Below are 57,013 nucleotides of genomic sequence, written 5' to 3'. Positions count from 1 at the left end.
CGTGGTGATCGGCCTCTGGTCGCAGGAGGAGCCGGACAGCTTCGCCGAGCCGCTGCGGGCGATCGTCGGCGCGGCCGGGCGTCTCCCGGCGCTGCGCGCGCTCTTCGTCGGCGACATCACCTTCGAGGAGTGCGAGATCTCCTGGCTCCAGCTGGTGGACGTGACCCCGCTGCTGACGTCGTTCCCGCAGCTGACCGAGCTGGTGGTGCGCGGTTCCGGCGAGGACTGGGAGGGCGGGAGCGGCCTGGCGCTCCAGCAGGTCCGGCACGAGCGGCTGCGCGCACTGCGCTTCGAGTCGGGCGGCCTGCCGGTCTCCGTGGTGCGCTCGGTCGCCGCGTGCGACTTCCCCGCCCTCGAAAGCCTGGCGCTCTGGCTCGGGGTGGACCAGTACGGCGGTGACGCCGCCCTCGACGACCTCACGCCCTTCCTGGACGGGTCGCGCTTCCCGGCGCTGCGCCACCTCGGCCTGCAGAACAGCGAGTTCCAGGACGCCATCGCCGCCGCCGTGGCCCATGCCCCGGTCGTCGCCCGGCTCGAAGCACTGACCCTCTCCATGGGCGTGCTCACCGACGAGGGCGCCACCGCGCTGCTGGAGGGCCAGCCGCTCACCCACCTGCGCGCGCTCGACCTGCACCACCACTACCTCTCCGACGCGATGCAGGAGCGGCTCCGCCAGGCCCTGCCCGGCGTGGCGCTCGACCTCTCCGAGGCCGGGAAGCCGGACGACCAGTGGCGCTACGTCGCCGTCGCCGAGTAGCGGCGCCGGCAGCACGCGAGCCACCGGACCAGCACGCAACACCCAGCACCAGCACTCCCACCACCGACCGGCAGAGCGCCGCAGGAGCATCCGTGTCCGTCAACCACCCCGAGCAGTTCCACGGGCTGCCCGTCTTCGAGTTCCCCATCGGCCCCGACGCCTCCCGGAAGCAGCCCGCCCCGGGCGCCGTCGCCTGGCGGCTCTCGGTGGACTACGGCTCGGGCACCGACTTCGACGAGCGCTGGCAGGCGTTCCTCGCCGCGATCGACCCGGCCGGGGTGCGGGCCCTGATAGTCGGCCCCTGGTGGGCCGAGGACTACGGACCGGTGGACGACACGCTCGCCGCGATCGTCCGGGACGCCGGGCGCTTCCCGGCGCTGGAGGCGCTGTTCATCGCCGATGTGGCGTCCGACGAGTGCGAGATCTCCTGGCTGGAGATGTGCGACGTCACGCCGGTGCTGACGGCGTTCCCCCGGCTGACCGAGCTGGTCGTGCGCGGCGGCGGGGGCCTGGAGCTGAAGCCCGTCCGGCACGACCGGCTGACCGCCCTGCGCTTCGAGGCCGGCGGCCTGCCGGCCACCGTGGTGCGGGCGGTGGCCGGCTCCGAACTCCCGGCGCTGGAGCGGCTGGAGCTCTGGCTCGGCGTGGACGAGTACGGCGGCGACAGCACCATCGACGACCTCGCGCCGTTCCTGGACGGGTCGCGCCTCCCGGCGCTGCGCCACCTCGCCCTGGCCAACAGCGAGTTCGAGGACGAGATCGCCGCCGCCGTGGCCCACGCGCCGGTCGTCGCCCGGCTGGAATCGCTCGACCTGTCGATGGGCGTGCTCACCGACGAGGGCGCCACCGCGCTGCTGGAGGGCCAGCCGCTCACCCACCTGCGCGCGCTCGACCTGCACCACCACTACCTCTCCGACGAGTTCCAGGAGCGGCTCCGCCAGAGCCTGCCCGGTGTGGCGCTCGACCTCTCCGACGCCGAGGCCGAGTACGAGGACGATCCCGAGGACCGCTATGTCGCGGTCGCCGAATAGGCGGGTGGCGTTCGGATGACCACGCGGCTGACCGTCCTCGGCAATCCGGGCCACCGGCGGGTGACGCTGTTCGCCGCCGCGGCCCGGGCCGCCGGCCTGCCGGAGCCCTCCGTACTGCCCTGGCTCGACCTGCTGCGCGGCGAGTACCGGCTGCCCGACGGCGCTCTGCTGCGGATCGAGTCGCCCGGCGAGGAGCCCGCGGTCGACGAGCTGCTGCGCGGGCCGGCGCTCGGCCCGGGCTACGCGCCGACCAGGGTGGAGGGCGGGGCCGCCTGGTACGCCGGGGTGATGACCGCCCTGCGCGGGCTGGCCCGGCTGCCGGGGGTACGGCTGCTCGGCGATCCGGAGGAGATCGCCGTGATGTTCGACAAGCGGCGGGCGCACACGGTGCTGGCCGCCGCCGGGGTGCCGGTGCCCCGCGCGCTCGACACGCTCGGCGCGGACGTCACCGGCTGGGAGGAGCTGCGCGAGCGGCTGCGCGCCGCCGGACTGCGCCGGGTCTTCGTCAAGCCCGCGCACGGTTCCTCCGCCTCGGGGGTGGTGGCGCTGGAGTTCGGCCCGCGCGGGCAGGTCCTGGCCACCACCTCGGTCGAGCTGGCGGGCGGGCAGTTGCACAACTCGCTGCGGGTCCGGCGCTACCGGGACGAGCGGCAGGTCGCCGGGCTGGTCGACCGGCTGGCGCCGGACCGGCTGCACGTCGAGCAGTGGATCCCGAAGGCCTCGCAGTCCGGCCGCTCGGCGGACCTGCGGGTGGTGGTGGTCGCCGGACGGGCCACCCATGCGGTGGTGCGGACCAGTTCCCAGCCGATGACCAATCTGCACCTCGGCGGCGCCCGGGGCAGCCTCGACCTGGCCCGGGAGGCCGCCGGGGCCGCCTGGCCGGCCCTGCTGGAGACGGCGGAGCGGGCGGCCGCCTGCTTCCCGGACTCCCCGATGGTCGGCGTGGACGTGCTGCCCGCCTCGGGCTGGCGGCGGGCGCTGGTCTGCGAGGTCAACGCCTTCGGCGACCTGCTGCCCAACCTCACCGGACTGCCCGGCGGCCCGGCCGAGGGCCTCGACACCTACGGCGCCCAGCTCGCCGCCCTCCTGGCACGACCCGACGCCCGGACCGGACCACCCGGCCTGCGGCCGGACACCCGCCCGGCACCGACGAACCACCAGATCATGGAACCGACCCGATGAACCAGCACACACCCCACCGGACCACCGACCGGACGCCCGACCCGGTGAACCGCCCCGCCCCCGACATGAACGCCGTCGTGGGCAGCCACGACCTGCTCCTCGTCACCCTGGACACGCTGCGCTTCGACGTCGCGGAGGAACTGGCCGCCGCCGGGCGGATCCCGAACCTCGCCGCGTTCCTGCCCGGCGGCCGCTGGGAGCGCCGGCACTCGCCCGGCAGCTTCACCTACGCCTCCCACCAGGCGATCCTGGCCGGTTTCCTGCCCACCCCGGCCTCTCCGCACGGACCGCACCCGCGTCTGTTCGCCGCCCGCTTCGCCGGGTCGGAGAGCACCGCGCCGCGCACCTGGGTCTTCGACGCGCCCGATCTGCCGGGGGCGCTCGCCACGGCCGGGTACCGGACGGTCTGCATCGGCGGCGTCGGTTTCTTCAACAAGCAGGGACCGCTGGGCTCCGTCCTGCCCGGCCTCTTCCAGGAGAGCCACTGGGAGCCCGCGATGGGTGTCCCCTCCCCCACCTCGTTCGAGGCGCAGGTCGCCCGGGCCGAACAGGTCGCCGCCGAACAGCCGGACGGACAGCCGCTCTTCCTCTTCCTGAACGTCTCGGCGCTGCACCAGCCCAACTGGTTCCACCTGCCCGGCGCCGACCGCGAGCACGGAGACTCCCGGGAGAGCCACGCCGCCGCCCTGGAGTACGTGGACGCCCACATCGGCCGGCTGTTCGCGGCGATGAGCGCCCGCCGCCCGTGCTTCGCGATCGTCTGCTCCGACCACGGCACCGCGTACGGCGAGGACGGCTACACCGGCCACCGGATCGGCCACGAGGTGGTCTGGACGGTCCCGTACGCGCACTTCACCATCCCCGCCCGCCCGACGGCCACCGCCGAGGAGACCTCATGACCACGGCACCGGCGCCGACCGGCCACCCACTCGACCTGACGACCGCGCGGCCACCCGGCCTGACGGCTGACCGGGCGGCCGACCAGTCGCCCTACCAGTCCTACGTCTACGCCTACCCGCACAAGACCGCGTACCGGCCGCTGCCGGACCGCCCGACACTGCGCGAGCTGTGGGCCGGCGAGCCGCAGCACGCGCTCTCGCTCTACCTGCACATCCCGTTCTGCGAGGTGCGCTGCGGCTTCTGCAACCTGTTCACCCGGATCGGCAGCCCCGAGGGCCTGACCACCGCCTACCTGGACGCGCTGGACCGCCAGGCCGGCGCCGTCCGCGAGGCCCTGGCCGACGACGCCCGGTTCGCCCTGGCCGCGTTCGGCGGCGGCACGCCGACCTATCTGACGGCCGCCGAGCTGGAGCGGCTCTGCGACATCGCCGAGCGGCGGATGGGCGCCGACCTACGGGCGATACCGCTCTCCGTGGAGGCCTCCCCCGCCACCGCCACCACCGACCGCCTGGAGGTCCTGGCCGCCCGGGGCACCACGCGGCTGAGCCTGGGCGTGCAGTCCTTCGTCGACGCGGAGGCCCGCTCGGCCGTCCGCCCGCAGAAGCGCGCCGACGTCGAGGCCGCCCTCGGGCGGATCCGCGCGGCCGGCTTCCCGGTTCTCAACATCGACCTCATCTACGGCATCGACGGCCAGGACGAGGCCAGCTGGCTCCGCTCACTGGACGCCGCACTCGCCTGGCAGCCCGAGGAGCTTTACCTCTACCCGCTGTACGTCCGGCCGCTGACCGGCCTGGCCCGGCGCGGCGAGCAGGAGAGCCGGACCGCCTGGGACACCCGTCGGCTCGCCCTCTACCGCACCGGCCGCGACCACCTGCTCGCCCACGGCTACCAGCAGGTGTCGATGCGGATGTTCCGCCGCGCGGCCTCCCCGCAGGCCGGGAGCGGCGAGTACGCCTGCCAGACGGACGGCATGGTCGGCCTCGGCTGCGGAGCCCGCTCCTACACCTCGCGGCTGCACTACTCCTTCGACTACGCGGTGAACGCCACCGAGGTGCGCGGCATCATCGACGACTACGTGGCCACCGAGGACTTCGGACGGGCCGAGGTCGGCCGGTCCATGACCGCCGAGGAGGCGCGTCGGCGGCATCTCGTCCAGTCGCTGCTCCAGGCCGAGGGCATGCCGCTGGCCGAGTACCGGGCCCGCTTCGGCGGCACGCCGGCCGAGGACTTCCCGGCCGAGCTGGCCGCGTTCGGGGCCCGTGGCTGGCTGGCGGACGACCCGTTGCGGCTGATGCTCTCGCCGGAGGGGCTGGCGCACTCGGACGCGGCCGGTCCGATGCTGTTCTCGCCCGAGGTCCGGGCGCTGATGGCCGACTACGAGGTGAAATGACCTTCCTCGGCATGCCCACCACCGCGCCGGAGCCCGGCACCGAGGCCGGTACCGGCACCGGCCTCGATCTGACCCTGCTCTACCGGGGCCCGCTGTCCTCCTGCGACTACGACTGCCCGTACTGCCCGTTCGCCAAGCGGCGTGACACGCCCGGGCAACTGCGCGCCGACCGCGCCGCGCTGGAACGGTTCACCGGGTGGGCCGCGGAGCGCGCGGGGACCGGCGACACCCTGTCGCTGCTGTTCACGCCGTGGGGCGAGGGGCTGGTGCGGTCCTGGTACCGGCGGGCGCTGGCCGAGCTGAGCCGCCTGCCGCACGTCCGGCGAGTGGCGATCCAGACCAACCTCAGCTGCCGCACCGACTGGCTGGCCGAGGCCGACCTCGCCACCCTGGCGCTCTGGGTGACGTACCACCCCGGGCAGGTCGGGCACGACCGCTTCCTCGCCAAGTGCCGCGAACTCGACGCCCTGGGAGTGCGGTACAGCGTCGGCGTGGTCGGGCAGCCGGAGCACCTGGCCGAGGCCCGCCGGCTCCGCGCCGCGCTCGCCCCGGCCGTCTACCTGTGGATCAACGCCGCCGAGGGCCGGACCTACACCGACGCCGAGGCCGCCGACTGGACGGCCCTGGACCCGCACTTCGGCTACAGCCGGCACGCCCACCCCAGCGCGGGCCTGCCCTGCCGCACCGGCGAGTCCGTGCTCTCGGTGGACGGCGACGGTACCGTCCGCCGCTGCCACTTCGTCCGCGACGAACTGGGAAATCTCTACGACGGCTCGTACCGCACCCAACTGCGCGCCCGCGGCTGCCCGTTGCCGGTCTGCGACTGCCACATCGGCTATGTGCACCTGGAGACGCTGCCGCTGTACGACGTCTTCGCGGGCGGCGTGCTGGAACGAGTGCCGCACGGCTGGTGAAAACCCGTTCGCGCCCTCACCCGGTGGCGGCCCGGGAAGGCCCTGGAAGGCCCGGGGCGGTCAGTGCTGGACGGTCGTCGAGAGCGAGAAGTCGGCGAAGTACGCGTGCTGGGTGCTCGTCGGGCCCCAGGTGGTGTCGTGGCCGCCGTAGAAGGTCGAGAAGAACACCCCGCCGAACGGGACGGACACTTCCGGTCCGGCTCACACTTCGCCGGATCGTGCGGCGGGACACCCCTGACCCTCGTCAAGCAGTACATCGAGAACCAGCAGCGCCCCGCCCGACCGTCACCACGGAGGCGCAGAACCCTCCGCCGCTTCGCGCCTCCGGTCCAAGGACGGCCTTCACCCCACCCCGAAGGGCGGAACACTGGCCAAGATCAGAAGTAGACCTCACCGTTGTCCGGCGCGGAGGAGTTGCCCCGCCACATGTACCGGGTGGACCAGCCGTTCCCGTGGTTGCCGCCGGACTCGTCGCCGATGGTGCCGCCGTACAGGCCGGGCAGCTTGCCGGCCTTGCCCCAGTCCTGCCCGGCGGGGAACTTGAGGGAGTACTTCAGGTCGAGGGTCGCCGACTTGGCCAGACCGGCCAGGCCCAGGGCCTTGAGGCCGGTGTGGAACTGCCCGCCGCCGGGATTCGGGCAGTCCGTGCACGAGCCGGCGGACGAACCGGCGCCGTACGTCACCCGGAGCGCGGAGCCGTCGCCCGGCCCGCCCGGGGAGGTGACGGCGCTCAGCTGCGCGCCGCCCCAGGACCCGGCGGCGGCACCCCGGACGGCCCGCCAGGCCGCGGTGCCGTACCCCGTGCACTGCCCGCCCCAGGCCGGAGCGCCGGCGCGCGCCGCACCTGCCGTACCGGTGGTCAGCGGGGTGGCGGCCAGAACGGCCGAGGCGGCGAGCCCGGTTCGGCGGCGCGGCCCGGGTGTCCGGCGCGATGTCTGATGCGACGTCATGTTCGTTCTCCTGCAAGGCGCAACGCATTACCGTCAGTTAGTGGGTTTCCTGACTTTCCGCCACTGTCAAGAAGCCTGGGGCCTTGCATCACAGACCGGAACCCGATCCGGCGTACAAGCCGGGGCGTGAGCAGCCGATACATGTGCGCCGTATGCACCGAGCGCCCCCTCCTTCGCCCTTGCCGAGTCTGTTGGTCGGGCGCTCACTGAGTACTGAGCATCGCCTTCCGGTCATATCTCAGGCCCGGGCCTTGAGCCGGAGCGGTGGTTTCAGGCGGAGGTACGGCCATGTCGGCATCGAATGCTGAACCGATTGCCATCGTGGGTATCGGGTGCCGGTTCCCGGGCGGTGTGGAGTCAGCTGCCGGCCTGTGGAGGCTCGCGGCCTCCGGACGGCGGACGGTGGGCCCGGTACCTGTGGACCGCTGGGACGCCGCGCGGCTGGCGGCTGTCCACGATCCGGATGACGCGGTGCGGGCCGGGCTGGGCTGCTTTGTGGAGGGGGATGTCTGGGCGTGGGATCCGGTGGCGCTGTCGGTGGCGCCGGCGGAGCAGGACTGGGTGGATCCGCAGTTCCGGCTGCTGGCGGAGGTGGCCTGGGAGGCGGTGGAGCACGCCGGAATTCCGCTTGCACGGTTGCGGGGGTCGCGAACAGGCGTGTATGTGGGCACCTATGCGCCGGACAATCTGTTCCGTGAGGCGCGGCCGGTCGAGGACGCCCCGAACAGCCCGTACTTGTTCGGCAATTTCACAGCGGGGGCCGCCGGGCGGGTGGCGTTCGCGATGGACCTGCGCGGCCCGGTCATGGTGGTCAGCACGCACTGTTCGTCCGGGCTGGTGGCGGTGGATACGGCGTGCGGGGCACTGACGCTGGGCGAGTGCGATACGGCGCTCGCGGGTGCGGTGCTGCTGATGATCTCGCCGGAGACGCAGTACTACGAGGCCCCGCTGCTGCTGTCGCGGCGCGGTGCCTGCCATGCCTTCGACGCGCGGGCCGACGGATACGTGCGCGGTGAGGGGGCGGGAGTGCTGCTCCTCAAGCGGCTGGTGGACGCGCGGCGGGAGGGGGACCGGGTGCTGGCGGTGATCCGCGGCAGCGCGGTCAACAACGACGGGCAGTCCAGCCGGCTGACCGCGCCGTCCACGCTGATGCAACAGCAGCTCTTCAGAGACGCCGTCGGCAAGGCCGCGGTCGATCCTGGTGAGGTGGGGCTGGTGGAGGCGCACGGCCCGGGGACCGCGGTCGGCGACCCGATCGAGTACAGCTCGATCGACGCCGTCTACGGCCGGGGAAAGGGCCGGTGCGCGCTGGGTTCGGTGAAGACCAACATCGGGCACTCGGAGCCGGTCTCCGGGATCGCCGGAACCATCAAGGCGGTCGAGTGTCTGCGGCGTGGCGTGATCCCGCCCAACCTCAACTTCGACCAGTGGAACCCCTCGATCCCGCGCGACCGGGAATCCCGGCTGTTCGTGCCGACCGCCCTGACACCGTGGCCGGTCGACACGCGCACACGGCTGGCCGCCGTGTGCTCCTACGGGGTGACCGGTACCAACGCGCACCTGGTGTTGGAGGCCGCCCCCGCACGCCTGCGGCCCCGTCGCCCGCGCCCGGCGTCGCCGCAGAGCGCTGAAGAGTCCTTCTTGCTGGCGGTGTCGGGCGGTTCACCACAGTCCCTTGCGCTGGCGGCGGCCCGGCTGGCCGACTGGGCGGAGGACGAGGGTGCCGGCACCGGCCTGCTCGACGTCGCACACACCCTGGCGTTGCGCCGTTCGCCGGCGGACCACCGCCTGGGCATCGTCGCCCGCGACCACCGTGAACTGGCGGTGCGGGCCCGCGCCTTCGCCTCAGGCCGGGAGGCCGAGGGGGTCGTCTCGGGTGTGCCGGTGCTGCCGCCTTCGCATCCGGGGCCGGTGTTCGTGTTCACCGGGCAGGGTTCGCAGCGGGCCGGGATGTGCCAGGGCCTGCTGCGCGGTGAGCCGGTGTTCCGGGCCGCGATCGAGGAGATGGAACCGCTGGTCACCCGGGAAGCAGGATTCTCCCTGTGTGAAGTGCTCACCCGCCCTGAGGAGTTGGTGGGTCTGGCGCGTATCCAGCCCACCCTCTTCGCCGTCCAGGTCGCCCTCGCCGGGCTGTGGCGGTCCTGGGGAGTCGAACCGGTCGCGGTGATCGGGCAGTCGCTCGGCGAGGTCGCGGCGATGGTGGTGGCGGGCGGGCTGGGCCTGGCCGAGGGGGTGGAAATCATCTGCCGGCGCTCCGCACTGCTGGCCACCATCTCCGGCGGGGCGATGGCCTCGGTGATGCTCGGCGCACCGGAGGTGCAGGCCGCCATCGACGACGCCGGCGCCGACGGGGTCACGTTGGGGGTGCTCACCTCCCCGGACAGCACGGTCGTCTCCGGCGATGCCGCCCAGATCGCCGCCCTGGCCGCACGGTGGGAGGCCGCCGACGTCGTGGTGAAGCCGATCGACGTGGACGTGGCGTCCCACTCGCCCGAGGTCGACCCCATCCTGGACCGGCTGCGCACCGCCCTGGCCGATCTCCCGCAGGCACGGCCCGCGGCCACCTTCTACTCCACCGTCACTGACGATCCACGGGTGCCCGGGGAGCTGGGAGGGGAGTACTGGGTGCGCAACCAGCGCGAAACGGTACGCTTCCACGCCGCCGTCTCAGCCGCTCTGGCCGATGGCCACCGGCTGTTCATCGAGTGCACGGCCCATCCCCTGGCGGTCCGGCCCATCCTGGACACCGCCCGCCACCACGGCATCCACGATGCCGTCGCCCTGGGAAGCCTGCGTCAGGGCAGCGACGACCAGGACGCCTTCCTCACCCACCTCGGCCGGCTGCACGCGGCCGGCTACGACGGCATCGACTTCTCCTCCCACTACGGCCACGGCCAACTCGCCGAGGTGCCCGGCACGGCCTGGCACCGCACCCGCCGCGGCGGTGACACCACCCCCTACCGGCTCGTCGCCCCGTACCTGGTCGGCGCAGCACAGCACCCGTTGCTCGGCGGCTCCGTCCACGACCCCGACCACCCGGAACGGTTCCTGTGGCAGACCCCCCTCGGCCCGGCCCGGCTGCCCTGGCTGGACGACCACAAGGTCGCGGACGTGCCGGTGCTGCCCGGTACCGGCATGGTGGAGATGATGCTCGCCGCCGCAGCCCGCGTCTTCGCCACCGACCGCGTCAGCGTCCACGACGTGACCATAAAAAGCCCGCTGATCCTGGACCCCGAACCCCTGGTCACCACCCGTCTGGTCCACGACGGCGACAGCGCGCACGTCGAAATCCTCTCCCGGACCGAGGACGGGGCCACGGTGGTCCACGCCCATGGCACCGTGCGTCCTCTCGACGGCGCCGAAGGCGCCCCGCCGCCCATCACCCTCGGTCCGGCCGTGCAGGGGTGGCAGGACAGCGATCCGGCCGACCTGTACCGCGTTTTCCGCGAGCGCCACAACGTCCACCACGGCCCGGCCTTCACCGCCATCGAACACATCAGGATCCACCCCACCGAAGACCGGGCCACCTCCTCACTGCGCACCCACGCCAGTGCCCGTGTCTCGGCCTGGATGATGTCCCTGCACCCGGCCCTGCACGACGAACTCGTCCAGACGGTGGTATCGCTGTGGCTGGCCCACCGGGCCACCAGCCCCGGCCCCGTCGTCGTCGCCGGCTTCGACGAGGTCCGCGTCTACGGGCCCACCGCCCACGTCCGGACCGCCCTGGTCGAACTGCACCACGCCGACGATCTGACCTGCACCTCCTCCGGAAAACTGGCCACCGCCGACGGCACCGTGGTCGCCGAAGTCCGCGGCCTGCGCCTGTCCAACATCACACCCTCAGCCGAACGCTTCGCCACCCGCCTGGCCCATCTGACCTGGCAGCCCGAACCCGCCGTCCCGTCGGCCACCCCGCTGGGGCAGACGGGCCAGGCGGGCTGGGCCGTGCTCGCGGCCGACGGGGAAGGCCGGCCCGCCGAACTCGCCCGGGCGATGACGCGACGGGGTATCGCGTGCCGCCTGCTGCCCCACGACACCGGTCCGCTGGCGGCAGCGCTTCCCTCGCCGTGCACCGGCGTCGTCCTCGCCGTCGGCACCGGAGCCACGACAGCCGATCCAGCCGGTGCGGCCCGTGAGCAGGTCGCCCGCGCCATCACGGTGATCCAGCAACTCACCGCCCTGGACCACCCGCCACGGCTGTGGATCCTCACCGGCCCACAGGCACCGGACCGGACATCGCTGACCGGGGCCGGGCTACCCGGACTGCTGCGCACGGCCGCCTACGAACACCCCGAACTCGCCCCCAGCAGTATCACCTTCGACACCGGCACCCCTTGGGACCGGCTCATCGACGAACTGCTCGACTCCGCCCAGCCGGTCACCGAACTCGCTTACCACGGCGGCCGGCGACACGTCGCCCGCCTCCACGCGGGCGCCGACACCCCCACGCTCCCGGCCGACCCGCCCGCCGGCCCGGTACGCCCCGGTGCCGCCTACCTGGTCACCGGCGGCCTGAGCGGCCTCGGCCTGCTGACCGTCACCTGGCTCGCCCGGCGTGGCGCCGGCCGCGTGGTGATCAGCGGCCGCTCCGCCCCCGGCACCCGGGCACGGGCCGCCCTCGCCGCCCTGCGTACCGGTGGCACCGACATCCGCGTCGTGCGCGGTGACATCGCCGACCCCCGCACGGCCGAGCGGTGCGTCGTCGCCGCCACCCAGGGCCGGATGACGCTGCGCGGCGTCCTGCACGCCGCCGGCGTCGTCGAGGACGCCGCCCTCGGCAACCTCCGTCCCGACCTGCTTCAGCGGGTATGGCGCGGCAAAGCCGAAGGAGCCTGGGCCCTGCACCGGGCCACCGCCGACATCGAGCTGGACTTCTTCGTTCTCTACTCGTCGGTCGCCTCGCTGATCGGCTCACCCGGGCAGGGCGCCTACGCGGCCGCCAACGCCTTCCTCGACCAGCTGACGGCCTGGCGCCGCGCCCGGGACCTGCCCGCCACCGGCATCCACTGGGGTGCCTGGAGCGAAGTCGGACGCGGACAACACCTCGCCGACCGGGGACTGATCACCATCACCCCCGTCGACGGCATCGACGCCCTCGAACGCATCCTGACCGCAGGATTCCGGCAGATCGCCTACTCCCCGCTCGACCTCGACCAGTGGACCGCCCCCTACCCTGCCCTGCGCCACTCCACCCTGCTCACCCCACTCCTGACCTCCGGCCAGGACGACGGCGGGCAGGCGCCGGTGCGCGAGGAACTCCTGACCGCCGAGGGCGAAGGAGCGCGCCGGGAGCTGCTGGAGTCCTTCATCATCGACTGCGTACGCGAGCTCCTCGGCGGCACCACCCATCACATCGGCCCCCACACCAGCATGGTCGTCCTCGGTATGGACTCCCTCGGCGCCGTCCAGCTGCAACAGCGCATCCAGCGAGCCCTCAGCATCACCGTCAAACCCGGGGTGATCTGGGTCAACCCCACCCCCGCGGGCCTCGCTCACTGGCTCATGGGACACCTGGGCCTCGGCACCGGCGGGCCTGACAGCGACGCGGAAGAGCGATCCGCGACCGCCCCCGGTCCTGAGCCGCCTCACCACCTCACACAGGGGTGACAGCACATGCCGTACGAGAGCACCTTCCCGGCCCGTCGGGCCAAAGAGCCTGCCGCCCCCGCCGGGGGACGGCACAGCCGTTGGCGCCGCCCGCCCGTGTGCTGGGCAGCGTTCGGCCTCCTGTGCGTTCTCTTCCAGATCTGGGTGCTCGCCCGCTGGGCAGCCGACGGCAACCTGCACGCCTGTTCCTCCGGCGGCTACACGATGTCGGCGGGGATGAAGCTCGCCACCCGGATCGAGGACGCCGTGGCCCTGGCGGGCTCTGTCCTGCTGATCGTGGTGGCCTGGCGGCAGTCCCGCAAGGCCGGACACATCACGCTGTCCGCCGCACTCGTCACGGGCTACTTCCTGGTCTGGTGGACCGACCCCTATTCCGGCAGCTTCCACCACACGGTCAGCGCGAACCGGTACGACGTCAACCTCGTCTCCTGGGGCCCCTACCTGCCCGGATGGCACGGCCCGACCCCGCAGACCGAGACCTTCCTGGAAAACGGCGCCTACCCCTGGGTCGTTTTCTGGATCTTCATGGCCCTGGGCATCGCCGCGCTCCTGCGTCGGTACAGGCCCCGCTGGTCACGGGCCCGCACCGCAGCGGCGACCGTCGTGATCAGCCTGATCTGCGACATCCCCATGGAGCACGCCTACATGCGCTTCGGTGGCTACGGCTACCCCCGCGCACTGCCGTATCTCACGCTCTTCGAAGGCCACTGGTACCAGCTCCCCCTCACCTCACCACTGTGCCTGGTCCTCCTCGCCGCACTGCCGGTGCTGCTGATGACCTTGTACGCGGGACCCGGCCGGGAAGCCTGGCTGCTGGAAGGCTCCCTGTCCCTCCCGCCACGCGCCCAGCCGTGGATCCGGCTGCTCGCCGGCGTCGGCTTCGCCACCGTCTGCATGCTCGCGCTCCAGCTCGTCATGCTCCTGGCCTCCTTGGTCAGCCACCCGATCGTGCTTCCCTCATGGTTCGACCTTCCCCGGCCGTAGGCCGCGCCCGACGCCGCGGGCACGCCGTCGTGATCGGGGCGGGCATCGCCGGGCTGCTCGCGGCCCGCGTCCTGGCCGAGACGTTCGAACACGTCACCGTTGTCGAACGGGACCGGCTCACCGACGCGCCCACCCCCCGGCCCGGGGTTCCCCAGGGCAGACACGCCCACGCGCTGACCACCCGCGGCGCCCAGGCCATCGAGGAGCTGTTCCCCGGCATCCGCGACGAACTCACCGCCGAGGGCGCCCCCGTCTTCGACTTCTGCCGGCAGGCCCGGCTCCACCTCCCCGCCGGGCGACCCGAGCCGGTCACCTCCGGCATCCTCGTCCAGCCCGTCAGCCGGCCCCTGCTCGAAACCACCATCCGCTCCCGCGCCGCCGCCCTGCCCGGCCTGCGGATTCTGGACCGCCACACCATCACCGGACTGCACTTCGACAGACCGCTCCGGGTGAACGGCGTCCTCCTCCGACCACGGCAGCCGCCCGGAACTGCCACCCGGCTCCTGGATGCGGACCTGGTCGTCGACGCCTCCGGCCGTACCTCGCGTCTGCCCGACTGGCTCACCTCCGACGGCCTCCGGCCGCGCCCCTCGCAGACGGTGATCGATCCCGGTATCGGCTACGCCAGCCGCCTCTTTCGGGCGCCCCCGGGCTCGCACCCGCCGTGGCAGGCCCTCCTCGTGCCGCTGCGTGCCCCCGACACACCCCGCGGCTGCTTCGCCCTGCATATCGAGCACGACCGATACCTGATCACCCTCCAAGGGGCCTCCGGACACCACCCGCCAAACGACACAGCCGGGTTCGAAGCCTTCGCGGCATCGCTCAACTGCGGCCTCGACGACGCCCTGAACAGCATGGAACCCACCTCGGGAATCGCACGCTACCGCCACACCGCCAACCGGCGCATGCACTACCACCGCCTGCGCCCATGGCCCGACGGACTCATCGCGCTGGGAGACGCCGCCTGCGTCTTCAACCCCCTCTACGCCCAGGGCATGACCGTCGCCGCCCTCGAAGCCCACCTTCTACGACACCTGCTGGCCAACCAGCCGCCCGGCGGACCACACGACTTCGCCCGCCACTTCCAACGGCACCTCAACCGCACCACCCGCTGGCCCTGGGCCATGGCCACCCTCAGCGACCGCGCCTGGCAACCCGACCAGCACACGCCACTGGCGGCCCGCGCCGCGCAACGCTACCTACGCGCCTGGCAGGACCTCATCCCCGACCACCCCGCGATGTACACCGACTACATCAGGGTCGCCAACATGCTCACCGGCCCAGCCGCCCTCGCCCGCCCCCGCAACCTGCTGCTCGCCCTCCGCTCGGGCTCCGCCTCAAGGCCCTCCGCGCACCCTGCGGACGGCCCGGGCACAAGGAGGTCAGACACCGGCCGGAGTACCGGTGGGTCCGGGTCGGTCGCGGGAGTCGGGCAGGCCCGCGAAGCGCACGGTCGGCTCGAAGTTGGCGCGACGGGCCGCGCGGCGGAAGACGGTGAGGACGGCCGGGCCGACGATGAGGACGCACAGGCCGGTGGTGACGGCGCGGCCGGTGTCCCAGCCGAGCGAGGTGGCGAGGTCGAAGAGCAGGTAGCGGTGCCACTGTTCGGTGAAGGGAAGCCCGGGCAGGTAGGCGATCGAGCTGTTCGGGTCGGTGGAGAACGGCCAGAAGGAGAGGTTGAGCAGAAAGCCGAAGAGATAACCGGAGACGGCGCCGTAGCCGGCCAGCATCAGCACCTCCCACCTCCGCCGGAGCTTCGGCAGCAGCCCGGCGAGCATGCCGACGAAGGCGCAGCCGAACATCTGGTAGGGCATCCAGGGGCCGACTCCGCCGGTGATGAGGGCGGAGGCGAAGAGCGAGGTGCAGCCGAGGGTGAAGCCGAAGCCGGGGCCGAAGACGCGGCCGGCGAGGACGAGGATGAAGAAGACCGTCTCGACGCCGGCCGTGCCCGCGCCGAGCGGCCGCAGGCCCGCGTTGACGGCGGACAGGACGCCGAGCATGGCGAGCGCCTTGGCGTCGATGCCGCCGGCGGAGATCTCGGCGATGACGACGGCGAGGACCAGGATCAGCAGGGCACCGAAGATGAGCGGCGGCGCGTAGGAGGAGCCGAACGTTCCCGGGGCGACGACGAACGGCCAGGTGAAGGCGGTCAGGCCGATGAACGCGGCGAGGGCCACGACGATGCGGGCCCGGCCGGGGATCCGGACGGCCGCCCGGGTGGGGGCGGTCACCGGCCGGCCTCCAGCGCGCCCAGGGCCCGGGCGACCTGACGGACGGTCAGATAGGGCAGCGGGGCGAGGATCTTGGCGGCCTGGGGGGCGAAGGTGGGTGAGGCGACGATCACTTCGGCGGTCGGGCCGTCGGCGACGGTCTCGCCCTCGGCCATCACCACCACCCGGTCCGCGGCCGCGGCGACGAACTCGACGTCGTGGGTGGAGACGACGACGGTGTGCCCGTCGGCGGCGATCCCGTCGACGATGCCGATCAGCGCCTCCTTCGCGTGGTAGTCCAGTCCTCGGGTGGGTTCGTCCAGCAGGACCACCTCCGGCGCGGCGGCCAGCTGGACCGCCAGGACCAGGGCCAGCTTCTGCCCCTCGGAGAGGTCGCGGGGGTGGGTGCCGTCGGGGATGCCGGGAGCCAGCCGGTCCAGGATCCGCCGGGCGGCCGGCGCCGGCCGGCCCGCGGCGTCCTGGTCCGCCTGGGCCAGTTCCTGGGCCACCGACTCCAGGTAGAGCAGGTCCGTCGGGGTCTGCGGGACCAGCCCGACGAGTTGGCGGGCCTCGACGGCCGGGAGCCGTTTCGGGTCCCTGGCCGGTCCGCCTTCGGCCCGGGCGACCTTGACGGTGCCGCCCTGCCGCGGGCCGGAGCCCTGCAGGGCCCAGAGCAGGGAGGACTTGCCGGAGCCGTTGCGGCCCATCAGCGCGGTGACCTGGCCGGCCCGCAGCTCCAGGTCCACCTCCCGGACGGCGGCCACCTGGCCGTAGCGCACGACGATCCGCTCGGCGGTCAGCACCGTCCGTCCTCCGGCGGGTTCGCGGCGCGGCGGCGGGGCGGGGTGGCCGGAGAGGCGTTCCCTGAGCGGTGCGGCGGCCCGGCGGGCGTCGCGGACGGACAGCGGCAGCGGGTGCCAGCCGGCCAGCCGGCCGAGGTCGACGACCGGTGGCGCGATCGCCGTGCCGGTGAAGATCTCGGCGGGCGGTCCGTGGGCGACGGTGCCGTCACCGGGGAGGTAGGCGACGCGGTCGGCGTACTGGACGACCCGTTCCAGGCGGTGTTCGGCGAGCAGGACGGTGACGCCGAGGTCGTGCACCAGCCGGGTGACGGCCGCCAGGACCTCTTCGGCGGCGGTCGGGTCGAGTGCGGAGGTGGGCTCGTCCAGCACCAGGACCCGGGGGTGGGCGGTGAGCACGGAACCGATGGCGACGCGCTGCTGCTGTCCGCCGGAGAGCTCGTGCAGCGCGCGGTACCGCAGGTCGGCGAGGCCGAGCAGGTCGAGGGTCTCCTCGACGCGTTTGCGCATCGTCTCCGGGGGGATCGCCAACTGCTCCATGGCGTAGGCGAGTTCCTCCTCGACGGTGTCGGTGACGAAGCCGGCCAGCGGGTCCTGTCCGACCACGCCGACCACGTCGGCGAGTTCGCGCGGCGGGTGGTGGGCGGTGTCCCGGCCGTCGACGGTGACCCGGCCCGACAGGGTGCCGCCGGTGAAGTGCGGGACCAGGCCGTTGACCGCGCCGAGCAGGGTGGACTTGCCGGCGCCGGTGCGCCCGACCACCAGGCAGAGTTCGCCCTCCGGGATGTGCAGGTCGACGTCGCGCAGTGTCGGTGCGGCCGCGCCCTCGTACACCACGCCGACCTGGTCGAAACGGATCACTTGGTCACCTCGGTGTGCGTGCGGCCGCCGGTACGGCGGTCCCCGGTGGTACGGTCGGCGGCCCGCTGCCGGGGCACGGCCGGGGGTTCGGGTGTGCGGCCCGGGGGCGGGGCGATGACCCCGGCGGCACCGGCCAGCAGCAGGGCCAGCACGGGGACGACCGGCAGGCTCGGCCAGCTCAGCGGGTAGAGCGACGGGTTGAGGCCGGTGGCGTCGTACCCCACGGTGACGAACAGCAGGGTCGCGGCCGCCACTCCGCAGCCGGCGACGCCCCACTCGGCGGACCGCCACGGGTCCGGCCGGTAGGTGGTGCGGCGTACCCGTCGGCCGCCGAGCGCCAGGCCGGCCGCGCACAGCAGCGAGCCCGCGAGCAGGGCCGGCAGCCCCAGCGCGGCGGGGGCGGTTCCGTCCAGCAGCCCGTACACGCCCGCGCAGAGACCGATCATGCCGAGCAGCATCAGCGCGCCGGTGGCCCGGCGGGACGCGCGGGTGGCGGTGCCGGAGCGGCCGTAGCCCCGGGAGTCCATCGCTGCGGCCAGGTGCAGCGAGCGTTCCAGCGCGTCCTCCAGCACCGGGACGACGATGCTGCGCAGAGCCCGGATGCCCTTGCTCCGCCCGGCGCGCAACCGCCTCGCGCGAACCACCCGTTGGACGCTCTGCACCAGCTGCGGGGCGACGCTGATCGAGACCGTCACGGCCACGCCCAGCTCGTAGAGGGCGCCGGGGAGCACGCGCAGGGCCCGTTTGGGATTGGCCAGGGTGTTCGCCGCGCCGATGCAGCAGAGCAGGCAGGCGAGCCGCAGGCCGTCGGTGGCGGCCGAGAGGGTGGCCTCCAGGGAGACCGGGCCGCCGATCCGGATGCCCGCGTACCAGTCGGGGGTGGGGATGTGCGGGAGCGAGAAGAGCAGGTGGTCGTGGGGGGTGATGCCGGTGGCGAAGACGCACCGGAAGACCACCCGGATCGCCACCACGGTCAGGGCGAGCCACAGGTAGTACTTGAAGCCGCGGGCCCACGGGGCCTCGGTACGACGGGCGGTGACCACGTAGCCGAGGACGGCGAGCACCAGGAACAGGAGCAGCGGATTGGTGGTGCGGCTGGCCGCGGTGGCCAGGGCCAGGGCCCAGGCCCACCAGGCCAGCGGGTGCAGGTTGCGCGGGAGTCGCCCGGCCCCCGCGGCCCGCCCGGGGGCGGACTGCGGGGACCCGGTGCCGGGTCGGTCGAGCACGGTCACGGAATCACTCGGCCCGTCGGCGGCGGCGCGCGGCGATGACGGTGGCGGTGCCGAGGGCGGCCACGAGCACGACTCCGGCGATCACGGGCGCGATCGGGCCCGCGTCGTGCGGGGCGTCGGCGACCGGGGCGGCGTTCACCACGGCCGGACCGCCGGCGTCGGCGGACGGGGCCGGGGTCGCCGGGTCCGTGGACGGCGGTGGTGCGGTGTCGGTGGCCGACGGGGTGTCGGACGGAACCTGGGCAGGGGTCTCGTCGGGCGCGGGCGCGGGCACGGACGCGGCCGGATCGGGTGCGGGGGTGGTCTGCTCGGGCAGCCCGGCCGGCGGGATCGCCGGTTCGGTACGGCCCGTGCCTCCCGGGGTCCCGGCGGCGGGCGGACGTTTCGTGCCGCCGCCACCGGTGCCTCCGGTGCCGCCGGTGACCGAACCGCCGGACGTCCCCCCGGTGCCGCCACCGGTGCCGCCACCGCCGGCGGTGCCGCCACTACCGGAGCCACTGCCGCCGGCCGAACCGGCACCGGCCGGCGGCCTGGGCGGCTCCGGGGTGGCGGCCGCTCCGCCGCCCGGTGCGGTGTTGTGCGCGCGGACGGTGTCGGGCGAGAAGGCGGGACGTCCTTCGGTGCCCTCGATGTTGGTCCCGCCGAAGATCCACAGGTCGACGCTGCCGGGCTTCGGCCGATAGCTCATCGCGCCGAGCTGGCTGTACGACCAGGTGTTCTCGCCCGGGTCCGCGTGCCAGTACGACCAGTAGGCCGTGGCGGGCGGTGTGAGGACGCACTTCTCCTGATCCGGGGTGGGGAACTGCTTGCCACCCTGGTAGCCGCTGTAACCGATCCGGCAGATGAACGCCGGGCCGTCGTGCCCCGTCCCGGTGGTCTTCCAGCCCCCCTGGTTGAGCAGGGTGTAGCCGGTGGTGGGGGTGGTGCCGCAGGAGCGCAGCAGCGGGCCGCCCCACTTGCCGAAGTCGACGGCGAGCACCACGCCGGAGGTGGTGGTGCACTGTTCGATCGGCAGCGGGGCCGCCACCGCCGGGGCAGCCGCCACCCCGAGCCCGCCGAAGGCGAGGGCGAGCGTCGTGGCAACAGTCCCGAGCAGCCGGCCGGTCCGCCGGATCACCGGTGGCGCCCGGGTACGGAGGCCGCGCGGCGGCGGGCGGCGAGGACGGCTGCGGCTCCGGCGCCGACCAGCAGCCCGGCGGCTGCCATCAGGGCCGGTGTGTCCGTCCCGGTGCGGGCGAGGCTGCCGCCGTCGGCCGTGCCGGGCACGCGGTTTCCGGGTACGCCGGGCTGGGCCGGGTATCCGGGGTCGCCCGGGACGGGCCCGCCGGACACACCGGGCGTCCCGGTGTCCGCGGTGGCCGGGGCGGTCGGGGCGGTCGGGGCGGTCGGGGCGGTCGTGGGTGAGCCGGTCGGGGCCGGGGATCCGGTCTCCGTCGGGGAGCCCGTCGGCGTCGAACTCGGCGTCGGACTCGGCGTCGCCGTCGGCGAACCGGTCGGAGTGGGCGTGCTGCCGAGGTCCCGCCGGAGGGTGCCGAAGGAGATTCCGGTGGCGCCGCCCACCGCCTGGGTGGAGGCCCGGACGTCCGAGCCGCGCTGTCCGCTCGTGGCGACGTTGAAGCCGCCGTCGCTGTTCTGCTGGCCGGCGAGGAAGTCCAGCGCCTTGGCGATCGGGCCGGCGTAGGCGCTCTGACGCAGCGTCATCCCCTGGATCGCGAGGGCGGCCGAGTTGGTGGAGTCACCGGCCGCGCCGGGGAAGCCGCCGTCGGCCTCCTGCTTGCCGGCCAGCCAGCCGAGGGCCTTGTCCACGGCCTGGGCGCCGTCGTCCCCGGGAGCGAGGGCGAGGGCCATGGCCGCCATGGCCGTGCTGTCCACGTCGGAGTCCCCGGTGGCGGGGATCAGGCTCGGCCAGGAGCCGTCGGCGTGCTGGAGGCTCTTCAGGTAGGCGACCGGCGCGGCGGCCGGCCCGGTCTCCCCGGCGCGCAGCTGGGCCATGATGCCAAGTGCCTGGGAGAAGACCGAGGTGGCGTAGGTGTAGTTGCCGGGGGCCGCGCAGCCGGTGTCCGGGTTCGTCTGGGCGCAGACCGCCGTGGCGAGGGCGGCGATCAGGTCGTGGCCGCCGAAGGCGCGCGGGTCGCGGCCGGTGATCTCGGCGAGCAGCGCCTCCTTGCCGATCGAGCCGCCGCCGGCGTACTCGGTGCCGATGCCCGTCCAGTCGTTGACGGTTCGGTCGCCGGCGTCCTTGCCCTGCTGGTCCAGGAAGTCGACGATCCTGCGCAGGGCCGCGTCGTCCGCGCCGGTGGCGGCGAGGGCGTAGGCGCCGTCGATGGTGAGGCCGAAGTCGGCGAAGGCCGGGAAGGCCTCGTAGTAGTGACCGTCGATCAGGCGTGCCGGGTCGGTCAGGTAGGCGCTGCCCTTGCCGAGATCGGGGGTCTTCCCGGGGTGCGGGCCGGGCGGCGCGGTCGTGGCCGCGTTCGGGTCGTGCCGGACGCCGGTCGGGTCGGTGCCGGTCAGGGCGAGGATGGCCTGTTCGGTGGCGTCCGGGTCGGACTCGGTGGTCGACTCGTCGGTGCCGAAGCCGCCGTCCTGGCCCTGCCGGGCGGCGAGCCAGGTCCTGGCGGCGGTCTGTCCGGCGCTCCGGCCGGTGGCCTTGAGAGCCTGGACCACGCGGGCGGTGCTGCCGGTGTCGCCGCCCGCGGCGCCAGTGTAGGGGAGGTAGGAGCCGTCGGCCTGCTGGCTCGCGGCCAGTTGGTCGGCGGCCTTCTTCGCCGTCTGCTCGAAGCCGCCGGCCTTGCGCAGGGCGAGAACGGCGAGAGCGGTGCCGGACGGATCGGACTCGCAGTAGTCGCCCGCCACGATCATCGCTCCGGCGATGCCGCCGTCGGCGCACTGGAGCGCCGTGAACCGGGTGAGCGCCGAGGCGGGCGGAGCGACCTCGGCCCGCTGCAGGGCGATGACGCCCAGGGCCTGGACCCAGGGCGAGGCCGCACCGTGGAAGTCCCCGGCGGCGGTGCACTTGCCGTTCTCGCCGGCCGAGGCACAGACGTGGTCGGTGAGCGCGGCGATCAGGTCGCGGCCGCCGAAGGCACGGGGGTTGCCGCCGGTGCTCTCGGCGACCAGGGCCAGCAGCGCGGCGGCCCTGGCGTCGGGCTTGGCGGACGGCCCGTCCGGGAGGAGGAACGCGTCGGTGTGGGCGGCGAGGTAGGCGAGGACCTTGCGCAGGGCCGGGTCCTCCGTCCCGGCGGCGGCGAGGGCGATCGCGGTGAGGGACGTCCGGGGGAGGTCGGGGCCCTCGAAGGCCCAGTTCTCCATGTGGTCGCCGTCGACGAGCCGGCCGGCCAGCCAGGCGGCCGCCGCGACGGGGTCGCCCGCGGCGGGCGACGGGCCGGTCGGGCTCGGGGACGTCGAGGGGGAGATGGACGCCGAGGGGGAGGCGGAGGCCGAGGGGGACGGACCGGCGCCGTTCTCGGCGCGGACGGAGTCCGGGGTGAAGGAGGGTGCCCCGCTGGTGCCGCCGATGTCGGTGCCGCCGTACACCCAGGCCTCGACCTCGCCGGGCTTCGGCTTCTGGGTGGCGGCGCCGAACTGGCTGTAGGACCAGGTCTGCCGACCGGGTTCGGCGATCCAGTACGACCAGTACGCGGTGGCCTGCGGGGTGTTGACGCAGGGCTCCTCGGCGGCTGTCGGGTACTGGGTGCCGCTGTTGAAGGTGCCGTTGCCGAGCCGGCAGATGAACGCCGGGCCGTCGTGCTCGGTGCCGGTGGTGGTGAAGCCGGCGTTGTGCAGCAGGTTCATCCCGGTGGTGGGGTGGGCGTCGCAGCCGCGGACGACCCCGCCGCCCCAGCGGCCGAAGTCGACGGCGACGATCGCGCCGGTGGTGGCGGTGCACTCCTCGATCGGGTCGGCGGCCGCGGTACCGGGGTGGCCGAGCAGGACCGTACCGCCCGCGGCGGCAGCGACGGCGCCGGTGGCCAGCAGGGACGTCAGACCCCGGGCTCTGTGACGTGTGCGCGTGCTGTTGACCCTCACCGGCGACTCCCTGATCGGTCGACGGGGTGTCACGGCGCAGCCGACGGCTCCCCGGCATGGGGACCGTCCCGACCGCGTCGTAGTCCTCGACGACGCAAGTGCTTCTGAACAGGCCCTCGGCGCAGGCAGTCCGGCTCATCCGCCCGGAGGGGCGGATCTACGGTTGCGGGTCAGCGCCGGAGTTGGACCGGCTTCCCCTACTGCCGAGGATGAAAAACGGTTCATCAGACCACGCTTCCGCGTCGGCCGTCAATGAGTCGTCATGTCGCCTTGAACACCTCGCCGGTGGCAGCACCGTGCGGTAGCGTCCCCGGTGGCCGAGCGGGGGAACCTGGTGCGATTCCAGGGCTGACGCGCAACGGTATGGGGCGGTTCCGCCGTCCCGAGCCCGAATGCCCGCCCGGCCACGTACCACCGGCGAAAGCCTGCCCACGCGATCCGGGCGGCGGCCGCTCCGGCCGCCGAACTCCCGAGGGAGCCCTGGGGCCCGGAGCCGGGTCGGCGCCCATCACTCCAAGGAGCCCGCCCCGTGTCATCCCTCCTCTCCTCCTCGCGTGTCTCCTCCGCGGTGGCCGTCCCGATAACGGCCGGCGCCCTGCTGCTCTCCGCCGTCCCCGCCCACGCGACCGCCACCCCGGCCCAGACAGCCACCTCGAAGAGCACCGGCGTCACCTATCTGAAGTCCCTCCAGGCCGCCGACGGCAGCTACGTCACCGGCGGGGGCCTCTCCAACGAGTGGGCGTTCAGCGCGCTGGCGGCCGCCGGCACCGCCGCGGCGGACGTGGCCCCGGGCGGCGACGCCACCAGGAACGCCCGCCTGGTGTACCGCAACCAGCTCGCCGCCACCACCTGGCCGAGCGCCGCGCCCGTCGTCACCGACTACGAGCGGGGCGTCCTCAACGCCTACGCCGCCGGGATCGACCCCGCGCGCGTCGGCCCCGGCCGCAACCTCATCGCGGACGTCGCCGCCTACTGGCAGACCGCCGAGCCCGGTTACTACGGCCCGTCCGCCAACTTCAACGGCACCGTGTTCGGCCTGCTCGCCCTCGGCGGCGCCAGGACGCAGAGCGGTGCCCAGCGGGTGCCGCAGGCCCTGCTCGACGCCTCGGTCACGGCGGTCCGCGCCAACCAGCACAACGACGGGGGCTGGAACTTCGGCAAGGCCGCCGGCGATCCGGCCGCACTCGCCCAGGCCGGTGACATCGACATGACCGGCGCCGCCATGGCCTCGCTGTGCAGCAGCGGCGTGCCCGGCACCGACCCCGCGATCGTCGCCGCCAAGAACTTCCTCAAGGGCAAGCTCGTCGCCTCCGGCGCCTTCAACTCGATGTTCGGCGCCAACACCGACTCCAACGGCTGGGCCGTCTCCGGTCTCAACGCCTGCGGCATCAACCCCCAGGGCGCCGACTTCACCAGCGGCACCGGCAAGACCCCGGTCGACTTCCTGATCTCCCAGCAGTTCAAGCCCGGTGGCGGCTTCAAGTACCTGCCCACCGACACCGCCCCCTCCCCCTACGCCTCCGTCGACGGGCTGCGTGCGGTCGCCGGGGCGGGCTTCACCGCCACCCCGCCCACCCCGACCACCGCCGGGGAGCCGACCTGGGCCACCACCGGTTCCTTCACCGCCGGCACCGCCGCCCGGCTCGCCCTGGTCGTCGACGACGGCACCGGCTCGCCCAGGGTCTGCGCGGTCACCGTCACCCCGACCGGCACCACCACGACGCTCGGCGCCGTCCTCGACGCCGCCGGGGCGGCGACCCCGGGCGGCTGCGTCACCGCCGTCACGCCGTCCTCCGGCAGCGGCACCGTCACCGCCGTCAACGGCACCGCCAACAGCGGGACTTCCAGCTGGAAGGTGAGCATCGACGGCGCCGCCGCCACCGGCGCCGCCCGCAGCACCGTGATCAGCGTCGGCGACACCGTCTCGCTGCGCTTCGGCAGCTGATCACCACGCGCCGGACAGCACAAAGGTCCTGGCGCACTCCGGAGTCGACCGCGCATGGCCGGGCACGGCCCCCCGTGCCCGGCCTGTGCGGTCCCGCTCGGCGCCCAGCGTGACGGCCTCGTGGACGGCGCGGGCTGCCCGGGCGCCCCACCGGGAGCGCGGGCCGCCGAACGGCTCGGGCACCTGGCCCGGACCGGCTCGGCGGACCGCCACGCACACCGCGTCCGACGGCGTCCCGGAACAGTCGTACCCGGCCTCCACCAGCGCCTGGACCTTCGCCTCGGTCGCCGTCGCCAGCAGGTTGACCAGACCGGCGTCCGACACCGCGGCGGGCACCACCAGCAGGATGTTGATCGTGCCCGGGAATCCGGCCCCGGCCTCCGCGGCCGGGTCGGGGGCGGCCGCCCAGGCCGGCACCCCGATCCCCGTCGTCACCACCGCGGTGACCCCGCCGTCGCAGGCCCAGGTGAAGTCGTCCACCCGCGCGGCGGTCATCAGCCCGGCGCCGGGGCCGCTCAGCCCCAGCCCGGTGGCCAGCCCGGCGAGGTGGCGGTCCGGGTCCATCCGGCCGTACCCGGGCCTGACCTGTGCGTTGACCACCCACTCCCGCTCGCCGAGGCCGCCCCCGAGCACCGCGCTGCTGAGCATCCGCCAGCCTGGGCCGGCCCGCCACAGCAGAAGGTGGCGGCACTCACCGTCCTCGAACCGGCAGGACCGCTCGACCTCCACCGCCCCGCCGGTCCGGCCGACCGGTTCGGTGAAGGCCGCCTTCTGCTGCGGGAACGCCATGGAACGGGCCGCCTTCGGGTGAGTTCGGGTGAGTTCGGGTGAGAGTGAGCCGGGCCTGGCTGGGCCGGCGGCGTCACGCGGGCGGGCAGCGCGAGCCGTCCGGCCGACCGGAAACCGGGCGACAAGAGTACCGACCGCCCGGGTGCGCGGCGGCGCCGGGCCCGCGTGCACCGGGCCCGGGCGGCTCGTCACCGGGTCGGCGCACCGGCCCGGACGGGCATGCCGGCGAGCGCCCGGCGCAACGCCGCCTCGACGCGGACCGCGTCCGCACTCGCCGACACGTCATGGACCCGAACCGCCCAGGCACCCTTGGCGGCGGCGAGGGCCGAGACGGCTGCCGTAGCGGCATCGCGCTCCCGGGCGGGCCGGGGCTCGCCGGTCGACGGGTCGGCGAGCAGCGTCCCGAGGAAGCGCTTGCGCGAGGCCGCCACCAGGACGGGACGGCCGAGCCCGGCCCAGGCGTCCAGGCGGGCGAGCAGCGCCCAGTCGTCCTCCCGTCCCTTCGCAAAGCCGAGCCCGGGATCGACGATCAGCTGGGCGGGGTCCACTCCGGCCGACACCATGGCGTCCAGCTGCCGCGCCACCTCACCGACCACCTCGTCGACCACGTCCTCGTAGTCGGCCAGGCCGTCCATCCCGGCGGAGTGCCCGCGCCAGTGCATCACCACGAAGGGAACGCCCGTCCTCGCCGCGACGGACACCATCAGGGCGTCCGCGCGCCCCCCGCTGACATCGTTGATGATCCGCGCGCCGGCCTCCACCGCCGCCTCGGCCACAGCGGCCCGCATCGTGTCCACGCTGACGGTCACTCCCCGCGCCGCCAGCTCCCGGACGACGGGCAGCACGCGGCGCAGTTCCTCCTCCAGGGGCACCCTGGCCGCCCCGGGACGGGTCGACTCACCACCGACGTCCACCACGTCGGCTCCCCCGGCGGCCAGTTCCAGGCCGTGGGCGACCGCCTTGCCGGGATCCAGCCACAGACCACCGTCGGAAAAGGAATCCGGGGTGACATTGACGATGCCCATCACCCCGCAGCGACCCCAGTTCTCCACACCGGTGAGCGAGTACTCGTACGCGTCCATGAGGTCATTGTGCCGTGCCCGGAACCCACTGTCCGCAGCACCCTCGCACAAATTCCGCACCGCACTCCCGAACAGCCGGTCCGAAGCCCGGGAGCTCCCTCCGGAACGGGCGTCCCGGCGGGCCCGCGTATCACTAGGTGGACACCCGCATGGGAATTCCCGGCACCGGTCGATAATATCCCGCATGACTCTCGGAACCCCCAGTACGAGGACCGACCGGGCAGTCCCGATCCGCGAGCTCCTGGCGGCCGGGGAATGCTCCTACTCGTTCGAGTTCATGCCTCCCCGCAGTGCGCGGGCGGAGGCCGGTCTGTGGAATGCGATCCGCAGGCTGGAGGCACTGTCACCCACCTTCGTCTCCGTGACCTACGGCGCGGGTGGATCGACGCGCGGACGCACCGTCGGCATCACCGGGCGGATCGCCCAGGAGACCACGCTGACCCCGGTCGCCCATTTGACCGCGGTGAACCACAGCGTCGCCGAGCTGCGCAACATCCTCGGCCACTACGCTGACCAGGGCGTTCGCAACATCCTCGCCCTCCGGGGCGATCCGCCCGGCAACCCGCTGGGCGACTGGGTGCGCCACCCCGAGGGCGTGACGTACGCGACGGAGCTGGTCGAGCTGATCAAGGAGTCCGGCGAGTTCTGTGTCGGCGTCGCGGCGTTCCCCGAGACGCACCCCCGCTCGCACGACCGCGACAGCGATATCCGGCATTTCGTGGAGAAGTGCCGGGCCGGGGCCGACTACGCGATCACCCAGATGTTCTTCGACGTGGACGGCTATCTCCGGTTCCGCGACCGGGCGGAGAAGGCCGGGTGCACCGTCCCGATCATCCCGGAAATCATGCCGATTACCACGATCCGGTCACTCCGGCGCATTCCCGAGCTCAGCACCGCGATCATTCCTCCGTCATTCGTCGAAAGAATGACCAACGCGCAGGACGACGCCGAGCAGGTCCGCTCCATCGGTATCGACTTCGCCACCGAGATGTGCCGTCGGCTGATTTCCGAGGGCACTCCCGGGCTCCATTTCATGACGATGAACTTCTCCACGGTCACGACGGAGATCTACCAGAATCTCGGCCTGCACAACCGGAACTGACACCGGTGGCCGGTGGCCCCCGCCCGATCCCCGGCGGAGGGCCACCGGCCGCCAGGTCACCGGCCGCCACGTCACCGGTCCGGGCGGCGAGGCGATCACGTCTCCCCTGTCGCCGGAGGGCTCGCGCCGTCCGACGCCGACGACCCGCCCGGAAGCGGCGGTCCCGCAACAGGCGAGGTGTGGGGCTGGGCCGCCGCCAGCCTGGCCAGGGCATGGCCGAGGGCGTGCTGCAGCACCCGGATCCGGGCTCCCTGTGCTCCGACCTGCCGACGGCCGGCCAGCAGGATCGCGTACTCCTTCTCGGGAATGGCGATCATCACCTGCCCGTCAACACGGATGCGACGAGCCTCGAACTTCCTTCCCACCGCTCCCCTCCTGTCGCATCCGGGGAACCGGCCGACAGCCGGTACGGGGTGGGTGCGGGGACGGTCGCCCCCGCACCCACGCCGGCACCGGGGTCGGCCCTTCGGCTCGGGTCAGCCCTTCAGCTCGGCACGGACCAGGCGTGCGGCCTCGACGAGGTGGTCGAGCGAGGCGCGGGTCTCGGGCCAGCCACGGGTCTTCAGGCCGCAGTCGGGGTTGACCCAGAGCCGCTCGGCGGGGATGGCCGCCAGTCCGGCCCTGAGCAGGGCCGCGGCCTCCTCGGTGCTCGGCACCCGGGGCGAGTGGATGTCGTAGACGCCCGGGCCGACCTCACGCGGGTAGCCGGCCTCGGCCAGCTCGTGCGCGACCTGCATGTGCGAACGGGCCGCCTCCAGGGAGATCACGTCGGCGTCGAGATCGTCGATCGCGGTCATGATCGCGCCGAACTCCGCGTAGCACATGTGGGTGTGGATCTGGGTGTCCGCGCGCACCCCGGAGGTGGAGAGCCGGAAGGACTCGGTGGCCCACGCCAGGTAGCCGGGGCGGCCCGCCGCGCGCAGCGGCAGCGTCTCGCGCAGGGCGGGTTCGTCGACCTGGACGACGGCGGCGCCGGCCGCCTCCAGGTCGGTGACCTCGTCGCGCAGGGCGAGGGCGACCTGGCGGGCGGTGTCGGCGAGCGGCTGGTCGTCGCGGACGAAGGACCAGGCGAGCATGGTGACCGGGCCGGTGAGCATGCCCTTCACCGGGCGGTCCGTCAGGTCCTGGGCGTAGCGGAACCAGTCGACGGTCATCGCGTGGGGCCGCGAGACGTCGCCGGCCAGCACCGGCGGGCGGACGTAGCGGGTGCCGTAGGACTGCACCCAGCCGTGCTGGGTGGCCAGGTAGCCGGTGAGCTGTTCGGCGAAGTACTGGACCATGTCGTTGCGTTCGGGCTCGCCGTGGACCAGGACGTCGATCCCGGCCTTCTCCTGGTAGGCGATCACCTCGCGGACCTCGGCGCGCATCCGGTCCTGGTAGGTGCCGTCGTCGATCCGGCCGGCGCGCAGGTCGGCGCGGGCGGTGCGCAGGTCGGCGGTCTGCGGGAAGGAGCCGATGGTGGTGGTCGGCAGCAGCGGCAGGCCGAGGCGGACGCGCTGGGCCCCGGCGCGCTCGGGGTAGGCCTGGGCGCGGCGGGCGTCCTCGGCGGTGGTGGCGGCGACGCGGGCGCGGACGGCGGGGTCGTGGGTGAGCGCGGAGGCCGCGCGGGAGGCCAGGTCGGCCCGGTTGGCGGCGAGTTGGGCCGCCACGGTGTCGGTGCCCTCGCGCAGGCCCCGGGCGAGGGCGGTGATCTCGCCGGTCTTCTGGCGGGCGAAGGCGAGCCAGCGGGCGACCTGCGGGTCGAGGTCGCGCTCGGCGGCGGCGTCCAGCGGGACGTGCAGCAGCGAGCAGGACGGGGCGACGTCCACCCGGTCGGCGAGGCCGAGGAGCGTGCCGAGGACGGAGAGCGACTTCTCCAGGTCGTTGAGCCAGATGTTGCGGCCGTCGACGACGCCGGCGACCAGGCGCTTGCCGGGCAGGCCGCCGGCGGCGGCGAGGTCGTCGAGGTTGGCCGCGCCGGGACCGGTGAAGTCGAGCCCGACGCCCTCGATCGGGGCCTTGGCCAGGACGGGCAGGGCCTCGCCGGCGCGGTCGAAGTAGGTCGCGACCAGCAGCTTGGGCCGGTCGGTGAGCCCGCCGAGCTCCCGGTAGACGCGGGCGGCGGCGGAGAGTTCGGCCGGTGTGCGGTCCTGGACGAGGGCGGGCTCGTCGAGTTGGACCCACTCCGCTCCGGCGGCGCGCAGGTCGGCGAGGAGTTCGGCGTAGACGGGCAGCAGCCGGTCCAGCAGGGTGATCGGCTGGAAGTCCGCGGTGACCCCGGGTGCGGGCTTGGCGAGCAGCAGGTAGGTGAGCGGGCCGACCAGGACCGGGCGGGCGGTGTGGCCGAGGGCGATCGCCTCGCGCAGCTCGCCGACCGGCTTGGCCGGGTTGGCGGCGAAGACCGTGTCCGGTCCCAACTCGGGTACGAGGTAGTGGTAGTTGGTGTCGAACCACTTGGTCATCTCCAGCGGCGCCACCTCCTGGGTGCCGCGGGCCATGGCGAAGTAGCCGTCCAGCGGGTCGGCGTCGACGGCGGCGCGGTGCCGGGCGGGGATCGCGCCGACCGCCACCGTGGTGTCCAGCACATGGTCGTAGAGCGAGAAGTCCCCGGTGGGGACCTCGGTGACACCGGCGTCGGTGAGCCGTCGCCAGGTGTCGCGCCGCAGGTCCGCGGCGGTGGCGTACAGGGCCTCGGCACTGATCCGGCCGGCCCAGTAGCCTTCGATCGCCTTCTTCAGCTCCCGGTTCGGCCCCTGCCTCGGGTAGCCGTACACGGTGGCCTGCGGGGTGGTGGAACTCGTTGACACGGAACTCTCCTTCGCGAGTCGCGCTGCGATCCCGGGAGAGCGCGAGGAGGCGAAGGTACGACAGGGGTGCGCGGCACCAGAATGTGCCCGCCCGCTCCGCCGACCCGCCCTCGAGGTCACCGAGATCACCGCGTGCGGGGTGCACGCGGGCAGTGGCAGGTCTTCGGACTCGCGGGCACGCCGGGCCTGTCGGCCTTCTCCGGCACCTACTGGCCGTCGCTTCCCGGGCCCCATCGGGGTCCAGTGCGTGTGACGGCGGTCGTTCCCACTCACCGCTGCGGGGCAGTCCCGGATTCACACCGGGTTCCCTCTTACGACGCCATGCCTGGAGGACATGACGAACCGACTGCACCGCACAGACTAGGGCCCGCGGGGCCCGCCGTCACCGCCCGTCCGAATGCCGGATGGCCGGATGAGACCGATTCCGGGCAGGTGGCCGCCTCAGCCACGCTGTGACCCGGTCCCGTCGGCGGTCGCGGTGCGGTAGAACTCGGCTGCGGTGACGGTGGCGGGGACGCCGAGTTCGGCGGCGACCGCGGTGATCGCGGTGGCGCCGACGGCGAGGTCGGCTTGGCCGTCGGTGGTGAAATGCGGTGCGATGAACGTCTCGTAGTGGGCTCGGGCTTCGTCCGCGGTGTGCCGACCGAGGAACGTCCGGATGTGGCGCACCGTGGTGTCGGGTTCGTTGTGGATCACCTGCAGGGCACGCCGGTGGGCTCGTACGACGGCCTGGACCGCGGGGTCGTCCGGGTGGAGGTGGGTGGGGTCGACGGCCACGCCTACGGTGGGGATCCTGAAGTGGTCGCCGACCCAGGCCAGCACCTGCCAGCCGTACTCGGCGGCTACCGCTTCCGGTGCCATGGTGCTGCCGACCAGGGCGGCGTCGATCCCGCCCTCGTGCAGCCGGCGCAGGTCCATGCCGTAGTCGCCGGGCGGGCGGACGACGGTGTGGATGTCGCGGTCCGGGTCTAGGCCGGCCCGGCGCAGCACGATCCGGGTGAAGCACCCGGGTGCGGTGTGCGGGGCGTGCACCGCCAGCCGTCGGCCGGCCAGGTCGGCCAGGGAGGTCAGGCCGGGGCGGGCGAGGAACCAGAACAGCGGGCGGTGGGTGTTGACGCTGAGGGCGACCCAGGGGGTGCCGTCGGCCAGTCGGGACAGCAGTGCCCGGCCGAGCCCGATGGTGGCGCCGTGGCGCAGCCGCTCCTCGTCCCACGAGCAGCCGTCGTGCAGCGCGACGTGGACGCCCTCGTCGGCGTAGTAGCCCTGCTGGTCGGCGATGTAGGCGGCCAGTTCCTCGTGCAGGCCCCGCCCGACGTAGGCGAGATCGATCGTGTACATGAACGTTTTTCCTTGATCGTGCCGCCGCCGTGCGCACAGGACGGCGGGGCGTCAGTACATGGACATCCCGCCGTTGACCGCGGCCGTGGTGCCGGTCATGACGGCGCTGTCCTCGCCGGCGTAGAAGGCGACCGCCCGGGCGACGTCGTCCGGGTGTGCCAGGCGGCCCAGGGGGGTGGCGGCCACCTGCCGACGCCTGTGCTCCTCGTCGAGCACATCCGCCGCCATGCGGGTGTCGTCCACCGGGCCGGGCTCGACGACGTTGACCGTGATGCCCAGCGGGCCCAGCTCCTGGGCGAGGTACCGGGCGAACTGCGCCAGTGCGGCCTTGGCCGTGCCCAGTGCGATCATGCCCTCCCGGGGCTGGCGGCTGAGGACGGTGCCGAGATAGACGATGCGTCCCCAGCCCTGTTCGGTCATGGCGGGCAGGACGGCCTTGGTGACCGCGAACGCCGCACGCAGCTCGTCGTCGAGCTTGCCGCCCAGCTCTTCCCACGTCATGTCCTGGAACGGCTTGACCACATACGGGGTGAGCGCGTTGTGCACGAGCACGTCGGTGCCGCCCCATGCCGCCCGGACCTGCTCGATCATGCTCTCGACCGCCGCTGCCTCGCGCACGTCGGCCTGCACGGCCATGGCCTGGCCGCCCGCGGCCTCGATGCCGGCCACGACCTTCCCGGCTGCCGTGCCGCTGTGCAGGTAGTTGACCACCACGCGCATCCCTCGTGCGGCCAGAAGGCGCGCGGTGGCCGCACCGATTCCGCTGCCGGCCCCTGTCACCAATGCCACCCTGCCGGTCGCCCCGGTCATGGGACCACTCCCTGTCTGTCATTGTCATCGTGGGCCGCCGGGATGACCGTCCGGAAACCATGCTCGGCGGCGGGACCGCCGCCGGGGTTACGGTGGTCGGCAAGAGGCCGGCACACCGGATGTGCGCCTCGTCCGACACCGCTGTGATCGGAGGGAACACGATGGGGCACCAGGAGACCCGAGCGGCGCTGGATCGGCACTGGGCAGCGTCCGCCGCGGGGGACCAGGACACCGAGCACGAGATCTACCACGACGACGTCATCGTTGATTATCCCCAGTCGGGTGAGCGCATCCACGGCCGCCACAACCTGCAGGCGCTGCGCTCACACCACCCGGCCAGGCTCGGCTTCACCATCCGCCGGATTCTCGGCAGCGGGGACCTCTGGATCACCGAATACGTGCTCGACTACGACGGAAAACCGGTACCCACCGTCAGCGTGATGGAATTCCGCGATGGAAAGGTCGCCCGCGAGACCCAGTATTTCGCGGATCCGTTCGCTCCGCCCGCCTGGCGTGCCCAATGGGTGGAGCCGGCGCCATGACGGGCCTCCTGGTGCTCCAGCCGGATTTCTCCGTTCCAGCCGGAGCACCGAGGCGGATCGGCCCGGTGGGGATCAGGGCGCGGTGATACCCGGCTGGGCACCGGCACCGAAGGACCAGCCCTCGACGTCCCCGGGGGCCGGGTCGTAGCTTCCGGCGCCCAGCGAGCTGTACGACCACGGGCCGCCGTGCTGGGCGTGCCAGTACGACCAGTAGGCGGTGCCGGTGGGGTTGGTGCAGGTGGCGGGGAGAGCGTTGATCTTGCAGACGAAGCCCGGGTAGCGCGGGTGGAAGGCGTACGGGAAGCCGGCGCCGGTCAGTGCGGCCAGGCCGCTGGCCGGGTCGCCGGGGGCGCAGCCGGTCTCGATTCCGCCGCCGAGCGCGGTGAAGTCGACGACGACGGTCACGCCGGTCGTACCGGTGCAGGCGGTGGCGCTCGCCCGCGGCGCCTGGGCGGCGGAGGCGCCGAGCAGGCCGGCGGTCAGGGCCGCGACGGCGGCGACCGAACCGACGGTGCGGCGGATCCGGCGGGCCGGGGCCGGGGCAGGGGTGCGGGTCATCGAAAGGCTCCTCACGGGATCGGCGGTTTCGGCGGTTTCAGCGGCCGGCCGGTGCCGGGCAGGCCAGGACCGGGGCTGCCGGGCGCGCGCCGTGGGCGGAGAGGGCGGCCAGCGGGGTGCCGGACAGACCCAGGACGGCCTGCGCGGTGGCCCGGGCTCCGTTGGCCTGGCTGAACCCGGACGCGTCGTACGCGACCGCGCCGCGGACGGCGGCGTCGGCGGCGCAGCCCTGCTGGAGCTTGACCAGGCTGCTCCAGCCCTTGAGACCCGCGCCGAGCCGTCCGGTGGACAGCAGGGCCTGGGTGGCCAGTCCGGTGGTGTTGGCGTTGGAGGTGGTCGCGCCGGCTGCGGCGAACCCCCCGTCGGTGTTCTGGTGGGCGGTCAGCCAGCCGAGTCCGGCGTTCGCCTTGGCGGTGCGGCCGGTGGCGGCAAGGGCCTGGACGGCGAGCGCGGTGGCGTCCGGGTCGCCCGCGCAGGTGGTCTGGCCGAAGGCGACGGGGAAGCCGCCGTCCGGGCACTGGCTGCCGGCGAGGAAGTCGACGGCGGCGGCCGGGGCGCCGTCCGGGGTGCGCTGGAGGGCGATCACCGCCAGGGACTGACCGAAGGCGTTGCTGTAGTCGCCCCACTGGGAGCGGTCGGAGAAGCGGCCGCTCGGGGTCTGGAGCGAGCGGAGCCGGGCCGGGAGGTCGACACCGCCGAAGCCGTGGACGTCCTCGCCGCGGACCTCGGCGGCGAGCAGCAGCTTGGCGGTCGCCCCGGCGTACGCCTCGGTGGTGCCGTCGCCGAGGTAGCCGCTGATGATCCCGGGCTGCGCGAGCCAGGCGGTGGCCTTCGCGGCGGCCTGGTCGGAGCTGTGGGAGGCGGCGAAGGCCAGCACGGCGTCGATGGTCAGCCCCTGGTCGGGGTAGGCGGTGCCGTCGAAGACGGTCTCGAAGTGGTCTCCGTCGACGAGTTGGCGGGCGAGCCAGCCGGCCGCGGCGGCGTCGGGACGGACGGTCGCCGAGACCGGGGCCGGAGCCGGGGCCGGGGCCGCCTGGGCGGCGGACGCCGGAAGCACGGCGGTCAGAACGAGCGCGGGTATCGCGAGCAGACCGAGGGAGCGGCGGAGCGTGGGCATGGGACGCCTTTCCGGGCCCGGGCGCACGGGGTCCCCGCCCGGCCGCCGGTGCGGAACCGGGCAGCCCTGGGAACTCCGGCCCGCAGACCACGACGGGAGGAGGGAACACACGCCTCCGCCGACGGGTCCTCGGGCTCGCCGCCGACAGCCGTCGGCGGCCTACCGTTGCGGGTCAGCGCCGGACTCGGACCGGACTTCCCCCAACGGCGGAGTCAGTACATGACGGCTCATCATGTCGGTCGTGCGGAGAAGGGGTCAAGGGCCGGCCACCCGCCGGCCCCGACCCCGACCCCGGCCTCACGGGTCAGAACACCTCCACCAGGACCGGCTCGTGGCCCGTCACTTCGCGCTCTCCCTGATGGTGTTGATGACCGCCGAGAAGTCCAGCCCGGCACCCTGGTCCGCGGCGAACCCGGCGTACAGCTCGGCCGCGTGGGAGCCCAGTTCCACCGGAACACCGGCGGCCTTCGCGGCGTCGGCGGCCAGGCCGAGGTCCTTGGCCATCAGCGCGGCGGCGAAGCCGGGCCGGTAGTCCCGGTTGGCGGGGCTGGCGGGCACCGGACCGGGCACTGGACAGTTGCTGGTGAGCGCCCAGCACTGGCCGGAGGCGGTCGAGACCACGTCGAACAGCGCCTGGTGGCTCAGGCCGAGGTGCTCGCCGAGGACGAAGGCCTCGCTGACGGCGATCATCGAGATCCCGAGGATCATGTTGTTGCAGATCTTCGCGGCCTGCCCGGCGCCGGACGGGCCGCAGTGCACGACCTTGCGGCCCATCGCCTCCAGGACCGGCAGGGCGGCGGCGAAGTCCGCCTCCGCCGCGCCGACCATGAAGGTGAGGCTCGCGGCGCTCGCACCGGTCACACCGCCGGAGACCGGCGCGTCCAGCGCCCGGTGGCCCGCCGCGAGGGCCGCCGCGTGCGCTTCGCGGGCGTCGGCCACGTCGATGGTCGAGCAGTCGACGAACAGGGTTCCGGGCTCGGCCGCGGCCAGCAGTCCGCCGTCCCGGTAGAGGTCGAGGACCTGGCGGCCCGCGGGCAGCATGGTGATCACCAGCTGCGCGTCGGCCACGGCGGCCGGCGCGGAGGCGGCGGCCGGCACGCCGGCCGCCTCGGCGCGGCGCAGGGCGTCGGGGTCGAGGTCGAAGCCGGTCACCCGGTGGCCGGCCCTGACGAGGTTCGCGGCCATCGGGCCGCCCATGTTGCCCAGTCCCACGAAGGCGATCGTGCGGATGGTCACCAGCGTTCCTCCCATGCGGTGGTGGTGCCGAGGCCCAGCTCCTGCGGGCCCAGCGGGGTGAAGAAGCGGTCCACGTCGTCCTCGGTCACGGCCTCCAGGGCCGGTGGCGACCAGCGTGGGGAGCGGTCCTTGTCGATCACCTGGGCCCGGACGCCCTCGACCAGGTCGGGCGAGCGCAGGGCCGCGCTGGAGACCCGGTACTCCTGGTCCAGGACCTGCTCCAGCGGGCCGAGCCGGCGGGCCCGGCGCAGCGAGCGCAGGGTCACCTTGAGGGCGGTGGGCGACTTGGCGGCGATCTGCTCGGCGGCCTCCTTCGCCGCGCCCTCCCCGCTGGCGCGCAGGCGGTCGAGGATCTCCTCGACCGTGTCGGCGGCGTAGCAGTGGTCGATCCAGTCGAGCTGTGCGGCGAGCGGGCCGGCGGGGACGGGAGCGGCGTGGCGGTGCACCGCGGCGGTGACCTCCTCCTCGGTGAGCGCGGCGAGGAACGACGGCAGCTTCGCGGCGGGGACGAGGAGGTCGGCCAGTCCGCACAGCAGCGCGTCGCCCGGTCCGGCGGTCGCGGCGGTGAGTGCGAGGTGGGTGCCGAGTTCGCCCGGGGCGAGGGCGAGCAGGTAGGTGCCGCCGACGTCGGGGACGAAGCCGATGCCGGTCTCGGGCATGGCGATCCTGGTGCGTTCGGTGACGACGCGGACACGGCCGTGGGCGGAGATTCCGACTCCGCCGCCCATCACGATGCCGTCCATCACGGCGATGTACGGCTTGGGGTAGCGGGCGATCCTGGCGTTGAGGCGGTACTCGTCGCGCCAGAAGCCGAGGGAGGCGGTGCCGCCGGCCCGGGCGTCCTCGTAGATGGCGCGGATGTCCCCGCCCGCGCAGAGGCCGCGCTCCCCCGCGCCGGTGATGACCACGGCCGCCACGGTCTCGTCCTGCTCCCAGCGGGCGAGGGCCTCGTCGATCCGGCGGACCATCGGGTGGGTCAGCGCGTTGAGTGCCTTCGGCCGGTTGAGGACGATCCGGCCGATCCGGCCCTCGCGTTCGAGGAGGACGTCCTCCTGTTCCGTCCCGGTGTTCATCAGGCGGCCCCGGTCAGGCCGCGGGCGACGATGACGCGCATGATCTCGTTGGTCCCTTCGAGGATCTGGTGCACCCGCAGGTCGCGGACGATCTTCTCGACGCCGTACTCGGCGAGGTAGCCGTAGCCGCCGTGCAGTTGGAGGGCGCGGTTGGCGACCTCGTAACCGGTGTCGGTGGCGAAGCGCTTGGCCATCGCGCACAGGTGGGGGGCCTGCGGGTCGCCGTCGTCCAGCGCGGTGGCGGCGCGCCAGAGCAGCGACCTGGCGGCCTCCAGCTCGGTCGCCATGTCGGCGAGCTGGAACTGCAGGGCCTGGGCGTGCAGGAGCCTGGCGCCGAACGCCTCCCGTTCGGCGAGGTACTTGGTGGCCCGTTCCAGTGCGTCCTGGGCCCCGCCGAGGGAGCAGGCGGCGATGCCGAGCCGGCCGCCGTCGAGGCCGTTCATGGCGATCCGGAAACCTCCGCCCTCCACCCCGAGCAGGCGGTCCGCGGGCAGCCGGACACCGTCCAGGACCACCTGGCGGGTGGGCTGGGCGTTCCAGCCCATCTTGCGCTCGTTGGGCCCGAACGAGAGTCCCGGATCCCCGCGTTCGACGACGAACGCGGAGATGCCGTGCGGCCCCTCGCCACCGGTGCGGGCCATCACCACGTACACCTGCGAGGACCCGGCGCCGGAGATGAACTGCTTGACGCCGTCCAGGACGTAGTGGTCGCCGTCGCGGCGGGCGCGGGTGGTGAGTGCGGCGGCGTCCGAGCCGGCGCCCGGCTCGGTGAGGCAGTAGCTCGCCAGGTCGCGCATCGAGCAGAGGCCCGGCAGCCAGCGGGCCCGCTGCCCGGGTGTGCCGTGGCGGTCGATCATCCCGGCGACCATGTTGTGGATGGAGGTGTAGCCGGCGATGGAGGGGCAGCCGGTGGCGAGGGCTTCGAAGGCCAGGACGGCGTCCAGCCGGGTCAGGCCGGAGCCGCCGCACTCCTCGCGGACGTGGACGCCGCCGAGCCCGAGAGCGGCCGCCCTGGCGAGGACGTCCACGGGAAAGTGCTTGTTCTGGTCCCACTCCACCGCGTACGGGGCAAGGCACTCCTGCGCGAAGTCCCTGGTGGTCGAGACGATAGCGAGCTGATCCTCGGTCAGTTCCCTGTGCACAGCGGCCCTCAGCCCATCGTGGGGATGGTGAAACTCGCGCCCTCCTTGACCCCGGAGGGCCAGCACGAGGTGACGGTCTTGGTCCGGGTGTAGAAGCGGATCGCGTCCGGCCCGTACTGGTTGAGGTCGCCGAACCCGGAGCGCTTCCAGCCGCCGAAGGTGTGGTACGCCACCGGCACCGGAATCGGCACATTGACACCGACCATACCGGTGTTCACCCGCCGGGAGAAGTCCCGGGCGGTGTCGCCGTCCCGGGTGAAGATCGCCACCCCGTTGCCGTACTCGTGCTCGCTCGGCAGCCGCAGCGCCTCCTCGTAGTCCGCGGCGCGGACCACGCACAGGACCGGGCCGAAGATCTCCTCCTGGTAGATCCGCATCCCGGGGGTGACGCGGTCGAAGAGCGTGGCGCCGAGGAAATAGCCACCCTCGTACCCGGGCACGGTCAACTCGCGTCCGTCGACCACCAGTTCGGCGCCCTCCTGGACGCCGAGGTCCAGGAGGCCGCGCACCCGCTCCAGGGCGTCCCGGCTGACGAGCGGGCCGAAATCGGCCTCGGGATCGTGGGCGGCGCCGACCTTCAGCGCGGCGATCCGCTCGGTGAGCCTGGCGACCAGGGCGGAGGCGGTCTCCTCCCCCACCGGCACCGCGACGGAGATGGCCATGCACCGCTCGCCGGCGGAGCCGTAGCCCGCACCGATCAGCGCGTCGGCGGCCTGGTCGAGATCGGCGTCGGGCATGACGATCAGGTGGTTCTTGGCACCGCCGAAGCACTGCGCCCGCTTTCCGCGGGCCGCCGCCGTGGCGTACACGTACTGGGCGACCGGTGTGGACCCGACGAATCCCAGGGCCTGCACCCGGGGGTCGTCGAGCAGGGTGTCGACCGCCTCCTTGCCGCCGTTGACCACGTTCAGCACGCCCGGCGGCAGGCCGGCCTCCAGGAACAGCTCGGCCAGCCGCAGCGGCACCGAGGGGTCGCGTTCGGACGGCTTGAGGAGGAAGGCGTTTCCGCAGGCGATGGCGGGTGCGGCCTTCCAGAGCGGGATCATCGCGGGGAAGTTGAACGGGGTGATGCCGGCGACCACACCGAGCGGCCGGCGGAGCGAGTGGACGTCGATGCCGGGGCCGGCGCCGTCGGTGAACTCGCCCTTGAGGAGGTGCGGCACGCCGGCGGCGAACTCGACCACCTCCAGGCCGCGTTGCAGGTCGCCGTGGGCGTCGGCGACGGTCTTGCCGTGCTCGGCGGAGAGCAGTCGGGCCAGCGGCTCGCGTTCGGCCTCGACGAGTTGCAGGAAGCGCAGCAGCACCCGGGCGCGACGCTGCGGGTTCCAGCCGGCCCACTCGGTCTGGGCCTGTTCGGCGTCGGCGACCGCCGCCTCGGTCTCGGCCCGGCCGGCGAGCGGTACCCGCGCCTGGACCGTGCCGGTGCTGGGGTCGTACACGTCGCCGAACACCCCGGACGTACCGGGGACATGCTTTCCGCCGATGAAATGGGTGAGTTCACGGACCATCACAAGCCTGCTCTCGTCAGGATGTCAGGTGGGATCCGAGGGAACCGGGGCACGGCGGCACGCCCGCCCGACACGCAGGTGTGCGGGACGCGGGTGCTGCCGGGCGCGGCGAGCCGTCAGGGTGACGTGCGTGCCGCGACCGTCGCAGGATCACCAGGGCCAGGAAGGACACAGACCGGTGCCATGCGTGTTTGCTCCATCCTCGTGGACAACACGGAACACCCGCAGTCGGTATCCTGACTCCCGGATCAGCGCGCGCCACCCGGCCTTCCCGGCTGGCTGCCAGTGGCTGGTACTGCGGTGACGCGCTCCCCGGTCACAGTGGCGGGACCGTGCCGGACTCACACCGGCTTCCCTGCACTGCGGGCCTTGTCCACGACCATATAGTCGGACGTCCTAGCAAGTCCAGGGTGCCGCTCCCTCCGGCTCCGCCCCGAAGCTCCCCGGGCGGCGACCTGCGGCCCGTACGCAGAGCCGCGCCCCGGTCAGGGGGTGGGCGGGGTGAGGCGGAGGTGGAGCATGGCCTCGAAGCGGGCCCCGGGGTCGGCGAGGTCGAGGTCCGCCACCTCGGCGAGGCGCTTGAGCCGGTAGCGGAAGGTGTTGGGGTGGATGTGGACGGCGGCGGCGGCCGCGACGACGTCGCCGAAGGTGTCCAGCCAGGCCGCGAGGGTCTCGGTGAGCGCGCTGTGGTGTTCGGCGTCGTAGGCCCGCAGGCGGGCGACGGGGTTGTCGGGGAGGTCGTCCTCGGCGTGGACCCGGTCGGCGAGTTCGAGGAGGAGCGACGCGACGTAGACGTCGGAGAGATGGGCGACGCGGTGCGGCGTGCCGCCGGCGGTGAGCACCCGCAGGGCGCGGTCGGCGTCGGCCCGTGAGCGGGGCAGCTCGCCGGGGTGGGCGGCGAGCCGGCCGAGGCCGATGACCGCCGGGACGCGGGGGGCGATCCGGGAGAGGAAGGTGTCGGCGACCCGGACGGCCGCCTCGTCGGAGCCGCTCGGCAGGACGGCGTAGGTCACACCGCCGAGCGAGGCGGTGGCGGCGCGCGGGTGGACGGCGGCCAGGTGCAGGGCGAGCGCCTCGCCGGAGCGGTGGCCGGCGGCGAGCAGGTCGGGGGCGGAGGAGTCGCCGAGCACCGTCAGGGCCAGGACGCAGGCGGGCTGGGCCGTCAGCCCGAGCCGGGCGGCGGCCTGCGGTGCGGCGGCGCCGCCTTCGAGGACGGTGGCCAGCAGGTCGGCGCGGAGCCGGTGGCCGACGTCCTCGCCGGCCCGGCGGCGCAGCAGGTGGAGGGCGGCGACCTTCGCGGCCTCGGTCAGGGCGTGCTCGCCGTCGGGGCCCAGGCGGTCCTGGACGACCACCCAGATGGAGCCGAGGATCTCCCCGCCCGCCCGGACGGCGATCGCCACCCGGGGTTTGTCGGCGACGCCGTCGACGTAGAGCGGGCCCTCGCTGCGGTAGAGCGCGTGGAAGGCGCCCCGGGCCTCCAGGTCGCGGAGTTTCTCGGCGGGGACCTGGCGGTCCAGGATGGTCGCGATCCGGGCCGGGTCGCCCTCGTCCTGGCGGCTGGAGAAGGCGAGTACCTTGCCGCCGCGGTCCTCGACGGTGACCGGCCCGTCGAGGAGGGCGGCGATCGCGTTGGCGAGGGCGAACAGATCGCCGGAGAGCGGGCCGCCGACGTCCTCCCCGGCGCCCGCCAGGTCCTCGCCCGCGAACTCGTCGACGGCCAGCAGGGCCCGCAGCAGGGCGGCGACCTGGGCCCAGGAGGCGCCGGGGGTGAGGCCGAGGACGGGCACGCCGCTCCCGGCGACGGCGGCGGTGACGGTGTCGTCGACGGCGACCGGCGAGCGGACGATCACGGCGGCCGCGCCGAGGCCGGCCGCCCGCTCGACCAGGGCGGCGACGGCCGGCGCACCGGCGACACCGACGCCGAGGACGACGGCCCCGGGCAGCCGCGCGGGCTCGTCCATCGGGTCGTGGATGAGCACCCCGCCGACCGGTCGGACCGGGTCGGGGTCCCCGGCCACGACCTCGACCAGCGTCGATCCCAGGTCGGTCAGGATGCGGCCGAGGACGGCCCGCGCGGTCGGGATCATGCGGTCACAGTAGGCGGGTTCACCACCGACGACGGCTCCGGGGTGGACGGTGCCGTCGCCCGCAGTGCGTCGACCGCGATCCGGGCGGCCCGGCCGATCGCCCGGTCCGCGCCGGGGTCACGCTGCCGGGGCGTCTCGGCCCGGGTGAACACCGCCACCGCGTACCGTCCGCCGTCGGGGTGCTCGACCACCCCGGCCTCGTTGCGCCAGCCGGGCAGGGTGCCCGTCTTGCCGGCGATCCGGTAGCCGTCCTCGAAGCCCGAACTGAGCCGGTGCGGCCAGATCTGACGGCCCATCACCGACCTGACCTCGGCGCAGGCCTCGGCCGGGCCCGCCTCGTCGCGCCAGATCTGGGCCAGGAGTTCGGCCGTGTCGCGGGCGGTGCCCCGGGTGGTGCGCTCGGGCACGCAGACCGACAGTGCCATCGTCTGCGCGGGGGTGAGGGCGGCGAGCCTGGCCTGTGCCTCCTCCTCGTCGGCGGCGCCGAGGTCGGCGAGCAGTGAGCCGATGAGGTCCGCGCAGCCGCCGACCAGGTGGGTCCGGTCCCGGCCGAGCCCGGCGAGCAGGGCGTTGACCCGGTCGAGGCCGACCCGGTGCAGGACGACGTCGGTGGCGGCGTTGTCGCTCATCGTCAGCATCAGCAGGACGAGGTCGCGCAGGCTCAGCTCGACCGGGTCGGCGCAGCCGGAGGTGCCGATGCCGCCGTCCCGCAGCGGCGGGGGCACCGGGTGCCGCTCGGTGCGTTCCAGCCGGCCGGCGGCGGCCTCGCGGGCGTAGGCCAGGGCGACCGGGATCTTGAAGACGGAGGCGAGGACGACCGGTGTGTCCTCGTCGAGTCCGAGGGCGGCGGGGCCGTCGATGTCGCGGGCGAAGACGTGGCCCCGGACGCCGGCCTCCTCGAAGACGGCCCGCAGGGCGGGGCGAGCGGTGTTCATCGGGCGGTCCATTCGTTCGACACGGTGACCTCGGCGAGCAGTTCGGGGACCGGTGAGACGCCGAGGCCCGGCCCCCGGGGGACGTCCAGGTGGCCGTCGCGGAGGACGAAGGGCTCGGTGATGTCCGTGCGGTAGTAGCGCCCGGAGGCGGAGGTGTCGCCGGGGAGGGTGAAGCCGGGCAGGGCGGCGAGCGCGACGTTGGCGGCCCGGCCGAGGCCGGTCTCCAGCATGCCGCCGCACCAGACGGGCACCCCGTGCGCGGCGCTCACGTCGTGGATCCGCCGGGCCTCCAGGTAGCCGCCGACCCGGCCGGGCTTGACGTTGACGACCGAGCAGGCGCCCAGGGCGAGGGCGTCGGCGGCCGAGCGGGCGGAGACGATCGACTCGTCCAGGCAGATGGGGGTGCGCAGCTGCCGGGCGAGCCGGGCGTGGCCGCGCACGTCCTCCTCGTCGAGCGGCTGCTCGATCAGCAGCAGGCCGAACTCGTCGAGCCGGGCGAGGTGTTGTGCGTCGGCCACGGTGTACGCGGTGTTGGCGTCGACCTGGAGCGGTATGCCGTCGCCGAAGCGTTCGCGCACGGCGCGGACGGGCTCGATGTCCCAGCCGGGCTCGATCTTCAGCTTGATCCGCAGGTAGCCCTCGGCGAGGTAGCCCTCGACGGCGTCGAGCAGGGCGGGGATGTCGTCCATGATGCCCACCGAGACCCCGGCCGGGACGCGGTCGGCGGTGGCGCCGAGCCATTCGGCGAAGGAGATCGAGCGGGCCCGCAGCCAGGCGTCCAGGACGGCCGTCTCCAGGGCGGCCTTGGCCATCCGGTGGCCCTTGAAGGCGGCGAGGGCGGGGGCGACCGTCCAGGGGTCGAGGTGCGGCTGGGCGAACAGGGCGGGCAGCAGGTGACGGCGGAGCACGTCGGCGGCGGCCTCGGTGTACTCCGAGGAGTAGACCGGGTCGGTCATCGTGACGCATTCGCCCCAGCCCTCGCCCTCGGTGGTCTCCAGCCGCAGCAGCAGGAGTTCACGGGTGGTCTGGGTGCCGAACGACGTGCGGAACGGCGACACCAGTGGCATCGCGATCCGGCGCAGTTCCACTCCGACGGGCTTCATGCTCTGTTCTCCTGACGTCGTTCGATGAGGTACCGGCCGTCCCGGGCGAAGCCGGTGACGGTGTGCCGGCCGTCGTCCATCAGGCCGCCGAGGACGTCGCGCAGGGCGCGGCGCCACTCCCCCGCGGCCTTGGGGTCGGTCTGTCTGAGCGCCTCGATGTCGGGCGGGACGCGGACCAGGACGGTGTCGTCGCGGGCGCCGCCGGGCAGCCGCCGGGCGACGGGGCGGCCGTCGGGGCCGAGGTCGAGGGCGACCGCCGCGGGCGGGCGCAGCGCGGCGGGGTCGACGGTGCGCGGGTGGCCCTCGCAGGCCAGGGCGGCCCGCTCGCCGGCGAGGTCCCAGCGGACGAGCAGCCGGTCCGAGTCGGCGCCCGCGTTGACGCCGTCGCGCATCGCGCCGTAGAAGTTGGCGAGGTACTCGGCGGGCACCGCGCCCAGTTTGGCGAGGTTGAAGTAGGCGTTGCGGCTGACCAGCGGGTCGTAGGTCCAGGTGACGGTGGTGATGCCGCGCTCCAGCGACCAGGCGCGCTGGTGGAGTTTGACGGCGTAGCCGACGCTGCGGCCCCGGACGTCGTCGACGACGGCGGCGATGTGCGAGTGGAGGCCGACGGCGGCGAGCATGCCGAGGCAGGTGCCGATCATCCGGCCGTTCCGGTGGACGCCCACGACGTAGCTGCCGGAGTGGGCGAAGACCAGCAGCAGTTCGGGGGTCATCATCGGGTTGCCCGGTTCGGGCCGCCAGACCCGGTGGAGCAGGTCGCAGGCCTCGCGCATGGCGTCGAGGCCGTGCAGTTCGCCGATGGTGACACCGCTGCCGAGCGCGGCCCGCTCGGCGGCCCGGCGCGCGCCGCGTAGGAGGTCGGCCGGCCCCGGGGGCCGGACGGGGTGCGGGGCCGGGTGCGGGGCGGTCATGCCGGCCGTCCGCGCAGCTCGTCGACCAGGGCCGCCAGCAGGGCGGCCCGGCGCGGGAGTTCGGCGACGATCACGTGTTCGTGGTCGGCGTGGGCGCCGCCGCCGACGGCGCCGAGCCCGTCCAGGGTCGGGGTGCCGACACCGGCGGTGATGTTGCCGTCCGAGCCGCCGCCGACGGCCGCGCCGCGCAGCGGCCCGAGGCCGAGGGCGTCGTTCAGCCGCTGGGCGCGGGCGAACAGCCCGGCCGAGGAGGCCGCGGGGAGCGGGGGCCGGTCGGGCCCGCCGGAGAGGGCGAGCGCGGCGCCCTTCAGGGTGGGGGCGAGTCCGTACAGGGCGGTGTCGACCCGCTGCTGCTCGGCGGCGGTCCGGGCGCGGACGTCGATCCGCAGCAGCGCCGTGTCCGGCACCGTGTTGCGGGTGGTGCCTGCGGTGGCGACGGTCGGGGTGACGGTGGTGCCGGCGTCCGGATCGGCGAGGGCGGCCAGGGCGAGGACCTGGCGGGCGAGTTCGGTGGTCGCGTTGATGCCGCGCTCGGGCTCCAGCCCGGCGTGCGCGGCGCGGCCGGTGATCGCCAGGTCGTAGAGGGAGGCGCCCTTGCGCTCGGTCTTCAGGGCGCCGTCCTCGGCGGCCTCCAGGACCAGGACGGCGCGGGTGCGCCGGGCCTCGGCCTCGATGAGGGCGCGGGAGTCGGCGGAGCCGGTCTCCTCGTCACTGGTCACCAGGACGGTGACGCCGTCGAGGTCGTCGAGGGTGGCCAGGGCGTGGAAGAGCTGCACCAGTCCGGCCTTCATGTCGAAGCAGCCGGGGCCGGTGAGCCTGCCGTCGGTGACGCCGAAGGGGTGGGTGGCCAGGGAGCCGACCGGCCAGACGGTGTCGAGGTGGCCCAGCAGCAGGACGCCGTCGCCGGCGCCGAAGCGCCAGCGCAGCTGCGGGCGGCCGCCGGTCTCCAGCCGTTCCGGGGCCCGGCCGGTGAGACGGGTGCCGAGCTCGGCGACGAGGTCCGCGCAGCGGGCGACGGCGGCCCGGTCGGCGGTCGGGGACTCGGCGGTGACGAGCGCCTCGATGTCGGCGACCAGCTCGGGCAGCCGGGCCTCCAGCCGGGCGACGGCCGAGGGGTCGGCCGAGCGCCGGGAGGCGGTGTGCGGGGGTGTGGTGGTCGGCGGCATGTCAGCTCACCTTCGGGTTGGCCCGGCCGCCGTGGTGCAGATAGCGCGAGCCGTCGGCGAGGGTGTAGAAGACGACCGGGAACCAGCCGGCCGCGCCGTCGCGCTGGACGACGAAGGTGCCGGGCTCCAGCGGGCGCATCGGGTGCTCCTGCTCCGGCTGCTCGACCAGGTCGGCCAGTTCGCCGGTGAAGCGGCTGACCATGATCAGCTCGCCGCCCCGTTCGAGGATCTCGATCTGCGAGGAGGCGCGCTCGTAGACGCCGGTGATGGCGGCCGGGTCCGTCGGCACCGGGCCCTCGGCGGGCCGGATCGGGCCGGGCATGGTCACGTCGGCGAGTTCGGCGGTGATCTCCCGGAACAGGTCCTCGTACAGGTCCCTGGTGCTGCCGCCGTTGGTGAGCAGGCAGATCGCGAGCCGCTCGCCGGGCAGGACGCGCAGGAAGGCGCTCTGGCCGATGGTGCCGCCGTCGTGCGCGTACACCGGGCGCCCGTCCCACTCGGCGAGGATCCAGCCGAGGCCCCAGGCGTGGCCGAACAGGTGCCGGTCGGGCAGTTCGACCTGCGGGGTCTGCATGGCGCGGACGGACTCGGCGCTCAGCAGCCGGGTGCCGTCCTCGGTGACGCCCTCGGCGAGGTGGAGGCGGGCGAAGGCCAGCACATCGCTCGCGGTGGCGCAGATCAGGCCGGCCGGGCCGGCGGAGCGCATCAGCGACCAGTGCGCGGCGACCTTGAGCGGGTCGCCGAGGTGTCCGGCGGCGGCGCGGTGGCGCAGCACCTCCTCGGGCAGGGTCGCGGTGTGGGTCAGGCCGAGCGGGCGGAAGAGGCGGGCGCGCATCAGCTCGTCCCACTGGACGCCGGTGACCCGCTCCAGGACGCGGCCGAGCAGCGAGAACCCGGCGTTGCAGTAGGACATGGTCGCGCCGAGCGGGTGGTTGACGGAGACGTCGGCGAGCAGTTCTGTGTACTTCTCCAGGCAGTCGTCGCCCCGGCCGGTGTCGGCGAAGAAGTCGCCGTCGATGCCGCTGGTGTGGGTGACCAGGTGGCGCAGGGTCACGTTCTGGGTCAGGTGTTCGTCGGCGAGCCGGAGTTCGGGCAGGACCTTGACGATCGGGCTGTCCAGGTCGAGCACGCCCTCCTCGACCAGGGCCATCGCGACCGTGGTCGTCCACACCTTGGAGATCGAGCCGATCTGCCAGAGGGTGTCGGTGGTCGCCTCGATCCGGGCGTCGGCGTTGGCGAAGCCGGTGGCGGCCTCGATCTGCCGGCCGTGGTGCCAGATGGCCAGGCTCGCGCCGGGCACCGAGTGGCGGGCGGCCAGTTCGGCGAGGCGGCCGGCCCAGTGGGCGGTGTCGAGCGAGCGGTTCCGGGGTGCGGTCATGGTGCGGCTCCTGTTCGCGGTGGGATCGGGAGGTGGTGCGTGGTGGGGCGAGTGGTGCGGTCAGCGGGCGGTGTGCTCGGTGACCCAGTCGACGAGGCGGCGGCTGTAGTCGACACGGTGCGAGGGGCGTCCGGCGAGGATGAACAGGTGCGAGCCCCCGGGGTAGCGGACCATCCGGACCGGGACGCCCCTGGTCCGCAGCGCGTGGAACCACTGCTCGGCCTGGCCGGCGGGGCAGGTGTCGTCGGCGGCGCCGTGCAGGATCAGCGTGGGCGCCCGGACGCCGTCGACGTGGGTGAGCGGGGAGAGTTCCCGCTGCCGGGCGGCGTCGGCGATTTCGGCATGCCCGATCTCGTGGCCCTCGTCGGACGTGGCGGCCAGGGCGGGCAGGTCGGCGATCAGGCCGCCGGGGACGACGGCGGCGAAGACGTCGCTGCGGGCGGAGAGCCAGCAGCTGAGGTAGCCGCCGTAGCTGTAGCCGGTGAGCGCGATCCGCCCGGGGTCGGCGAGGCCCTCGGCGACGAGGGCGGCGACGGGTTGCAGCACGTCCTGCTCGTCGCTCTCGCCCCAGGCGTCGAGGGCGGCGGTGAAGAAGTCCTCGCCGTAGCCGTCGCTGCCACGGATGTTGAGGGTGAGGACGGTCCAGCCCCGGCTGACGAGTTCCTGGTGGTAGAGGTGGATGGGGGTGGCGTGCGGGGCCCAGGCGTTGTGCGGGCCGCCGTGGAGGTCGACGAGCAGCGGGCCGGGGGCGGGGGCCTGTGGGTCGCGGGTGATCAGGCCGTGCACCCGGGTGCCGTCCGCGATGGTGAACTCCCGTTCGGTGACGGGGTGCAGGGTCACCTCGGGGAGGGCCTGGGCCATGTGCGCGGTGAGCCGGGTGAGTTCGCCGGTGGCGAGGTCGAGCAGGTCGATCTCGCCGAAGGAGGAGCGGTCGGCGACGGCGAGCGCGGCCCTGCCGCCCGCTCCGGCCCGGGCGGCGACGGAGCAGCCGGACACACCGCTGCCGGGCGGCAGCGGAAGTTCGACGATCTCACCGAAGCCGAAGCCGAAGCCGGGGCCGGAGCCGTCGCCGGGGCCCAGCCCGTACAGCCGGGTGGCGCCCCGGTCTCGGGCGCAGAAGACGATCTGCCCGCCCTTCTCGCCGTGGAACTGCGGCAGGGCGCCCGGGTAGCCGGGCCCTCCGGGCATCACGTTCCGGTCCAGGGCGGTGGTGAGCGCGGTGGGCGCCGAGCCGTCGAGCGGCTGGCGCAGCAGCGCGTCATGACCGGTGGCGAGGGTGGTGCGGCCGGCCAGCAGCAGCGCGTCGCCCGCCGGGTACCAGTCGACGGTCCGGATCAGGCCGCCGGCCGGTCCGACCGGCCGCGGGACGGCGTCCTCCTCTTCTGCCCCGACGAGGAAGGCCCCGACGGCTCCGGTGAGATCGGCGTCTGGGCCGACCGCCGCCGGGAAGGCCAGCCGGGTGCCGTCGGGCGACCAGGCGGGCAGACCGGTGATCCGGACGTCGCCACCGGTCACCCGGGTGGTGCGGCCCGAGTCCACCTCCACCACGAACAGATGGGTGCGCTGCGGGCCCAGCAGGCCCTCGCCGTCGGCCTTGCCGAGGCGGTCGACGACCAGCGGTTCCGCCGGGCCCGGGCGGCCGACGACGGCGGCGAAGGCGATCCGGCCGCCGTCCGGGCTCCAGACCGGGAGGCCGGCGCCGTGCTCGCGGTAGGTGAGCGGCCGGGCCTCGCCGCCGTCGGCGGGGAGCAGGTGGAGCTGTCCGGCGCGCAGGAACGCCAGGGCGGTGCCGTCCGGCGACCACTGCGGCGCGCTGTCGGCGGGCCCGTGGGTGAGCCGCCGGGGGGCGGCCGGTCCGCCGGTGGCGGGGACGAGCCAGAGCGAGCTCACCGGGCGGTCGTGCTCGGCGTCCTGGGTGGTCAGGGTGTAGGCGACCTGCCCGCCGTCGGGGGCGAGGGCCGGCTGGCCCGGGACGGCGAACCGGTACAGGTCCTCGACGATCAGTGGCCTGGTCGTGGTCACGGGGTCCTACCTTCTTGATCGGGTCGAGCGAGCCGTTCGTGGGGTTTGGCTCACCCGGGGGTGTCGGGTGTGGCTTTCACGGGGTTGCCGTCGGTGGCTCAGGAGGCTTGGCCGCAGTGGTGACTTGTTCACGGGGTCGGCGATGTGGTGGTACTCGGCGGCGACGTCCGAGGCGGTGAGCGGGGAGCCGTCCTCACAGGTGACGCCCTCGCGGAGGGTGAACCGCGCGGTGCCGCCCTCGACCGACCAGGTCTCGGCCACCCCGGGCGCCATCGAGCCGTCCGCGGCGCTGTGCACCAGGGGGTCGTAGGCGAACCTGTTGATCATGAGCGCGGTGCCGGCCAGGGTCGTCAACGGGCTGAGACTGCCCGGGTCGGACGCGATCGCGACGACGACCGTCGAGGCCCCGCCGGCGGACGCGCCGCCTCCGCGGGCCGTCGACGACACGGCCACCGCCGCGGCCACGGCGGAGGTACAGGCTGCCCGCCGCCGCCCGGTGGCCCTCCTTCGTGAGGTCATGCTGTCTCTCCTTGCTGGCCGTCCACCGGCCGGTCGAGGGCCGGGCGGTGGGTGGGGGGTGGCCGGGCGGTGGGGACGGACGCGCGGGACGGCCCGGCTCAGGTGCCGTCCGGCGGGTGGGGGGCGAGTGGACGAGTTGATGAACAGTAGGCAGCGGCCGCCGGGCCGGTGATGGTCGCGGGGAACGAAAAACCCGGCGGCACATGGTGCCCCCGTCCGAAGACGGACCCACCGGGCGAAGGCCGGGCCACCCGGCACCCCGACCGGGCAGCGCGGCGGGCACCGGGACCAGCGCGGTCGGCAGGAGGCGGACGGCGTGCGGGAGTTCGGAGAAGATCTTGTCCGATCGCTTCGCGTCCCCGAGGATGCCGATGGCCGGGGAACCTGTTCCCGCACGAAGAACGCGCGAGAAGAGGCAGGGATGACGTCGGCAGGCCATGAAGCGGCTGCGGGAGGAGCGTTCACCCTCGGGCTCGGGATCCTGGCCACGGTCCTGGGCGGCCTGCTCGTCATGGACTTCCGCGGTTTCGCCCGGTGGTTCCTGCGCGGCACCGAGGCATCGAGCGCGGGCCCGCGGCGCCTCCCGCCGTGGCGACGGCGGCCCGAACGCCCGGAGCGAGCGGGCATGCTGCCGCTGGTCCGCGTGGTCGGGGGGATCTTCGCCGCCGCCGGCCTCGTGATGCTGGTGCTCGGGATCGTCCTGCTCTCCGGTGGCGAGGCCGGCGCCCCGTTCACCCGGGACGACCGGTTCAGCGGCCCCGTGGCGTTCGTCTACCCGGTGATGGCGGCGGTCTGGTTGCGCCAGTTCTGGCGCCCCGGCGGCCTCCTCGCCACCACCTGGAACACTGCGGGCCCCGGCCGGCACATCCTCCCGGTCCTCAGACCGCGGCCGCCACCGGCACCGCCGCCGCCTGCTGGCTACGTCCTGCTCGGTTCCATGGCGCTCACGGCCCTGGGGCTGAGCACGGTGGCCATGATGTTCTCGCGGACGCGCCGCGACGACGGCCAGGACCCGGCGGTCGACGGGCCGCCGACGGCCAGTTCGAACAGCGCCCGGTAGGACGCCCGGCGCTCGGTCGGCCGACCGTCGACGCGGCGGGTCGACCGCCCGGCCGCACCGACGGGCGCGTTCGCCGGCCCGGTGGTCCACCCGTCACCCGGGTCCGGCGGCGGCCGGGCGGCCGTGCCCGCGAACGCCCGGCCGCCGCCTCATCGGATCCGGGCCGACGGACCCCGGCCGCGGACGGCTCGCGGGGCGATCGCCTCGGCGGGCGGCGATCCGGGCCCGCCACCGCCCGACGCGCCGCCGACCACCGCGCCGGCCGACGCGGTCGCGCCGCGCGGACGCGGGCGCGGGCGCGTCGCGACGCTCGCCCGCAGGGTCAGCACGATCTCTCCGTCGAATCCCTCGGTGAGCGCGCGGGCCAGTTCGGCGGCCCCGTCGGGCCCGGCACCGAGGGCGACGGCGGGCAGCCGGTCGGGGGCGCTGAGGTCCTGCGCCTGGGCGCCCCAGCGGGCCGCGTCGCCCCGCTCCCCCTCGGCGGCGTAGTGGACGGCGAGGCAGTGGACGGCCAGCGGGTCGCCGAACTGCGCGGCGATCCGCCACCAGAAGACGGCGTCGGCCGGACGGCCCATGCCGTAGAGCAGGCAGCCCAGGGTGCGGAACGCCGCCTTGTCGGCCAGCTCCAGGTCGAGGGCGAGTTCGCCGACGTCCGCCGCCCCCGCGACGCCGCCGCACAAGTGGCGCAGATCGCGCCGCAGTTCGGCCCGCCCGCCGACGGTCAGCGCCCCGGCGGCCAGGCTCTCGGCGCGCTGGCGTGGCAGGTGTCCGTCCCGGGCCGCCGGGAGCGCCTGCCGCCGGGCGGCCGCCGGGGGGCGTTCGGTGCGGCCGGTGGTCCGCGCGGCGGCCGGGCGCGCACCGGTGGTGAGGAGCTCGGCCAGCCGCCGGGTGAAGGACACCGGGTCGTGGTTGCCGAAGTCCCGTTCGAGTCCGTCGGCGTCGGCGCGGAGCAGCTCCGTCAGGTTCATCCCGGCCGCCTCTCCCCGCCGTCGCGGGCGCCCTCGCCGGAACCCTCGCCGGCGCCCTCGTGGTCGAGCAGGTACTCGAGGTGGCGGCGGCCGAGGCTGTAGTAGGTCCGGGCGGTGGTGTGCGCGATGCCGACCGCCCGGCCGATGTCCGGGTAGGAGAGGCCGGCCTGGCGCAGCCGGACCACGTCCGCCTGGACCGGCGCGGCCCGGGCGAGTTCCTCCATCGCCCAGTCCAGGGCGTCGAGTTCGGCGAGCTCGTCCAGTTCGTCCTGGCTGGTGTCGGGCCGCCGCTGGGCGAGCACCCGCAGGCGCTTGCGCTCGGAGCGGCGGCGTTCCCGCAGGACGTCCACCACCGCGTCCTTGACGACCTTGAACGCGAACGCCTTCAGGTCGGCACTGGCCAGCGCCCGCCGCCAGTTCTTGTACAGCACGGCTCCGGCGTTCTGGACGGCGTCCTGCGCGTCCTCGCGGTGCCGCAGGCGCTGCTGCGCGTAGCGGAGGTAGCCGGGGTTCTCCTGGGTGAAGAAGGCCGCGAAGTCGACCGGCAGCCCGTCGAGCGGATCCGCCCGCAGGCGATGCTCCTCGCCCGGCCCGGGGGTGTTCACCACACGCCTCCCCCCTTCCGTGGGTCAGCTGGCCGGCCCACCGGGTGGCGGGCCGACGGCCCTTTGGGGGCTTGTGCTGTAACCGTCCGGTGGCCGGGGGTTGTTAGCCCGATCCCGCCGACAATTGGCGATCGCTTCTGTTCGTTTTCGCACACCCCTGCTGACCTGGCGCTTCACGGGAGCGCACGCCCCGCCACCGCCAAAAGGGTGACGCAGATCACAGCCAAGCCCGGCCGGCAACCCGGCCCAGGACACCCCTCCCCACGACACCCCGACCCCGGCCTCGGGCCTCAGGCTTCGGCGGCCTCCGGCACGGCCGAGTCCAGCGCGCCCGTCACCCGGTCCAGCAGGGCCCGCAGGGCGGCGAGGTCCTCGACCGGCAGGCCGGTGGCGGCGAGCAGCCGGCGGGGCACCTGCCCGGCGCGCTCGCGCAGCGCCGAGCCGGCCCCGGTGAGGCCGACGGTGACGGAGCGCTCGTCCTCGGGGCTCCGCTCGCGGCGCACCAGGCCGGCCGCCTCCAGCCGCTTGAGCAGCGGCGAGAGGGTGCCGGAGTCCAGTCGCAGGTATCCGCCGATCCGCTTCACCGGCAGCTCGCCGTGCTCCCAGAGCACCAGCATGACCAGGTACTGCGGGTAGGTGAGGCCGAGGTCCTTGAGCAGCACCCGGTAGACGCCGCCGAAGGCGCGCGAGGCGGCGTTCAGCGAGAAGCAGATCTGCTGGTCCAGGCGGAGCAGTTCCTCGTCCGGGAGCTCGGGGAGCGTGGTCATGTCCCCATGGTACCGATCACGCACGCCATTCAGTTGTGCGCAATTGAATTGCGTGCTTCACTTGTGAGCGAAGGGCGGCCCGGGCGGCCGCCGAGACGGAAGGGAACCGACCAATGGACGCGCTCTACACCGCGGTGGCCACGGCGAACGGCCGGGAGGGCCGGGCGGTCAGCTCCGACGGACAACTGGACCTCGCACTGGCCATGCCGCCCGCCCTCGGCGGCAACGGACAGGGCACCAACCCCGAGCAGCTCTTCGCGGCCGGCTACGCGGCCTGCTTCGCCTCCGCCCTCGGCCTGGTCGGCCGCCAGGCCCGCGTCGACACCAGCGAGGTCTCGGTGACGGCCGAGGTCTCCATCGGCAAGGACGGCGCGGGCTTCGGTCTCGCGGTCGTGCTGCGCGTCGAGCTGCCCGACACGCTCGCGGGCGAGAGCGGCGAGCTGCTGGTCAGGCAGGCGCACGAGGTCTGCCCGTACTCCCGGGCCACCCGGGGGAACATCCCGGTGGAGCTGGTCGTCGAGTAACCCGGCCCCACCCGGACGAGCAGGGCCCGTCGCGCGCACGCGCGGCGGGCCCGCCGCCCGCCCGCCACTGATGAACCCGCCCGTACCCGACCAGGGCACCGGCGGGCGTCAACCCGCGACATCCGCAACGCCTTCCAGCAAGAACGTGCACGACTGGCGCATTCCACATTCGCACACAGAATCGCCGAGCTGAACATTCGTACGAGAAGAAACGATTCCGTAAAATCTTAGTGCAGGTCAAATTCGTTATTCTGCCACGACCTTTCACAAATCCCCTTTACGCTTCGCTGACAGGGCGGTTCTCCGCCATCTCTATGTACTCCCTCACACGGTTGGGCAGCCGCCCCTTCTGAAGGATGAGAGCAGGAGATGACAGCTACGAACGAACAATCGGACGACGCCGCGCGCGAACCGGGTCGGCGGAGGTCGGGTTCCATCGGCCGCCGCGCGGTCGGCGGCGTCGCGGCTCTCACCGTGGGGATCGGCAGCCTCTCGTTGGCGGCGGCCCCAGCGGCGTACCCGCAGGCGGGCGACGGATCGGTGACGGTCCGGGTCATCCGGGCCGTGGACGCGAGCGGCGTGTGGACGCCCGCGCTGGAACCGGGCATCGCGGGCGTCCGGGTGACCCTCACCGACGACGCCGGGGTCAGCATCGAGGGAGCGACCGCGGCCGACGGCACGGTGACGCTGGCCCCGGCCACGAGCACGGCGACCGGCGGCAAGTACCGGGTGCAGGTGAGGAATCCGAAGCCGGGCGTGCTCTTCCCGGCCTTCGCCTCACGCCAGGGGCTGGACGGCGCGCCCAACCAGCTGAGCAGCAACGAGGAGTTCGTCGACCTCTCCGGCGGCAAGAACGTGGCGTACACCACCGGGCTGTGGAGCCCCGGTGACTACTGCCAGAAGAACGCCCCGCTGGTGACGACCTGCCAGCCCGCCACTCGCGAGGGCGGGTCGCAGCGCACGCTGGTGTCCTTCCCGTACAGCGCGCGCGGCCAGGACGGCGTCGACGTCAACGTCACGAACATCGCCACCGACGCGGAGACCGGCACGCTGTTCGGCATCGCGTGGAACAAGGCCGACAAGCGGGTGTTCTCCTCGGCGCTGGCCAAGCGGTCCACGGACTACGGCCCGGGCGGCGCGGGGGCGATCTACGTCACCGACCTCGCCCAGAACAGGACCACGCTGTTCGCCACCGTCCCGGACGCCGGGACGACCGCCCACGGCGGCGGCACCGACGACGACTTCCTCGCCGTACCCGGCAAGGAGAGCCTCGGCGGCATCAAGGTCACCGACGACGGCGCGGACCTGTTCGTCGTCAACCTCAACGACCGCCGGCTCTACCGCTACGACGCCACCGTGCCCACCGCGGCGGCGCCGAAGGCCGTCTACCCGATCCCGGCCCCGGGCTGCCCGGCGGCCGGGGACTGGCGTCCCTTCGGCCTCGGCCTCCAGGACGGCGTCGGCTACCTCGGCGGGGTGTGCTCCGGCGAGTCCACCGGGAGGGCCTCGGACCTGCGCGCGGTGGTCCTGCCCTTCGACCCGCACACCGGCGCGTTCCACAAGCCGGTGCTGGACCAGCCGCTGGACTACCCGCGCCAGTCCACCGTCGGCTCGGGCCCGTGCGACGGCGCCGGCTGGTTCCCCTGGACCAACACCTTCCCGACCTCCCAGAACGGCCAGGCCTGCCAGGCCAATCTGGCCCAGCCCGAGCCGGAGTTGGGCGAGATCGGCTTCGAGACCGACGGCTCGATGCTGCTGGACTTCCGCGACCGCTTCGCCGACCGTTCTCCGGCCTCCCCCACGCCCCAATCGGTCGCCGCCGTCCTGTCGGGCGGCGACCTGGACAAGGCGTGCCCGGCGGACGGGATGTACGTGATGGACACCAACAACGGCTGCGGACTCTCCCCCCGGGGCACCCGGTTCTTCGACAACAGCCGGATGACCTTCCACCACAACGCGGCCTACGCGGGCATGGCGCTCTCCAAGGTCGAGAACACCATCGCGACCTCCAGCTTCGACCCCAACAGCACCGCCTTCGGGTACGGCACCGCCTTCGTCCAGCGCGACGGCCGGCAGGACCCGAGGTACGGCCTGCGCCTCAACCCGGCAGGGGGCATCGCCCCGTTCGGCAAGGGCGCCTCGATGGGCGACCTGGAGGTGCTCTGCGACCAGGCCCCGCTGCAGATCGGCAACCGGGTCTGGTACGACCCCGAGCGCAAGGGCATCCAGAAGCCGGGCCAGAACCCGGTCGCGGGCGTGACCGTCAACCTGTACGACGCGTCGGAGAAGCTGGTCGGAACGGCGAAGACGACGGCCCGTGGTGAGTACTACTTCGACGACTCCAACGTCACCGGCGGCCTCAAGCCGAGGACCGGGTACACCATCCGCCTGGACAACCCGGCCGACTACGCCGAGGGCGGTCCGCTCCACCAGTGGGTACCCACCGTCCCGGATGTCGGCGACAACCCCTTCATCAACTCCAAGGGCATCGTCCCGCCGGGCGGGACGTTCCCGGAGCGGGCGCTGACCACCGGCGGGCCGGGAGAGAACAACCACACCTACGACTTCGGCTTCCGTCACTGCAAACAGCACAAGGGCGTGCTGAGCCTGATCAAGCAGGACCCGGACGGCAGGCCGCTGGCCGGGGCGAAGTTCCAGCTGTGGAAGACGTGGCAGGGGACGAAAGGCTCCGGTGGCACGCAGACCAGGACGAAGTGGGCGGACACGAAGGTCGGCGACCTCTGCACGACCGGGACCGACGGCATCTGCCGGGGCACCGGCGGGCCGGGGACGTACTACTGGGAGGAGGTCTGCCCGCCCCCGGGATACGCCGCACCGGACGAGAGGGCGTTCGGGCCGCTGGTGCTGACCCCCGACAACCTGGACACCGGGGTCTCGGTGACGGCGGTCAACCGGCCGCTGCCGCCCCCCTCCCAGCACTGGTAGCCCCCGAGCGGGGCAGCCGGCACCGGTGACCCTCCGGGCCGGGGCGGGGGGGGGGGGGGGGGCCCCGGGGGGGGCCCCCCCCCCCCCCCCCCCCCCCCCCCCCCCCACCCCCCCCCCCCCGCGGCCCCCCCCCCCGCGCCCCCCCCCCGC

At 73.9% G+C, this 57,013-nt stretch carries 44 protein-coding genes, 1 pseudogene and 5 riboswitches (1 of these 50 running past the window's edge); of the genes and pseudogenes, 15 read left to right on the top strand and 30 right to left on the bottom strand.

Going from position 1 to position 57,013, the window contains the following annotated elements:
• From ACIO5D_RS02455 to ACIO5D_RS02430, 6 genes are all read left to right on the top strand, one after another.
• Nucleotides 1–757, top strand: partial view of an STM4015 family protein gene (locus ACIO5D_RS02455; RefSeq protein ID WP_400793687.1) — the 3' portion only. The gene continues 197 nt to the left of window position 1, outside the view; only the last 757 of its 954 coding nucleotides appear in the window; its start codon lies off the left edge, out of view; the stop codon is at nt 755–757.
• Nucleotides 758–849: 92 nt separating this feature from the next.
• Nucleotides 850–1,788, top strand: a complete 939-nt coding sequence (locus ACIO5D_RS02450; protein WP_400658741.1) for an STM4015 family protein — start codon at nt 850–852, stop codon at nt 1,786–1,788.
• 15 nt (nt 1,789–1,803) lie between these two features.
• Nucleotides 1,804–2,970 carry an STM4014 family protein gene (locus ACIO5D_RS02445; protein ID WP_363607653.1) on the top strand — a complete coding sequence of 389 codons (1,167 nt, stop codon included), beginning with the start codon at nt 1,804–1,806 and terminating at the stop codon, nt 2,968–2,970.
• A 65-nt stretch (nt 2,971–3,035) separates the two neighbouring features.
• Nucleotides 3,036–3,869 carry an STM4013/SEN3800 family hydrolase gene (locus ACIO5D_RS02440; RefSeq protein ID WP_400757070.1) on the top strand — a complete coding sequence of 278 codons (834 nt, stop codon included), beginning with the start codon at nt 3,036–3,038 and terminating at the stop codon, nt 3,867–3,869.
• Nucleotides 3,866–5,260 carry an STM4012 family radical SAM protein gene (locus ACIO5D_RS02435; RefSeq protein ID WP_400793685.1) on the top strand — a complete coding sequence of 465 codons (1,395 nt, stop codon included), beginning with the start codon at nt 3,866–3,868 and terminating at the stop codon, nt 5,258–5,260. The genes ACIO5D_RS02440 and ACIO5D_RS02435 overlap by 4 nt, the downstream gene beginning before the upstream one ends.
• Before the next feature lie 11 nt (nt 5,261–5,271).
• The gene (locus ACIO5D_RS02430) at nt 5,272–6,174 is read left to right on the top strand and encodes an STM4011 family radical SAM protein (RefSeq protein ID WP_400793684.1); all 903 of its coding nucleotides are present in this window, start codon (nt 5,272–5,274) and stop codon (nt 6,172–6,174) included.
• A gap of 60 nt (nt 6,175–6,234) precedes the next feature.
• Here the strand turns inward: ACIO5D_RS02430 and ACIO5D_RS02425 are convergent, their stop codons facing one another.
• Together ACIO5D_RS02425 and ACIO5D_RS02420 are read right to left on the bottom strand one after the other, a co-directional pair.
• On the bottom strand, nt 6,235–6,363 hold the full coding sequence (locus ACIO5D_RS02425) for a polysaccharide lyase (RefSeq protein ID WP_400658733.1): 129 nt from the start codon (nt 6,361–6,363) through the stop codon (nt 6,235–6,237).
• A gap of 188 nt (nt 6,364–6,551) precedes the next feature.
• Complete coding sequence (locus tag ACIO5D_RS02420; RefSeq protein WP_400793683.1) at nt 6,552–7,124, bottom strand: polysaccharide lyase; 573 nt, start codon at nt 7,122–7,124, stop codon at nt 6,552–6,554.
• Nucleotides 7,125–7,412: 288 nt separating this feature from the next.
• Here ACIO5D_RS02420 and ACIO5D_RS02415 point away from each other — a divergent pair, with 288 nt between their 5' ends.
• The 3 genes and pseudogenes from ACIO5D_RS02415 to ACIO5D_RS02405 all read left to right on the top strand — a co-directional run.
• A complete protein-coding gene (locus ACIO5D_RS02415; RefSeq protein WP_400793682.1) occupies nt 7,413–12,731 on the top strand; it encodes a type I polyketide synthase in 5,319 nt (1,772 codons plus the stop codon).
• Between the two features lie 6 nt (nt 12,732–12,737).
• Entirely contained in the window at nt 12,738–13,715 is a 978-nt protein-coding gene (locus ACIO5D_RS02410) for a spirocyclase AveC family protein (protein WP_400655044.1), read from the top strand.
• A pseudogene (locus ACIO5D_RS02405) lies at nt 13,691–14,749 on the top strand (NAD(P)/FAD-dependent oxidoreductase); the annotation flags it as partial. The gene ACIO5D_RS02410 and the pseudogene ACIO5D_RS02405, both read left to right, overlap by 25 nt.
• 348 nt (nt 14,750–15,097) lie before the next feature.
• On the opposite strand, the gene ACIO5D_RS02400 reads toward ACIO5D_RS02405, so the two are convergent.
• From ACIO5D_RS02400 to ACIO5D_RS02380, 5 genes are read right to left on the bottom strand one after another with little or no spacing between them, the layout of a single operon-like run.
• Nucleotides 15,098–15,946 carry an ECF transporter S component gene (locus ACIO5D_RS02400; protein WP_363607661.1) on the bottom strand — a complete coding sequence of 283 codons (849 nt, stop codon included), beginning with the start codon at nt 15,944–15,946 and terminating at the stop codon, nt 15,098–15,100.
• Nucleotides 15,943–17,586: an ABC transporter ATP-binding protein gene (locus ACIO5D_RS02395; RefSeq protein WP_400793680.1), complete on the bottom strand. Its 1,644-nt coding sequence runs from the start codon at nt 17,584–17,586 to the stop codon at nt 15,943–15,945. The genes ACIO5D_RS02400 and ACIO5D_RS02395 overlap by 4 nt, the downstream gene beginning before the upstream one ends.
• Complete coding sequence (locus ACIO5D_RS02390; RefSeq protein WP_400655062.1) at nt 17,583–18,812, bottom strand: energy-coupling factor transporter transmembrane component T; 1,230 nt, start codon at nt 18,810–18,812, stop codon at nt 17,583–17,585. The genes ACIO5D_RS02395 and ACIO5D_RS02390 overlap by 4 nt, the downstream gene beginning before the upstream one ends.
• 10 nt (nt 18,813–18,822) lie before the next feature.
• Nucleotides 18,823–19,935 (bottom strand): hypothetical protein, encoded by a 1,113-nt coding sequence (locus tag ACIO5D_RS02385; RefSeq protein WP_400793679.1) that lies wholly within the window; start codon nt 19,933–19,935, stop codon nt 18,823–18,825.
• Nucleotides 19,932–22,844, bottom strand: a complete 2,913-nt coding sequence (locus tag ACIO5D_RS02380) for a prenyltransferase/squalene oxidase repeat-containing protein (RefSeq protein ID WP_400793678.1) — start codon at nt 22,842–22,844, stop codon at nt 19,932–19,934. The genes ACIO5D_RS02385 and ACIO5D_RS02380 overlap by 4 nt, the downstream gene beginning before the upstream one ends.
• 102 nt (nt 22,845–22,946) lie before the next feature.
• A riboswitch (cobalamin riboswitch) is annotated at nt 22,947–23,086 on the bottom strand.
• Nucleotides 23,087–23,138: 52 nt separating this feature from the next.
• Nucleotides 23,139–23,263: riboswitch (cobalamin riboswitch) on the top strand.
• 110 nt (nt 23,264–23,373) lie between these two features.
• On the opposite strand from ACIO5D_RS02380, the gene ACIO5D_RS02375 reads away from it, so the two are divergent.
• The gene (locus tag ACIO5D_RS02375) at nt 23,374–24,789 is read left to right on the top strand and encodes a hypothetical protein (protein WP_400793677.1); all 1,416 of its coding nucleotides are present in this window, start codon (nt 23,374–23,376) and stop codon (nt 24,787–24,789) included.
• Here the strand turns inward: ACIO5D_RS02375 and ACIO5D_RS02370 are convergent, their stop codons facing one another.
• Entirely contained in the window at nt 24,790–25,578 is a 789-nt protein-coding gene (locus ACIO5D_RS02370) for an adenosylcobinamide amidohydrolase (RefSeq protein WP_400793676.1), read from the bottom strand. It abuts the gene before it with no gap.
• Nucleotides 25,579–25,766: 188 nt separating this feature from the next.
• Entirely contained in the window at nt 25,767–26,660 is an 894-nt protein-coding gene (gene folP, locus ACIO5D_RS02365) for a dihydropteroate synthase (RefSeq protein WP_400793675.1), read from the bottom strand.
• A 184-nt stretch (nt 26,661–26,844) separates the two neighbouring features.
• On the opposite strand from folP, the gene metF reads away from it, so the two are divergent.
• Nucleotides 26,845–27,762, top strand: coding sequence for a methylenetetrahydrofolate reductase [NAD(P)H] (gene metF / locus ACIO5D_RS02360; protein WP_400793673.1), 918 nt, complete (start codon nt 26,845–26,847; stop codon nt 27,760–27,762).
• 95 nt (nt 27,763–27,857) lie between these two features.
• Here metF and ACIO5D_RS02355 read toward each other — a convergent pair whose 3' ends face one another.
• From ACIO5D_RS02355 to ACIO5D_RS02340, 4 genes are all read right to left on the bottom strand, one after another.
• On the bottom strand, nt 27,858–28,127 hold the full coding sequence (locus ACIO5D_RS02355; RefSeq protein ID WP_400655026.1) for a hypothetical protein: 270 nt from the start codon (nt 28,125–28,127) through the stop codon (nt 27,858–27,860).
• 111 nt (nt 28,128–28,238) lie between these two features.
• Nucleotides 28,239–30,548 carry a 5-methyltetrahydropteroyltriglutamate--homocysteine S-methyltransferase gene (metE, locus tag ACIO5D_RS02350; protein WP_400793672.1) on the bottom strand — a complete coding sequence of 770 codons (2,310 nt, stop codon included), beginning with the start codon at nt 30,546–30,548 and terminating at the stop codon, nt 28,239–28,241.
• 136 nt (nt 30,549–30,684) lie between these two features.
• Nucleotides 30,685–30,910: riboswitch (cobalamin riboswitch) on the bottom strand.
• Nucleotides 30,911–30,989: 79 nt separating this feature from the next.
• The gene (locus tag ACIO5D_RS02345; RefSeq protein WP_400793671.1) at nt 30,990–31,886 is read right to left on the bottom strand and encodes an ABC transporter substrate-binding protein; all 897 of its coding nucleotides are present in this window, start codon (nt 31,884–31,886) and stop codon (nt 30,990–30,992) included.
• A gap of 51 nt (nt 31,887–31,937) precedes the next feature.
• The gene (locus ACIO5D_RS02340; protein ID WP_400655020.1) at nt 31,938–32,696 is read right to left on the bottom strand and encodes an SDR family NAD(P)-dependent oxidoreductase; all 759 of its coding nucleotides are present in this window, start codon (nt 32,694–32,696) and stop codon (nt 31,938–31,940) included.
• Nucleotides 32,697–32,725: 29 nt separating this feature from the next.
• Between ACIO5D_RS02340 and ACIO5D_RS02335 the strand changes: the two genes are divergently transcribed.
• Nucleotides 32,726–33,238, top strand: coding sequence for a nuclear transport factor 2 family protein (locus ACIO5D_RS02335; protein ID WP_400793669.1), 513 nt, complete (start codon nt 32,726–32,728; stop codon nt 33,236–33,238).
• 72 nt (nt 33,239–33,310) lie between these two features.
• Here the strand turns inward: ACIO5D_RS02335 and ACIO5D_RS02330 are convergent, their stop codons facing one another.
• From ACIO5D_RS02330 to ACIO5D_RS02265, 14 genes are all read right to left on the bottom strand, one after another.
• On the bottom strand, nt 33,311–33,796 hold the full coding sequence (locus ACIO5D_RS02330) for a flagellar hook-length control protein FliK (RefSeq protein ID WP_400793668.1): 486 nt from the start codon (nt 33,794–33,796) through the stop codon (nt 33,311–33,313).
• 37 nt (nt 33,797–33,833) lie between these two features.
• Nucleotides 33,834–34,913: a peptidase gene (locus ACIO5D_RS02325; protein ID WP_400793667.1), complete on the bottom strand. Its 1,080-nt coding sequence runs from the start codon at nt 34,911–34,913 to the stop codon at nt 33,834–33,836.
• A 102-nt stretch (nt 34,914–35,015) separates the two neighbouring features.
• Nucleotides 35,016–35,155, bottom strand: a riboswitch (cobalamin riboswitch).
• Nucleotides 35,156–35,252: 97 nt separating this feature from the next.
• The gene (gene mmsB / locus ACIO5D_RS02320; RefSeq protein WP_400655060.1) at nt 35,253–36,143 is read right to left on the bottom strand and encodes a 3-hydroxyisobutyrate dehydrogenase; all 891 of its coding nucleotides are present in this window, start codon (nt 36,141–36,143) and stop codon (nt 35,253–35,255) included.
• Between the two features lie 2 nt (nt 36,144–36,145).
• Complete coding sequence (locus tag ACIO5D_RS02315) at nt 36,146–37,222, bottom strand: enoyl-CoA hydratase/isomerase family protein (RefSeq protein ID WP_400655013.1); 1,077 nt, start codon at nt 37,220–37,222, stop codon at nt 36,146–36,148.
• Entirely contained in the window at nt 37,222–38,364 is a 1,143-nt protein-coding gene (locus ACIO5D_RS02310) for an acyl-CoA dehydrogenase family protein (RefSeq protein WP_400655011.1), read from the bottom strand. Before ACIO5D_RS02310 ends, ACIO5D_RS02315 begins: the two co-directional genes overlap by 1 nt.
• A gap of 8 nt (nt 38,365–38,372) precedes the next feature.
• Nucleotides 38,373–39,872, bottom strand: a complete 1,500-nt coding sequence (locus ACIO5D_RS02305; RefSeq protein ID WP_400793666.1) for a CoA-acylating methylmalonate-semialdehyde dehydrogenase — start codon at nt 39,870–39,872, stop codon at nt 38,373–38,375.
• Nucleotides 39,873–40,080: 208 nt separating this feature from the next.
• Nucleotides 40,081–40,271: riboswitch (cobalamin riboswitch) on the bottom strand.
• 86 nt (nt 40,272–40,357) lie between these two features.
• Complete coding sequence (locus ACIO5D_RS02300; RefSeq protein ID WP_400655007.1) at nt 40,358–41,959, bottom strand: PucR family transcriptional regulator; 1,602 nt, start codon at nt 41,957–41,959, stop codon at nt 40,358–40,360.
• The gene (locus ACIO5D_RS02295; RefSeq protein WP_400793665.1) at nt 41,956–42,894 is read right to left on the bottom strand and encodes a serine hydrolase; all 939 of its coding nucleotides are present in this window, start codon (nt 42,892–42,894) and stop codon (nt 41,956–41,958) included. The genes ACIO5D_RS02300 and ACIO5D_RS02295 overlap by 4 nt, the downstream gene beginning before the upstream one ends.
• Nucleotides 42,891–43,997 carry an o-succinylbenzoate synthase gene (gene menC, locus ACIO5D_RS02290; protein WP_400793663.1) on the bottom strand — a complete coding sequence of 369 codons (1,107 nt, stop codon included), beginning with the start codon at nt 43,995–43,997 and terminating at the stop codon, nt 42,891–42,893. Before menC ends, ACIO5D_RS02295 begins: the two co-directional genes overlap by 4 nt.
• Nucleotides 43,994–44,908 carry a GNAT family N-acetyltransferase gene (locus ACIO5D_RS02285; RefSeq protein WP_400793662.1) on the bottom strand — a complete coding sequence of 305 codons (915 nt, stop codon included), beginning with the start codon at nt 44,906–44,908 and terminating at the stop codon, nt 43,994–43,996. Before ACIO5D_RS02285 ends, menC begins: the two co-directional genes overlap by 4 nt.
• Nucleotides 44,905–46,074 carry a M20/M25/M40 family metallo-hydrolase gene (locus tag ACIO5D_RS02280; protein ID WP_400793661.1) on the bottom strand — a complete coding sequence of 390 codons (1,170 nt, stop codon included), beginning with the start codon at nt 46,072–46,074 and terminating at the stop codon, nt 44,905–44,907. Before ACIO5D_RS02280 ends, ACIO5D_RS02285 begins: the two co-directional genes overlap by 4 nt.
• A 1-nt stretch (nt 46,075) precedes the next feature.
• Complete coding sequence (locus ACIO5D_RS02275; RefSeq protein ID WP_400793659.1) at nt 46,076–47,452, bottom strand: serine hydrolase domain-containing protein; 1,377 nt, start codon at nt 47,450–47,452, stop codon at nt 46,076–46,078.
• Nucleotides 47,453–47,512: 60 nt separating this feature from the next.
• A complete protein-coding gene (locus ACIO5D_RS02270) occupies nt 47,513–49,474 on the bottom strand; it encodes a S9 family peptidase (protein ID WP_400793658.1) in 1,962 nt (653 codons plus the stop codon).
• A gap of 6 nt (nt 49,475–49,480) precedes the next feature.
• Nucleotides 49,481–49,993, bottom strand: a complete 513-nt coding sequence (locus ACIO5D_RS02265) for an ABC transporter substrate-binding protein (protein WP_400793656.1) — start codon at nt 49,991–49,993, stop codon at nt 49,481–49,483.
• Between the two features lie 421 nt (nt 49,994–50,414).
• Between ACIO5D_RS02265 and ACIO5D_RS02260 the strand changes: the two genes are divergently transcribed.
• Complete coding sequence (locus ACIO5D_RS02260) at nt 50,415–51,053, top strand: hypothetical protein (protein WP_400793655.1); 639 nt, start codon at nt 50,415–50,417, stop codon at nt 51,051–51,053.
• Nucleotides 51,054–51,202: 149 nt separating this feature from the next.
• On the opposite strand, the gene ACIO5D_RS02255 is transcribed toward ACIO5D_RS02260, so the two are convergent.
• The 3 genes from ACIO5D_RS02255 to ACIO5D_RS02245 form a co-directional block, all read right to left on the bottom strand.
• Nucleotides 51,203–52,021 carry a hypothetical protein gene (locus ACIO5D_RS02255; RefSeq protein WP_400654988.1) on the bottom strand — a complete coding sequence of 273 codons (819 nt, stop codon included), beginning with the start codon at nt 52,019–52,021 and terminating at the stop codon, nt 51,203–51,205.
• Nucleotides 52,018–52,626, bottom strand: a complete 609-nt coding sequence (locus tag ACIO5D_RS02250; protein ID WP_400793654.1) for an RNA polymerase sigma factor — start codon at nt 52,624–52,626, stop codon at nt 52,018–52,020. The genes ACIO5D_RS02255 and ACIO5D_RS02250 overlap by 4 nt, the downstream gene beginning before the upstream one ends.
• 290 nt (nt 52,627–52,916) lie before the next feature.
• Complete coding sequence (locus ACIO5D_RS02245; protein WP_400793653.1) at nt 52,917–53,393, bottom strand: MarR family winged helix-turn-helix transcriptional regulator; 477 nt, start codon at nt 53,391–53,393, stop codon at nt 52,917–52,919.
• A 113-nt stretch (nt 53,394–53,506) separates the two neighbouring features.
• Between ACIO5D_RS02245 and ACIO5D_RS02240 the strand changes: the two genes are divergently transcribed.
• Both ACIO5D_RS02240 and ACIO5D_RS02235 read left to right on the top strand, forming a co-directional pair.
• The gene (locus tag ACIO5D_RS02240) at nt 53,507–53,917 is read left to right on the top strand and encodes an organic hydroperoxide resistance protein (protein WP_363610301.1); all 411 of its coding nucleotides are present in this window, start codon (nt 53,507–53,509) and stop codon (nt 53,915–53,917) included.
• Nucleotides 53,918–54,286: 369 nt separating this feature from the next.
• The gene (locus ACIO5D_RS02235; protein ID WP_400793652.1) at nt 54,287–56,863 is read left to right on the top strand and encodes an SdrD B-like domain-containing protein; all 2,577 of its coding nucleotides are present in this window, start codon (nt 54,287–54,289) and stop codon (nt 56,861–56,863) included.
• Nucleotides 56,864–57,013 lie beyond the last annotated feature (150 nt).

It is taken from the genome of Kitasatospora sp. NPDC087315, from assembly GCF_044744345.1.
In the GTDB taxonomy this organism is placed as follows: domain Bacteria; phylum Actinomycetota; class Actinomycetes; order Streptomycetales; family Streptomycetaceae; genus Kitasatospora.
The sequence above is the reverse complement of the archived record's forward strand: the minus strand, read 5'-3'. Positions and strand labels throughout refer to the sequence as shown.

What these genes read in the sequence shown, in the direction of transcription:
- ACIO5D_RS02255 (WP_400654988.1), bottom strand. Translation starts at nt 52,021, where the DNA reads ATGAACCTGACGGAGCTGCTCCGCGCCGACGCCGACGGACTCGAACGG.
- ACIO5D_RS02245 (WP_400793653.1), bottom strand. Translation starts at nt 53,393, where the DNA reads ATGACCACGCTCCCCGAGCTCCCGGACGAGGAACTGCTCCGCCTGGAC.
- ACIO5D_RS02240 (WP_363610301.1), top strand. Translation starts at nt 53,507, where the DNA reads ATGGACGCGCTCTACACCGCGGTGGCCACGGCGAACGGCCGGGAGGGC.
- ACIO5D_RS02345 (WP_400793671.1), bottom strand. Translation starts at nt 31,886, where the DNA reads ATGTACACGATCGATCTCGCCTACGTCGGGCGGGGCCTGCACGAGGAA.
- ACIO5D_RS02330 (WP_400793668.1), bottom strand. Translation starts at nt 33,796, where the DNA reads ATGACCCGCACCCCTGCCCCGGCCCCGGCCCGCCGGATCCGCCGCACC.
- ACIO5D_RS02420 (WP_400793683.1), bottom strand. Translation starts at nt 7,124, where the DNA reads ATGACGTCGCATCAGACATCGCGCCGGACACCCGGGCCGCGCCGCCGA.
- ACIO5D_RS02440 (WP_400757070.1), top strand. Translation starts at nt 3,036, where the DNA reads ATGAACGCCGTCGTGGGCAGCCACGACCTGCTCCTCGTCACCCTGGAC.
- ACIO5D_RS02235 (WP_400793652.1), top strand. Translation starts at nt 54,287, where the DNA reads ATGACAGCTACGAACGAACAATCGGACGACGCCGCGCGCGAACCGGGT.
- ACIO5D_RS02300 (WP_400655007.1), bottom strand. Translation starts at nt 41,959, where the DNA reads ATGATCCCGACCGCGCGGGCCGTCCTCGGCCGCATCCTGACCGACCTG.
- ACIO5D_RS02325 (WP_400793667.1), bottom strand. Translation starts at nt 34,913, where the DNA reads ATGCCCACGCTCCGCCGCTCCCTCGGTCTGCTCGCGATACCCGCGCTC.
- folP (WP_400793675.1), bottom strand. Translation starts at nt 26,660, where the DNA reads ATGGACGCGTACGAGTACTCGCTCACCGGTGTGGAGAACTGGGGTCGC.
- ACIO5D_RS02430 (WP_400793684.1), top strand. Translation starts at nt 5,272, where the DNA reads ATGCCCACCACCGCGCCGGAGCCCGGCACCGAGGCCGGTACCGGCACC.
- ACIO5D_RS02415 (WP_400793682.1), top strand. Translation starts at nt 7,413, where the DNA reads ATGTCGGCATCGAATGCTGAACCGATTGCCATCGTGGGTATCGGGTGC.
- ACIO5D_RS02305 (WP_400793666.1), bottom strand. Translation starts at nt 39,872, where the DNA reads ATGGTCCGTGAACTCACCCATTTCATCGGCGGAAAGCATGTCCCCGGT.
- ACIO5D_RS02295 (WP_400793665.1), bottom strand. Translation starts at nt 42,894, where the DNA reads ATGAACACCGCTCGCCCCGCCCTGCGGGCCGTCTTCGAGGAGGCCGGC.
- ACIO5D_RS02280 (WP_400793661.1), bottom strand. Translation starts at nt 46,074, where the DNA reads ATGCCGCCGACCACCACACCCCCGCACACCGCCTCCCGGCGCTCGGCC.
- ACIO5D_RS02445 (WP_363607653.1), top strand. Translation starts at nt 1,804, where the DNA reads ATGACCACGCGGCTGACCGTCCTCGGCAATCCGGGCCACCGGCGGGTG.
- ACIO5D_RS02315 (WP_400655013.1), bottom strand. Translation starts at nt 37,222, where the DNA reads ATGAACACCGGGACGGAACAGGAGGACGTCCTCCTCGAACGCGAGGGC.
- ACIO5D_RS02260 (WP_400793655.1), top strand. Translation starts at nt 50,415, where the DNA reads ATGACGTCGGCAGGCCATGAAGCGGCTGCGGGAGGAGCGTTCACCCTC.
- ACIO5D_RS02340 (WP_400655020.1), bottom strand. Translation starts at nt 32,696, where the DNA reads ATGACCGGGGCGACCGGCAGGGTGGCATTGGTGACAGGGGCCGGCAGC.
- metF (WP_400793673.1), top strand. Translation starts at nt 26,845, where the DNA reads ATGACTCTCGGAACCCCCAGTACGAGGACCGACCGGGCAGTCCCGATC.
- ACIO5D_RS02370 (WP_400793676.1), bottom strand. Translation starts at nt 25,578, where the DNA reads ATGGCGTTCCCGCAGCAGAAGGCGGCCTTCACCGAACCGGTCGGCCGG.
- ACIO5D_RS02275 (WP_400793659.1), bottom strand. Translation starts at nt 47,452, where the DNA reads ATGACCGCACCCCGGAACCGCTCGCTCGACACCGCCCACTGGGCCGGC.
- ACIO5D_RS02435 (WP_400793685.1), top strand. Translation starts at nt 3,866, where the DNA reads ATGACCACGGCACCGGCGCCGACCGGCCACCCACTCGACCTGACGACC.
- menC (WP_400793663.1), bottom strand. Translation starts at nt 43,997, where the DNA reads ATGAAGCCCGTCGGAGTGGAACTGCGCCGGATCGCGATGCCACTGGTG.
- ACIO5D_RS02410 (WP_400655044.1), top strand. Translation starts at nt 12,738, where the DNA reads ATGCCGTACGAGAGCACCTTCCCGGCCCGTCGGGCCAAAGAGCCTGCC.
- ACIO5D_RS02265 (WP_400793656.1), bottom strand. Translation starts at nt 49,993, where the DNA reads ATGACCTCACGAAGGAGGGCCACCGGGCGGCGGCGGGCAGCCTGTACC.
- ACIO5D_RS02285 (WP_400793662.1), bottom strand. Translation starts at nt 44,908, where the DNA reads ATGACCGCCCCGCACCCGGCCCCGCACCCCGTCCGGCCCCCGGGGCCG.